This window comes from Paenibacillus sp. NPDC057886 (assembly GCF_042796655.1).
In the GTDB taxonomy this organism is placed as follows: Bacteria; Bacillota; Bacilli; order Paenibacillales; family Paenibacillaceae; genus Paenibacillus.
Genome location: NZ_JBHVMZ010000004.1, coordinates 517,569 through 575,239, shown reverse-complemented (window position 1 = coordinate 575,239; position 57,671 = coordinate 517,569). Strand labels below are relative to the sequence as shown.

The window sequence follows — 57,671 nt, the reverse complement described above, 5'->3', positions numbered from 1 at the left end:
GGTGAATACGAAACCATTTCTCTTGAAAAGGTGTTGGAACTTCAACCAGACCTGATTGTCACAGGTGATCCTGATTTGTTTGATTCTTTTAGCAAAATTGCGCCTACACTTGTTGTTCCTTATGGAGAGTTAAAAAATACCCATGAAGAGATCGCTTATTTCGGTAAAGCGTTGAACAAAGAAAAAGAGGCTGAGTCATGGTTAGCCGATTACGACGGACGAATTGCGGACGCCAAGAAGCGTGTAAGTGAAGCAATCGATGCAGATGCAGAAGTATCAGTTATGCAATTTTACGATAAAGCACCTTTAGCCTTTGGTGATAATTTTGGGCGTGGAGGTCAGGCTGTGTACAGTGCTCTCGGATTGAATCCTCCGGCAGACAAAACAGAGATATTAATGAAAGATCAGCTTGTTGAAGTCTCGTCCGAATCCATACCCGAATTTGCCGGTGATTATATTATTCTTACGGCAGACAACCTGACTGTAGAGGAATTGAAATCCAAGCCAGTATGGAGTTCGCTTGATGCCGTCAAGAATGATCGTGTGTTTATCTGGAGTCCGGATCGTTCATGGTACTTTGACCCGATTGCAACCTTGGATCAGACCGAGGAATTGGCAGCTTGGTTCACGAAGACAGCGGATCAAAAGTAAATCTTTCGGAGCATTGGTTGGTGAAATTGAATCCCGGTCAAAATACAGTTGATAATGAAAATTATTATCATCTATAATGAAGAAATACTAGTGAACCACTATAACGCTTCGGTTAGAGGGTGGTTTGCAGAATAAAGACCTGTACAAGGTCTTTGTTCCTTGTGAGACTGGGATTGGAGAGTAATCGATGCAATTAAATGAACAGATGAAATGCTGGAATCACGCGGCTGTTAAAATTCTGGATATACGCCGGATCGTCGTGGAGACAGGGCAGATACAGGGGGCCTATTTGCTTCCGGCAAACGCTTTTATATACAGTATTCGGGGTGCAGCTCAACTTAAACTGGATGGGAAAACATACGAAGCACAGCGATTCTGTATCCTGCATGGTGGTAAAGGATCATCACTGGATATTCGGGTGAGCGAAAAGTTTGAATATTATTTGCTGTTCTACAGGGCGTTTCTTGCGTTCCCAACTCATCGTAAAACATGGCGGTTGTCACAAGCTTCTCAGGTTGCTCCGTTTTCTTTGCAATATGGATTTACGCCGAGTAATCCTCTTGCTTTATTACGCTATCTTGGTGAGCTGGAGAAAGCGTGGGATCAGGCAAGCAGCCTGGACTTGCTTCAAGTGAAAAGTTTGTTCTACCAATTTATTCATGAGCTGTTGTTTCAATTGGCAGAGCAGGAGGTCAGAACCGTGCTTCCAGACCCTATTGAACAAACACTTCGCTACATACAGGAACATTATAGGGAACAGGTGACTCTGGATTTTCTGGCTGAACAATTCAACTACAGCTCCCGTCATTTATCTATGCAATTTAAACGAAAGACTGGACACAGTCCGATTGATTATCTCATTCAAACGAGACTGATCAAGGCCCGGAATCTGCTTATGCGATCCGATGCCACCCTACGCGAAATCGCGGCAGAAGTGGGGTACGCGGATGTGTATTATTTCAGCCGTATTTTCAAAAAACATGTAGGCCTTTCTCCCACGCTCTACCAACGGAAAATAAGAGACCAGAGCCTGGCAGAGGATCGTCCATTACAATGCTCCGAATCGTCCATTGGCTGGAGATGGAAGCGAGGATATATTGATTATGAGAATCATTATCAATATATAGACGGAGGGTCTACATCAATGAAAAGAAGAAAAACAAGCTCCAGCATGATTTTGGTTGCACTTTTAAGCATCACAATGCTTTTATCGGCATGCTCTGCTGGCTCTGCAACAACCACAGCTACGGGGGAAGGCACGAATACGAACTCATCTACGAGCACGGCCGTATCTTCATCATCAGATTCAGGTAGCCAAACGAACAATGAAAATGGAACACGCACGGTTTCCACGGTTAAAGGTGATGTTGTTGTCCCGGCAAATCCTAAACGGGTTGTAGTGCTTTATCTTCAAGGAGATGTTGTAGCGCTTGGGATTAAGCCTATTGCGACGTCTGACGTATACGATGGAGCTGCATATAAGAATGAGCTTGAAGGTGTAAATTCACTGGGCACCTGGTTTGAACCAAATCCTGAGGCTGTCATTGATCTGGACCCAGATTTGATCATTGTTCCTTCAGAAGAGACTTACACGCTATTAAAAGATATTGCACCAACTGTGTATGTCCCATATGAAAAAATGACAACAGAAGAAAGACTTCATAGTATAGCTAGCATTTTCGGCAAAGAGCAGGAAGCCGACGTTTTAATCGACAATCTCAACAGCAAAGTCGAAGAGAGCAAGAAAACACTTGCTGATGCAGGCATACTGGACAAAACGGTTTCCATCGTCGAGGGTGGGCTGAAAGAGATGGTCATTGTAGAAAGTAAGCAATTCGGCCGAGGATCTCAGGCTTTATACGAGTATTTGGAAATGAGAGCACCTGAAGCGGTCCAGAAAAAAATTGACGTAGTATCCGATGCGGCAGGTTCGACCTTGTCCATGGAAGTTCTTCCTGAATATATGGGAGACTACGTGTTTCGTTCGGTATATGAAGGGGCAGATAACCTTAACGATAATCCAATCTGGAATAGCATACCCGCTATCAAAGAAGGCCGTTTAATCGAGATTGACTTTGATTTCTTCTATTACTCGGATATCTATTCCATCAACAAGCAAATCGATTTCGTTGTCGAGCATTTACTGGCAGCTCCCAAAGTAAAGTAATCAACAAATAAAAAAAAGATGGTAGTTTTGTATAAGAAATGTTTGAATTTTAGCCATTGTAATTTGATAAGTTTCCCATTAGACTAGGAAAAGAGTGATAATGAGAATCGATATCAAATAGTCGAGCGCTTTGGATCGAACTGATGGAGGTAACGAAATGGATCAGCATTTGGAATTATATGATGTAACAATTATCGGCGGGGGACCTGCCGGCATGTATTCTGCATTTTACAGCGGGATGCGTGATATGAAGACCAAGTTGATTGAGGCGCGGGATAAATTGGGTGGTCGCATGCTCTTTTATCCAGAGAAAATGATCTGGGACGTTGGCGGCGTCACCCCGATTCTGTGTGAAAATCTGATTAAGCAGCTGGAAGAACAGGCGAGAACGTTTGAGCCAACGATTGTGTTTGAACAGCAAATTGAAGGATTCGAGCGTCAGCCTGATGGCACGATTCTGCTGACATCGAATACAGGAGAACAACACTGGACACGTACCGTCATATTGGCGATCGGGTATGGTATATATAAAATGGCCAAGCTGGAGCTTGAAGGCGCTGACCGTTATGAGGTTACCAATCTTCACTATACAGTACAGGAGCTGGAACCTTTCCGCGGCAAGCGGGTATTGATCTCCGGTGGAGGCGACTCCGCTGTGGATTGGGCTAATGAGCTTGAAGCACTGGCAGAGCAAGTGACGGTTGTGCATCGTCGTGACCGCTTTGGCGGATTGGAGCGCAATGTACTGCGGATGAGAGAATCCTCAGTGGATATTCGTACACCATACGCCGTTGATACGCTGCATAGTCAAAGTGGTGAAATCATCGAACAGGTCACGATATCCCATGTTGAGACAGGTGAAAGCGAAGTTCTTGATGTGGATGCGATTATCGTCAACCACGGCATGAAGAGTGATTTTGGCCCGATCCGGGATTGGGGACTTGATCTTGGTGAATGGCATGTCAGCACAACAGAGAAGCTGCAAACGAATATTCCAGGCGTCTTCGCCGCAGGAGACTTTGTAGATTATGGAAGTAAACTCTATCTGATTGCTGGTACATTTACGGATGCAGCGCTCGCGGTAAACAGTGCAAAACTGTATATGGACCCTGAGGCGGAGAAAGTTGCCTATGTGTCTTCCCATAACAGCCGTTTTAAGGAGAAAAATAAAGCACTTGGTGTTGTGGAAGAATAGAATCTCTTCATAATAAGTTCAACTCCAATAGTTCAAATTCAACGAAGTAGTTCTGGCTGATGCCGGAACTGCTTTTTTTCAGTTTCCATTTCGGTATGAACCTCCTCGAATTACACAACATAGAACAGGCACCGGAATTGAACATGCATCATCAACTGTCTATAATGAGCCTTAGAAGTGAGTAAAAACATCAAAAAACGTCAAACAGATAGAGTGGAGTGCAGAATATGAAAAAAGAATTTCAACGTATGTCCACATTCATTCATCGCTGGTTCAAAGGCTCTGAGAAAAAACGGTTCAAATGGTCTGAAGTCTATCTTGCTGTTGCTGGAAAAATGCACCGACTACTGGTGGAAGGCAGGCGCGTACGTTCAGCGGCCAGAAGACTGCATCAGGATTTGCCTATTATCGCTCTAGGCCAGATGAAGCTGGAGCCGGGAGATATTTTATATACACCAAGTTCGGAATCGACTTATTACGCCGGGCACATGGGGATTATTGGACTCGACGGTAAAGTGTATCACGTACACCCTTATGGGCCTGTGTTTGCCGATTCCCTGGATTGGTACATCACCCGCTTTTATGAGGGAGATCGTTTCATAGTATTTCGTTCCCGTTTGAATCAGGCTGGCGTGAAGGCAGCGCAGTGGGTACAGGATCATTATAAGCAAGTGAAATTCTATCGATTGCAGACGAATCTGCGCAGTATTGAACGGAACTATTGTTCCAAATTTATATACCAGGCGTACCAATTTACGTCTGGACTTGACCTGTGGAGTCGCAAGTTTGTGAAGCTGAATCAGGGATATATCTATCCGTTTCGAATTGAGCGCTCACCCGCGCTGGAGGTGCTTGGAACGTTTTATAAATAAACACGTTATAACCGACATAAGTTCCTTTATTTCACAAGAGGTAGGGGCAGGTTCTGTCGGTTTTTTTGTATGTGTAGAGATTAAAAACAGGAAAAAGACTCAAAACGTCGAATAGATTATGAGATAGGCATGCACAACTTGGAATCGTATACATAACCAATGCAGGATCAATTTTTGCCCAAGCATAAGCAATTCACTCCTTAGAAGGCAAACAAGGAAGAGAGAGAAAGAGATGAAATGGCTGAACTTTGTGCGCAGGTTCAAATCAAACTCAAATGTAGTAAACCTATCCGATTACACTCCCAGGAAGGAAAGGAGGCACCATTGTTCCATTTGTAGCAAAAAAGTGAAGTCCATTGTGCATTATGCGACTTCCCAGGGAAATGTTTCAGGTGTATGCAGTTCTTGTAAATCAGTGGCGGAACATCGAGGAATGTTACCCATTTAATAAGGAAGAGATACGCTCAGGAAATAACATTGCTTTGATTTATGAGCGTTTTTGTAGTACATTAGCAAATGTATTCGAAGGAGGATTCTAATGTACTCAGGTAGACAAGACGATACTTTATACATCATGACCTACACCTTAAACAGCGGTATCAAGGGTACGGTTCCACTGTCAAATAAGCAGATTATTGAGTGGCTGGATTGCTACAGAAATGAGAAGCGCTTCGTGACCGAAATCGGCAAGGAGTTTTTTGGATTGAATGCAGGATTGGTAGCAGATTTCAAAGTTCAGAATCATTTATCGGATTATCAGCAGACGATTATGCCTACACAGCAGCAGGATAACATGGAACGCTTGTCCAGCGCATATAAATCAACCGAGTTATTAATGAAGATTGATTGCAAATGTGGCACGGCATATGTTACGGAATCTCCATATAAGCGCACCAAATGGTACTGCACCAAGTGCAAAGAGATCGTATTTTTGGATGCCAAAAAAGGAATGGTAGAAACGTCGCGTGGCGACGCTTACTACATGACCAACAAATATTTTGTTTCCCGGGACTAGCGGGAGATGACGAATGGGAAGCATCGCTGTCAAGCGGTGCTTTTTTGTGTGCACAGAAAGAGCTAACGACCGATATAAGAAGAGGTATATTAAGGGTATGCTGGTAAAAGGGAGCTATAATAAAAAAAGCCCTCAGGGGCTTTTTTTGAAATCTCAGGAAACCTGTAGCAGCAGATACCGCCGATCAGAACCTATAGATTAATCATTGAAAGCTGAATCAGCTCAGCATTCAACTTTGTGAGGAGGAATGAAGCAGCAGCGACAGCGCGGCTCGTAAGCTTCTGAATCGCCAATCATGACGACAGGTCCGAGCGTGACAGGCTCTCCATTAACGATACGCTGGGTAAAAGCCGCATCCGGGCTTCCGCATACGGCACAGAATGCTGACAGTTTCTCAATGTCATCCGCCATAGCGAGCAAACCGCCTACATATCCAAATTCCTTGCCACGGTAATCCATATTTAGTCCATCCACAATGACGTGTTTGCCACAGTAGGCTAGCTCGGAGACCAGTTCCATGATGGCACTGCTGAAAAATTGTACTTCATCAAATGCAACAACATCAGCATCTTTGGTCTGAGTAAGGATCATCTCTACGGATTCCGGGGTCAATTGCCGGGGAATGGAATGGGCAGGCAGACGATAGCCGATACGGCTAACAATCTCGTCTTGAGCAAACCGATCATCTTCGGCAGGTTTGTAGGCAACGACCTTTTTACGGCCAAATTGAATTAATTTCTGACAACGGCGAATAAGTTCACCGGATTTTTCACTAAACATAGGTCCTGTAATTATGGTAATTCGTCCTGTTTGCACAGTTCTGCTACTCCTCTCACATACGGGATTCAACAAAAAAAAGCGACCATTACAGAGTACCACAAAATCTTTAGTAAGAGCCAGAACTAATCTGAGCAGCTTTGTGTTACTATATGGATTGTTAAGCTGTTGGTTACGGCAGTGCAGTGCATGAACCAGGAGCGATTGAAAAGAGGTGTTAACGATGAGTGAAGCATTATCCGAAATACAAGAGCGATATGAACGTTTGATAGGGCAGTCAGTCCTTGACGAAGCTGCGCAGGCGTTGTTTGCAGATTTGTTCGCTGAAGCGGAGCGGCTGCAAGCCAGTAATCTGACGCTCCGCAGAACGATTCTGAAGTCCTCTTCCAAAGAGTCGCGCATGTCTACCAAGCTGCGGGATGCATTATACGAATAACCCGGAGACTACTCCGGGTTCTCTTCTGTCTGCAATTTGCGTGGAAATAGAATACCTGCTGTAATTCTGGCAATCATGGCGAAGGTGAGGCCGATACCTGCGAACATATAGATGACCGTAAATGCCTTGCCGAATCCGGTCGATGGTACAAAATCCGGGTGTCCCACCGTGGTTAGAGTTACTGCGCAGAAGTAGAGGGCATCAATCCAGTGCAGCCCTTCAACACGGGTATAAAATAACGTGCCCGAGAGAAGTGTCGCCGCAGTCAGTACAAACAAAACCAGGAACTTCTGATCCTTGAAGGCATGAAAAATGCCTTTAAGCAATCTTTTTAGCGTAAGGATAAACGAGACCATGTTGATCCATCCTGTCTATGGAAGAGTGGGCACTGTGCATATTCAAGATGCTAACTATGAATTTATGCAAAATACGTGTTTGAATAAATAAGCATTATACCTGATCGAGTACCGTATATAAAGGCAGATGTAAGGTTCGGATGTTGAAATGATGCGGAGCCAGAAAAAATGACAAAAAGCCCGGACTCAGGAAGTCGTACCGGGCGTCTCTGCTTTGTCGGCTGAGGGTGCGCTTTTTGAACGAAAACGGGGTCCTACATAATTACGCTTCCGGTCACGGAACAGAATCCAGCCTCCCAGAAAACTCATGCCTGCGGCGAACAGGACAAGTCCTCCACTAAAGGAGAGCCATTGAAAACCTGGTGAGATCTGCTCGTTCCCATGCTCGGCATAATACAGGAAAAGGGCGTCTTTCATCATTAGAAACCCCTTCATTGCCATTAATCCGGGAATGACCAGAACAATAATCGCCACAAATCGTGCAAAGATCAGTCTAGTATTCATTACCATTAAACTCCTTCTGCCTGAGGTTGACGTAAAATAAAGGTTGCGCTTACAGGTCATACCTGATTCCATCATAGCTTGGTTTCCAGAAGCTGTCCATGCGTTTCAGGGTCAAATTTTGAGTTGACTGCTCAAGGGGAGTACAATGGAATATAGATAACGTCTATGAAAAAGAGAATCATTCGAATCATCATCTTACAAATATATTGAAATTGTATTGAAATTATATGGATAGAGGAGAACATTAAAGATGCCAATTACATGTGATGTTGCCATTCTTGGAGGAGGAACTGGAGGGTACGTTGCTGCCATCCGTGCCGCACAGTTAGGAAAACAGGTTGTTATTATTGAGAAGGATAAGCTGGGAGGCACCTGTCTGCATCGTGGCTGTATTCCGAGCAAGGCGTTGCTGCGAAGTGCAGAAGTTTACGCAGAGATACAAGAGAGCGAAATGTATGGAATTGAAACAACTGGAGCAACACTAGTATTTCCGAAGGTGCAGGCGCGCAAGGATGCAATTGTGGAGCAGCTTCATCAAGGTGTGCAGTATTTAATGAAAAAAAATAAAATTCAGGTCGTCCACGCCAAAGGGCGTGTGATCGGACCTTCCATTTTCTCCCCTCAGAGCGGTGCAGTGGCTGTCGAGTTCGAAGATGGCGAGATGGATACGGTTGTGCCAACCAACCTCATTATTGCTACCGGGTCTCGTCCACGGGTGCTGCCAGGTCTTGAGCCAGACGGCCGGTACATCATGAGCAGTGATGAGGCTTTGCGAATGGACGAATTACCGGCATCTCTGATTATTGTTGGTGGCGGTGTGATTGGCCTCGAATGGGCCTCCATGCTGAATGATTTTGGCGTCGAAATTACAGTTGTTGAAGCCGCTGCACATGTATTGCCAGCAGAGGATGAAGATGTAGCGAAAGAAATGCAGAGATTGCTTGGTAAACGCGGTGTTCGCTTCCTGACAGGCTCCAGTGTTCTGACAGAAACGTATAGTGTGGCGAAAGACGGTATTCAGATTGATGTCAAGCTGGGGGACGAGAAGCAAGAGACCCTGAAAGCGGACAAGATGCTGGTGTCGGTTGGCCGTCAGGCCAATGTCGAAAATATCGGACTCGAAAATACAGATATCAAACTCGAACGCGGATTTATCGCTGTGAATCAACATTTGCAAACCGGTGAGGGACATATTTATGCAATCGGTGATGTCATCGGCGGATTACAGCTGGCACATGCAGCCAGTCATGAAGGCATCCTGGCAGTGAATCATCTGGCGGGTGAAACGGTACATGCCGTCGAATCACATCGAATCCCGCGCTGTGTCTATACACGTCCGGAAGCAGCGAGTATCGGATTCACGGAGCGTGAGGCCAAAGAGCGTGGTTATGAAGTGAAGACAGGCAAGTTCCCGTTCCAGGCAATTGGAAAATCTTTAGTCCATGGAAGTCGGGATGGATTCGTGAAGGTAATCGCGGATGCCAAGACGAATGATATATTGGGAGTACATATGATCGGTACCCATGTGACGGAACTGATCGCAGAGGCCTCACTGGCTCAGATGCTGGATGCCACACCTTGGGAAGTGGGACAGACGATCCATCCTCACCCTTCTTTATCTGAAATCATGGGTGAAGCCATGTTGGCAGTAGACGGAAAATCGATTGGAATGTAAGCCGGACAGGCTTATGAGAAAGGTCCTTTCCTTTTTTGGGCAAATGGGATTATAATAAGGTTAAGCCAAGTCTTAGTACCAGGTTATAAGATCGGGTAGTAAGACGGGCACAAGGCTCTGATTAAAAGGAGGTACCTCATATGAGTTCAAAAGGTACTGCAGACGCGGTCCATCGGCATGAACAGCTGGGACTTAGCGATGGTGAAGTATTGGATATGTACAAATACATGCTGCTCGCACGCAAGTTTGACGAGCGTTGCTTGCTCTTACAGCGGGCCGGCAAAATTAACTTTCACGTATCCGGTGTAGGACAGGAAGCTGCGCAAGTAGGCGCTGCATTTGGTCTGGACCGGGATCACGATTATTATTTACCGTATTACCGAGATTATGGCTTTGTACTGGCGGTCGGCATGACTCCACGTGAGCTGATGCTGTCTGCTTTTGCGAAGGCGGAAGATCCGAATAGTGGCGGACGGCAAATGCCGGGTCACTTCGGTCACAAAAAGCTGCGGATTGTAACGGGCTCCAGCCCGGTTACCACACAGGTTCCGCACGCTGTAGGGTTTGCATTGGCTGCCAAAATGAAGAAGAAAGATTTCGTTTCTTTTGTAACTTTTGGCGAAGGGTCAAGCAATCAGGGGGATTTCCACGAAGGTGCCAATTTCGCAGGTGTTCATAAACTTCCTGTGATCATTATGTGTGAGAACAATCAGTATGCGATTTCGGTGCCAGTCCACAAGCAGCTGAGTGGTAAAATATCGGATCGTGCACTTGGGTACGGGTTCCCCGGACTTCGTGTAGACGGAAACGATGCGCTGGAAGTATACGGTGCAGTCAAAGAAGCTCGTCGCCGCGCAATCGCTGGTGAAGGACCTACGCTTATTGAAGCGATGATGTATCGTTTGTCTCCACACTCCACTTCCGACAATGATCTGGCATACCGGACCAAGGAAGAGGTTGAAGAGAATTGGAAGAAGGACGGCGTGCTTCGCATGAAAAACTATTTGATCGATTGCGGCATCTGGGATGAAGCTCGGGATGCGGATTTGGCTTCCCAGCTTGCACTGGAAATGAAAGAAGCAACTGAATACGCAGACAACGCGCCATATCCGAAACCTGAGGACACTCTGACGCACGTTTATGCGGACAGCGAAGAAGGGGGACGGTAATCATGGCGGTTATGGAATATATTGATGCAATCCGTCTCGCGATGAAAGAAGAGATGGAGCGAGATGAAAATGTCTTTATCCTTGGTGAAGATGTCGGGGTCAAAGGCGGCGTGTTCACTACAACCAAAGGGTTGCAGGATCAGTTCGGCGAAATGCGTGTTATGGACACACCTTTGTCCGAATCAGCCATTGCAGGTGTAGCCATTGGCGCTGCGATGTACGGTATGAAACCTATTGCCGAGATGCAATATTCGGATTTCATGCTGCCTGCAACGAATCAGATTATTAGTGAAGCGGCCAAAATTCGCTACCGCTCCAACAATGACTGGAGTTGCCCGATTGTTATTCGTGCGCCGATTGGCGGCGGTATTTTTGGTGGGCTGTATCACTCCCAATGTCCAGAATCGATCTTTTTTGGCACACCAGGTCTGAAAATTATAGCTCCATACTCGGCATACGATGCGAAGGGACTGCTCAAAGCAGCTATTCGCGACCCGGACCCGGTTCTCTTTTTTGAGAACAAAAAATGCTACAAGCTGATCAAGGAAGATGTGCCGGAGGATGATTACATCGTTCCAATCGGTAAAGCCAACGTGCTTCGCGAAGGAGCAGATATTACGGTTATCGGTTATAGCCAGCCACTTCATTTTGTCATGCAGGCTGCCGAGGAGCTGGAGCGTGAGGAAGGCATTACTGCCCATGTACTGGATCTGCGCACATTGCAGCCACTTGATCGCGAAGCCATCATTGCATCCGCTCGTCTGACAGGCAAAGTGCTAATCGTGCATGAAGACAATAAAACTGGTGGTGTAGGAGCTGAAGTGGCAGCTATCATCAGTGAAGAATGTCTGTTCGAACTGGATGCGCCGATTCAGCGTCTCTGTGGACCGGATGTACCGGCAATGCCAATTAGCCCAACATTGGAGAAATTTTATATGCTGAGCAAGGACAAAGCCAAGGAAGCGATGCGTACGCTCGCCGAGTATTAATTCGTGTAGTGAGATAGTTTAAAAGCAAAGTTTGGAGTGATATAACCAATGAGTATGAAATGGATCGAGGTCATTATGCCGCAGCTGGCGGAATCGCTGGTCTCGGCTACCATTGCCAAATGGTTGAAAAAACCGGGTGACCGGGTTGAACAATACGAACCGATCTGTGAAGTGATTACGGATAAAGTCAACGCAGAGATCCCATCAACCGTTGATGGAATTATGGGTGACCTGTTGGTCGAAGAAGGTACGACCATTGCGGTTGGCGAAGCCATCTGCCGGATGCAGGTAGCTGCTTCTGATGAGGAAGCAGAAGAGCAAGTAACACATGCTTCGCAGCAACAGAATGGTGATCATGTTCATGTGCAACAAAGTGCGAATTACGCATCTGCTGCTGGTGCAGCGAGTACAGCAGGCCATGATCCTAATCAGCCGATGCGTAACCGCTATTCTCCTGCGGTTCAATCCCTTGCAGCCGAACATGGTCTGAACTTGCAGAGCATTCAGGGCACTGGAGCAGGTGGCCGGATTACACGTAAGGATGTACTGGCAGTGATTGCGCAGGGTGGAAACGCGGGTGCAGCGTCTGTACAGTCTTCTGCCGTAGCAGGACAGCATGCTTCTTCGGTACCTTCAGGCTCGCCTTTCAGCGGTTTGAATCGGGGGAATGCAGACTTGGGCGCATCTGCTGGAGAAACAGTTCCAGCAGTCGACGCAGGCGTTCCTGTGAGACATTCCGGCATACATCTGACCGAAAGTCCGAAAATCCCGCAAATCGAAGTAGAGGGCGGCGGACAGGGAAGATCCGAATATTTCATCGACGTAACTCCTGTTCGCAATGCCATTGCTCGTAATATGCGTCAAAGCGTATCGGAAATCCCTCACGCGTGGACGATGATTGAAGTGGACGTAACCAATCTGGTGATGCTGCGCAACAAACTCAAGGATGAGTTCAAGCGCAAAGAAGGCATCAACCTGACGTACCTGTCCTTCATGATGAAGGGTGTCGTCAATGCCATTAAAGACTATCCAATCATGAACTCCGTCTGGGCTGTCGACAAAATTATTGTCAAACGGGATATCAACCTGTCCATGGCAGTAGGTACAGAAGACTCTGTACTGACACCCGTGATCAAACATGCCGATCAGCGTAACATTGCGGGTCTGGCCCGGGAAGTGGATGAGCTGGCACGTAAAACACGTGAAGGCACGTTGAAGCTGGACCATATGCAGGGCGGAACATTCACGGTTAACAATACCGGATCATTTGGTTCGATTCTGTCGCAACCTATTATTAACTACCCGCAGGCGGCGATTCTTACATTTGAGTCGATCGTCAAGAAACCTGTGGTCATCAATGACATGATTGCTGTCCGTTCCATGGCGAATCTCTGTCTTTCCCTGGATCATCGTATTTTGGATGGAGTCATCAGCGGACGTTTCCTGCAACGGGTAAAAGAGAACCTTGAAGGATACACCATGGAAACGAAAGTGTATTAAGTGAGAGCATGTGCATCATTTCAATGAATTACGAATGATGCCAAGCGCTGAATAGATGGATAATGGGAAAGTGTATGTGCCAAAGGCCGTGCACTTTTCCCGTTTTCTTTAATGAATGCTCATCATCATACAATGAACATTGAAACAGAAGGGTGTGGGGGAATCATGAGCAAGCCGCTGGATGTTGTATACATACCGATGCTTGATTATGAAGAGGCTTGGAACCGCCAGAAAGCGATTGTGCAGCAACTGGATGAGGGAGAAGGCGCGGAACAGATGCTGTTGCTCCAGCATCCGCCGACGTATACGATCGGTTCACAGAATCACCCGGAGCACCTGCTTCTCAGTGAAGATGAACTGCGGGAGCAAGGTATCTCCTTGTTTCAAATTGACCGCGGCGGTGATATTACTTATCATGGCCCTGGCCAGTTGGTAGGTTACCCGTTACTTGTTCTTGGGCGAGATGAAGCCTTGGATTTACATGGCTATTTACGTTGTCTGGAGCAGATGATTATTGATTACCTGGCTGATCAGGGTGTTGAAGCGGGACGCAAAGAGGCTTACACGGGTGTATGGATCGGAGATTTGAAAATTGCCGCCATCGGCGTAAAGTTCAATCGGTGTAAACACCGGCGCGGCTTCGTGACGAGTCACGGATTTGCTTTTAATATCACCTCCGGCATTCAGCACGCAGGTTTTCAGGGGATTGTTCCTTGCGGGATTGAGCAGTATGGCGTGACCTCGTTGGAGGATATTACAGGCAAGACCTACACTGTGGAACAGGTTGCACAGGAGATCGTTCCATACTTTAACCGGATTTTCCCGTATGAGATTACCTGGATTACAGAAAAAGAAGCCCTTCCCCGTCTGTAAATCAGACAGTCAAAAGGCTTCAGGTTTCTATCCGAACAATAAAGGTTCGAGTGCAATGAAAAGGGTGGACCCAATCATGGCGAGCAGCATGAGATAGATAATGATGCGGAACCATTTCTTTTTTTGCATGATGAGAGAACTCCTTTCAACAAATGAATAAACAGACCATAGTAATTGTATTGTACCGTATCGACGAAAGGTAGGAAAGTCCTATGATAAAACAGCAGCGTGTTATTGATCAGTTTATGGAACTGGTGCAGATTGACAGTGAAACAACCCATGAACAGAATATATCAAAAGTGTTAAAAGAACAGTTTACTCAGCTGGGCCTTAGCGTATATGAGGACGACACAATGGAGAAAACCGGACATGGCGCGGGTAATCTCGTGATTACCTGGGAAGCCGAGGGTGCAGAAGAAGCGGCGCCAATCTTTTTCACATGTCATATGGATACCGTAACGCCGGGACAGGCAATTAAACCTGAGCTGGGTGAAGACGGCTGGATTCGCAGTGATGGCACGACGATTCTGGGTGCAGATGACAAGGCGGGGATTGCTGCGTTGTTTGAAGCGATTCGAGTTATTCAAGAGAACAACATTCCTCATGGGAAAATTCAATTTGTGATTACCGTAGGTGAAGAGTCGGGTCTGGTTGGTGCACGTGCAATGAATCCGAAGGATATTGATGCCGAGTTCGGTTATGCCCTGGATTCCAACGGAGCCGTGGGTACAATCTGTGTGGCTGCTCCGGCCAGAGCGGAAATTCAGATGAAGATCTATGGAAAATCCGCGCACGCGGGCGTGAATCCGGAAGACGGCATCAGTGCCATTCAAGTGGCAGCCAAAGGGATTGCGGCGATGAAGCTGGGACGGATTGATGATGAGACTACGGCGAATATCGGGAAATTCCAAGGTGGATCAGCACTGAACGTCGTCTGCGATTTTGTGCAGATTGAGGCTGAGGCCCGCAGTATTGTGCAAGAGAAGGTAGAGCTGCAAGTGGCCCAGATGCGTGAAGCACTGGAAACGACATGCCTCAAATATGGTGCAACCGCTGAATTCCGCAGTGAGATCCTGTATCCTGCATTTGGCTTCCATGATGAACACGAGGTTGTTCAGCTTGCTCAGCGTGCCATTCGGAGCCTGGGGCTGGAGACTAGCACGTTTGCATCCGGTGGTGGCAGTGATGCCAACATCTTCAATGGGTTCAACATTCCTACGGTCAACCTGGCTGTAGGCTATGAAGATATTCATACAACGAAAGAACGCATTCGTGCCGAAGATATTGTGAAGTTATCCGAAGTCGTTGTGGCCATTATTCAGGAAACGGCTGCAAACAAGAAGTGAAAAGTTGATTCCAGGAAAATGGGAATAAATGCTCCATACCTCAACAGAAAAGTCCGAATCCGGTACACACCGTGTTCGGACTTTTTGGCAAAAACATGTTATATTTCATGGGTACTACACACCAAGAACATTATCATTTGCGTCCAGCAAGCATATCGCTTAATTTGGCATCCGGACCCCACTCACGTACCCATTGTTTGAGTATGAGCTGGACTTGTCTGGCTTGTCCGACCACGTGTACAGATTGCGGTGTTAAATAACTGTTCATTGCTTGTCCCCCTGATTCGCTATATTTGTTTGAAATCGATATAAGCTCACCATATGCCAAAAAACAGAGGTTTATACGTATAAAGAGAACCAAAATTCGAAGAAGCGGAGTTGAAGAACAGATGAACCCAACCAATCATAAGCATCCTGCCAATCCTAAACTGGATGAAGAGACGATATCCACAAAGCCCATCTTTGAGGGCAAAGTCATTTCCCTTCAGGTCGACACGGTCAAGCTGCCTAACGGTCAGACCGCTACCCGTGAGATCATCCGTCATCCTGGTGCGGTAGCCGTCCTCGCGCTGAATGGCGATCGTATGCTGGTCGTTGATCAGTACCGTCAGGCCATGGGACGTACAGAAGTCGAGATTCCAGCAGGCAAACTGGACCCGGGAGAAGAACCTGAAGTGGCAGCGGCGCGTGAATTGCGTGAAGAGACTGGTTATGTAGCCAAAACATTGCGGCATCTGCGTTCGTTTTACACTTCGCCAGGTTTCGCGGATGAGATCATCCATTTGTACATTGCCGAGGAGCTCGAAGCAGGAGACATGGCTTTGGACGAAGATGAATTTCTTGAAGTGTCCGAGATTACGATTGAAGAGGCCTATCAGTTGATGGATCAGAATCGGATCAGTGATGCCAAAACGATGATGGCTGTGTATGCATGGGATCTTTACAGAACGACAGGACGGTTTTAATGATGAATGAGCAGCAGGCAGCGTCTGCAGGATGGGAGCCTTGTTATGCAGACCTCCATATTCACATTGGACGAACTTCGCGCGGTGAAGCGGTTAAAATCAGTGGCAGCCGTGATCTGACATTCGAGAACATTGCTAGGGAAGCCTCCGATCGTAAAGGAATTCATCTACTCGGCGTTATTGATTGCCACTCTCCGGTTGTGCAGATGGACATCGAACACCTGCTCGAGAACGGCACGATGTCCGAGCTTGAGGGAGGGGGCATTGCGTATCAGGACACAACCATCCTGTTGGGTACGGAATTGGAGCTGCGCGAGCCAGGGATGCGGGAGTTCCATATGCTGGCCTACTTCCGTGATCTGAAAGCTATGAAGTCCTTCACGGACTGGATGAGACGTTATATGAAAAATGTGAACCTGAGTTCACAGCGGGTATATGTACCCGCGCTTGAGATGCAGGCCGAGATAAAGGCGCGTGGCGGGCTTATTGTGCCAGCGCATGCGTTTACCCCGCATAAAGGCATATATGGCAGCACGGCCCCTCGTATGGCTGATGTGCTGGATACTAGCCTGATCGATGCGGTTGAGCTTGGGCTAAGCTCCGATTCATCCATGGCAAGTTACATTCAGGAACTGGATCAAGTTCCTTTTCTGACCAACTCGGATGCTCATTCTCTGGGCAAGATTGGACGGGAGTACAACGAGTTGCAGCTCGCGAAGCCTTCCTTTGACGAATTCAACATGGCACTTAAAGGACAGGCAGGCAGAAGCATTACGGCCAATTACGGTTTGAATCCAAGGCTTGGCAAATACCACCGTACCTATTGTGCATCCTGTGGGAGCATTATGGACAAGCACGCGATGTCGGCAGAACGTTGTCCATACTGTGGCAGTGTGAAACTTGTGCAGGGTGTACTCGATCGTATACTGGCAATCGCTGATCGGGAGAGTCCGCATGTTCCAGCAAACCGACCTGTTTATCACTATCAGGTACCGTTGGAATTCATCCCGGGTTTGGGGAAAGCCAAACTGCGCCAGCTACTGGACCGTTTTGGTACGGAGATGAACGTATTACATCGTACAAGCGAGGATGAACTTGCAGAGGTCGTTGGATCGGTTCTTGCAGGTCTTATCGTTGCGGCGCGGAATGGTCAACTGGAATGGTCATCTGGTGGTGGGGGCACTTACGGAAAAGTGTCCAACAAGGAAAGACTAGAGTAGAGTAGAGTAGTTTGCGGCAGGCCCGTAAAGTGAGTTAGCATCATTTGGTGCGGGAATGGCATTTTGTCATGGAGAAGAAATCTGAATCTGGACAAGAAGTCATACGTGTGCATTCCGGTTCATAAGAATGACTATGAGGATTTCACTCGATATCCTTGCAGCATGATAACCGGAAAGGGGACCCGTACCTGTATGCGTTCTGCCTACTTCACATTCAAAGGCCAAACCTCTTTATATGTATTCGTGGCTGTCTTGTTCCTGGTCGGTGTCATTTTTGGCGCCCTCATGGTTAATGCCCTATCCCTTGAACAGCGCCAGGATCTGGAGGGCTACCTCGGTAACTTCTTCATGACGGTACAGCACAGCGGACAAGTAATTGAGACCGGCACCTATTGGGACATCGCCATGCTTCATCTAAAGTGGGTTGGTCTGATCTTCATTCTGGGCTTATCAGTCATCGGCCTGCCGGGTATATTGGTTCTGGATTTTCTGAAAGGTGTACTCATCGGTTTTACAGTGGGGTATCTTGTCGGTCAGTATTCATGGAAAGGGCTGTTGTTTGCCCTGGTTTCCGTTGCGCCTCATAATTTATTTGTGATTCCGGTACTGCTAATTTGCAGTGTGTCAGCCATGACCTTTTCGTTATACATTATTCGGAACCGTGTTCTGATGCAGCGGACGCCAGGCCGTCAGAAGCCTTTTGCTTCATATATGGTGTTAACTCTCGTTATGGCAGCGCTGCTGTTAGGGGTTGCTTCATTTGAAACATGGGTTACACCTGCGATGATGCGCTGGGTCACACCGATGCTACTACCGGCTTAGCTTTCCGCGTGATAGTGTAAAATGTTGACTTTAATTATGTACTCCCCCTATAATGAAAGAAGTGGGTTAAGTTGCAGTGTGCAGTGATTTCCTAGGGGGAGGGAGAAAATGGAAGCACGGATCGATAAAATTAAGCAGCAACTACAGTCCCAAGGATATAAATTAACGCCCCAGCGGGAAGCCACCGTAAGAGTACTTCTTGAGAATGAAGAAGATCATCTGAGCGCAGAAGACGTATTCATGCTCGTGAAAGAAAAGGCTCCCGAAATCGGTCTGGCAACCGTGTACCGTACCCTCGAACTGCTGAGTGAGCTGCATGTTGTAGAGAAAATCAACTTCGGCGACGGTGTAGCGCGTTATGATCTACGCGGAGATACATCCAAGCATCACCATCATCACTTAATCTGTGTTCAATGCGGAAGTATGGATGAAATACGTGAAGACTGGCTTGGACCGCTTGAAGAGCGACTGGAGCGGGAATTTAACTTTTCGGTAGTAGATCACCGACTGGATTTCCATGGGATTTGTTACCGTTGCAAAGCTAAAAATGACCAGAAGCCCAAAGATGAAGAATAACATAGCATATCTTCAAGCTCTCACCGGCGGTTTTGACGGGAGAGCTTTTTTGGTCCAGCGAGTGATGTGAGGTTTACCCTGAATGTCATATTCCTGTGTTCGTTAACATACCCTGATTCTAGACGAGTCGGATTCGAACCAGAAAGGGGTACAACCCATGATTATATCGCTGCGGAGAGGACTCCGTTTTATTCGATTTATCGTATTTTTTGCTGCATTAGTTTATCTGTTCTATCATGTCCTGGATTTGTTCAACGGATGGATCTCACCTGTGGACCAATATCAGATGCCAACAGGAAATGCGGTTAAAGTATTTCAGGAAACGGTTTGGCCAAGTAACGGGGAAGGACGTCCTACAATGGCAGAGCGTCTCCGTTTATTCTATTGGTACGGAGAGTAGCTGGACAGCCAGGGATGCAAATACGGAAGCAGGTTGCCCGTGTGGCAGTCCTGTCAGATGAGGAGCGTTGTGCATGAAGCAGACGATACACGCCTATGCCTTATACTTGGAAGAGGATAAAGGGATGTCGAGCAGCACGCTGGAATCGTATCTTCGGGACGTGGACAAGTTCATCGAATTTGCGGATAAAGAATACGGTATCCGGGAAGCGGAGCAGGTGCGCCGGACGCATGTTATCCTGTTTATAGGTCAGCTGAAACAGGCAGGACGTGCGAATGCAACCATTGCCCGCAGCGTCGTATCCCTGCGCTCCTATTTTCACTTTTTGATGCGGCGTGGTGAGATTTTACAGGACCCTACGTTTGACGTGGAGGCTCCAAAAGCAGACAAGACACCACCGCAGGTGTTAACCATCCAAGAGATCGAATTGCTGCTCGCGTCCCCCGATACCCGTTCACCGCAAGGGGTGCGTGATCGGGCCATGCTGGAGCTATTGTATGCGACAGGCATTCGTGTATCCGAACTGATTGCACTGGATGTGCGGGATGTACAGCCAGGCATGCGCTTTATCCGCTGTGGAGGTGCCGGTAAAGAACGAATTTTGCCAATAGGTGCTCCTGCCGCACAGTGGGCGAGTGTTTATGTGAACGAGTATCGCAACCTGCTAATCAAAAATGAGACGGACGAGCAGGCTCTCTTTGTCAACGTATCCGGCAGACGATTAACCCGACAGGGCTTTTGGAAGCTGCTCAAAAAAGCAGCGATGGATGCGGGAATCTCGGGCGAAATTACGCCACATACGCTGCGTCATTCCTTTGCCGCTCACCTGATTGCGAGTGGGGCAGATACACGTGCGGTGCAGGACATGCTCGGTCATGTGGAACAGCCTGGGCAACAATATGGACATCATGGTCGCAAAACGATGAAAGAGATTTATGAATCTCATCATCCGCGGGCAAAATAGTTTGTATATGCATACAATCTGCAAAAAAAGGCGGAACATTAGTCCGATTTAGGATAAAATAAATTGAACACATTTAAACGCCGTTATACATAAGCAAATGCATCATTTCAGCGTGTAGTTCTGATTGATGCCATTTGCGGATACAGACGGATCGTTTCAACTCAAGGGGGAACATCTTATGGCAGCATTGAACCAACAGATGATTTTGGAAGCGGCATCTTACATCCAAAGCAAAAGTTCCATTAAACCGGAAGTCGGTTTGATTTTAGGTTCAGGACTTGGCATTTTGGCAGAATTGATTGAAGATGGCGTAAGCATCGCTTATCAAGACATTCCGCATTTTCCAGTGTCCACAGTAGAGGGACATGAAGGCGAATTGCTGGTGGGAACCATCAAAGGCCGTCCGGTTGTCATGATGAAAGGTCGTTTCCACATGTACGAAGGATATGGTCCTGAATTGACTGCCTTCCCGGTACGTGTCATGAAAGAACTGGGCGTGACATCCCTGCTCGTAACCAACGCAGCAGGTGGTGTAAATACCTCGTATGAGGCGGGTGACCTGATGCTGATCTCGGATCATCTGAATCTCACAGGCAAGAATCCGTTAATCGGACCGAATGACTCCGCGCTGGGTGTGCGCTTCCCGGATCTGTCCGAAGCGTACAGCCGCCGTCTGCGTGCGCTGGCGAAGGATACGGCGGCATCACAAGGCTTTAGCGTACGGGAAGGGGTATACGCAGGTATGCTCGGTCCGAACTACGAGACACCGGCTGAGATCGTGATGCTGCGTACACTGGGTGCCGATGCTGTTGGCATGTCTACCGTTTCCGAAGTCATCGTGGCACGCCACGCAGGACTGGAAGTACTCGGTATCTCCTGTATCAGCAACATGGCTGCCGGAATTCTGGACCAGCCGTTGTCTCATGATGAGGTTATGGAAACGACAGAACGTGTTCGTGAATCGTTCCTGGCGCTTGTCTTGGCTGTTATTCCACAAATGTAACTGATCATTAAGAAAAGGCGATCTACCCTAATGTGATTCATTGGGGCAGATTGTCTTTTTTTATTTTCCTTAACGGGCCGCTCACTGATCCAGTGAGTGCAGGCTCGTTTTTTTGTGTTTCACACGGATTACATAAAAAGTTTGGGGAAATAATTCTTTACATGGAATAATTTACTTCAATCGGGCCGACAATGATTAGCAGTACATGCATGGAACATGCAGTAAGAAAGTCATTTGAGGAGGTAACCCTAGTGAAGAAGCGAATAATGGCATCGTTCATGACCCTTTGTATCCTGCTGCCCCTGATGGCATCAACCGCGCTGGCAAAAACTCCCAAAGCAGCGGGGGGAACAGATTTGGCCCCGTCGGCACGCTCTGCCATTTTGATGGATGCTGATACGGGCACCGTCATTTTTGAAAAAAACAGTCATGATCAGCTGCCTCCGGCGAGCATTACGAAGATTATGACCATGCTGCTCACCATTGAAGCAGTCGACTCTGACAAGCTGAAGCTGACGGATAAAGTGAGAACGAGTGAATATGCCGCATCCATGGGTGGATCACAGATTTTTCTGGAACCTGGGGAAGAGATGACAGTCGACGATATGTTAAAAGGGATAGCTATGGCTTCCGGTAATGATGCGTCTGTAGCAATAGCTGAGAAAATTGCCGGTTCGGAGGAAGCCTTTGTGCAACTGATGAATGAGCGGGCGAAGGAGCTTGGCATGAAGGATACTCATTTTGCCAACTGTAACGGCCTTCCGGTAGATAACCATTATTCTTCCGCCCATGACATTGCGGTCATGAGCCGTGAACTTCTAAAGCATCCCGGGATTACGAAATATACCGGTGCATACCAGGACTACCTTCGTAAGGATAGCGAGAAGCCATTCTGGCTGGTGAATACGAACAAGTTAGTTCGTTTCTACTCCGGTGCGGATGGATTGAAAACAGGATACACTTCCGAAGCCAAGTTTTGTCTCTCGGCTACAGCGATGAAGGATGGTCTGCGTACGATTGCGGTAGTACTCGGAGAACCCAATACCAAAACACGCAACAGCGAAGTGTCCTCGATGTTTGACTATGCTTTTGGGCAATACACGATGAAAGCTCTTTACAAGTCAGGGGATCTGCTGGGCAGTCTGAAAATTGAAAAAGGTGAAGTTGCCGAATTGCCGCTGAATGCAACGCAAAATTATAGTGTGCTGATGCGCAAAGGTGCCAAATCGGATGAGATCCGTCATGAACTGCTGATGGCAAAAGAAGTGAAAGCCCCGGTCAAGGCAGGTGAGAGTGTAGGTAAGCTAGTCGTCTACCAGGGCAATGAAGTAATCAAGGAATTCGACATTCAGGCTCCGCAGGATGTGGACAAGGCCGGCTGGTGGAAGCTGTTCAAACGCACGACCTCCAAACTGTTCGATTAAACGGCGATTTATGCAGGTTACGTACATCCGTTGAACATATTTTGTAGTTAAATAGGGGTTTTCTTCTAGTTTTGTCGGGGGGCAGGAAAAGCCTTCGGGAACGTAGAAATCCTTGTTCAAGACAGGGAGGAGAGTGAGCAAACGTGAACTTGCATGTGGAAATGGAACATCACCGCGGGATTCTGATAGTGCGATTATCCGGGGAGCTGGATCACCATACAGCTGACATGGTACGGATGCAGATGGATGAAGCGATCCAGCGCAGACAATGCGAACATCTGATACTCAGCCTGAAAGATCTGCAATTCATGGACAGTTCGGGTCTGGGTGTCATTTTGGGAAGATACAAGCTCATTAAGAATAAAGGCGGCAAGATGGTTGTCTGTGATGTCAATCCGCCAGTGTATCGTTTGCTGGAAATGTCGGGTTTGTTCAAGATTATGCCGATTTACGAAAATGAGGGAACTGCTCTCTCGGGTCTGGAGGTCGTCTCATGAATGAAGGAACGGGGACAAATTTCATGAATCTGCAATTCGCGGCCAAGTCGGAGAACGAATCGTTCGCACGGGTGACGGTTGCTGCCTTCATCTCCCAGCTTGATCCTACGATGGACGAGCTTAGCGATCTGAAAACAGTCATTTCGGAAGCCGTAACGAACAGCATCATTCACGGTTACAACAACAATCCGGAAGGTGTCGTGTCCATTCAAGCCGAGATTCGGGATGACATGATTACCATCATTGTGGAAGACCGTGGTGAAGGCATCGAAGATCTTGAACTGGCCAAACAACCGTTGTATACGTCCAAACCCGAACTTGAGCGCTCGGGCATGGGCTTCACCATTATGGAAAACTTCATGGATGAATTCGAAGTCAGCAGTGAGCCCGGCAGAGGCACCTCCATCAAGATGAAGAAAAGGATTGAATCCAAGAAAGCATTGTATAATTAGGGGTTGGTGGTCTTATGGATGCTGAAGTGAAACAGTCTTCACAGACCTATTTGGACGATGCCGAGGTCAAACGGCTGATTGCGCTCAGTCAGTCGGGTGACCATGTCGCACGGGATACGCTGGTGAACTGCAACATCAGACTCGTCTGGTCCGTCGTGCAACGTTTTATGAACAGGGGATATGAGCCGGAAGATCTGTTCCAGATTGGTTGTATCGGGCTGCTCAAATCTGTGGATAAATTCGATCTCAGTTATGATGTGAAATTCTCCACCTATGCTGTCCCAATGATCATCGGAGAAATTCAGCGCTTCCTGCGTGATGACGGTACACTCAAGGTCAGTCGTTCACTTAAGGAAATGGCCAATAAAGTCCGCAAAAAAAGGGACGAGTTGTCCAAAAACCTGGACCGCCTGCCCACGATCAAGGAAGTGGCTGAAGAGCTGGGGGTTACCCCGGAGGAAGTTGTCTTTGCCCAGGAAGCGAACAAACCGCCGACCTCCATCCATGAGACGGTGTTTGAGAATGACGGCGATCCGATTACATTAATGGACCAAATTGCCGACGAGTCTCAGGAACGGTGGTTTGATAAACTGGCGCTAAATGAAGCAATTGGCGGTCTCAGTGAACGGGAAAGGCTGATTGTATACCTCCGGTATTACCGGGATCAGACCCAGTCCGAGGTGGCTAGCAGGCTGGGTATATCCCAGGTGCAGGTATCACGGCTGGAGAAAAAAATACTTCAATCCATCCGCGACCAGATCGCACAGTGATTTTGGATTGCATACAACAATATTGGTGTTGAATCACCAATATACGACAACTAACAACCTTCTACCGCGCACCAATATGCGGAGAAGGTTATTTGTCGCTGATCTGGACAGGTTTGGAGCGATTCGACTGCAACAATAATATCAATCCAATGATACAAGCGGTTCCCAGCCATTGAAATAAACCAAAAGGTTCATGCAGCCAGATTACAGTGGTGCCAACGGCAGCAAGAGGCTCCGCGCTTCCCATTAGACTTGTTTCTTTGGCTGTCAGGCTTTTTAAACTTTCAATATAGAACCAGAATGCAACCATCGTTCCTAAAATAATGGTGAATGCCAAATATCCGTAGGTTTCCAAACGCAAGCTGGCAAAGTCCATTTTCCACGGTGGGTGGATGAGGCTCAGCGCAGCCCCTCCAATAATCATTGCCCAGCCTACCACAACGAGTGAATCAAACTTTTCAATCAGTTTCACGGCGTAAAGGGTATAGAAGGCAGCGGCAACTCCGGATAACAGCCCCCACAATACTGCAGGTAACGCCACAGACAATTGGGAGAGGGAACCGTTTGTAAGCAGTAGAAAACACCCGCTCAGAGCCAGAATCGCAGAGGTAACATCCTTTCTGCTCAAAGCAGCCTGTTTTCTCCAGATCATATAGACCATGATCATGACCGGTGACAAATATTGAAGTAGAGTCGCCACCGCGGAGTTGCCATGTTGAATGGACGCCATGTACGTATATTGAACAGCGAGCATCCCGAATAATCCGAAAATGATTAGCTGCAAGGCTGTTTTTTTCTGCTTCCACATATCGAAAATTTGCGAGCGCCTTGTTGTAAAGGATTGAACCGTCAGAAGCAGTATGCCGGCAATCAGCAGTCGTACCGTTACAAACCAGTTGACTTCGATTCCGTATTGTTGAAACAGCTTTTGTGAAACCGTTCCGCCAATGCCCCAGCATATCGCTCCTGTAAGAACGAAGAATAGGCCTGATTTTCTAGATCTTTGAATAGATATTTTCATGGATAGCGCCCTCACCTTAAATATAAGAATAGTGCTATTCTAAAATGAAATAGGCTATAATAATATCAATATCGCACAGATAAATATAATTATATTGAGATGAGAGAATATGCTTAAGACAGAATTTAGGATTGATCAAAACGGGAGGGAATTGACGGAGCATCGTACGGTTACATTGCCTGTTGCGTGTTATGAAACCACAATTGTACGCAATGTTCACGGGCATATTCCTTTGCATTGGCATGATGAATTGCAGTTTGTTTTGGTAGTCCAGGGAGAAGCTCTATTTCATGTGAATGATCAAAAGGTCGTTGTGCCACAAGGTGACGGGCTGTTTATCAACAGTGGTTGTATGCACATGGCGGAGGAACAAGGTAAGAACGATAAATGTATTTATCTCTGTCTGAATATCTCTCCTCATTTTGTTGTGCCTTCCGAGTTATATTTGAAGTATGTTCATCCGTATATCTCGGCGACCAATTTGCCTTATCTTCATATCAAAGGGGAAGTTTCCTGGGGAGCTCAAGTCCTGGATGCCATCCGCCGTGTTAAAAAGGATCTGGATGAGCAGCCTCCATTTTACGAAATGAATGTGGCTTCAAGCCTTTTGGCAATATGGAAACATCTGATTACAAGTGGATACGCGCTGGAATATGATCCATCCGAAATCATCAGAAACAGGCGAATGAAGGACATGGTCGAATGGATTCACCTGTACTTCGCCGAACCAATCAAATTGGAGGACATTGCAAGGGCTGGTCAGTTAAGCCGCTCGGAAACATGCCGTTATTTCAAGCAAATGTTGAAGATAACACCCATGCAGTATGTTATCGATTATCGCGTCCAAAAGAGTGTGGAGCTGCTGCAACTCCAAGAACGCAGTATTACCGAGATTGCTTATGAAGTGGGTTTTAATAGCACAAGCTATTTTATTAATCAGTTTCGCAAAACCATGCAAATCACCCCGTTAAAGTTTAGAAGGGAAATGGAGTTGAGGAATAAGGAGGGTATTGGACAGTGAACAAAAAAATGAAGGTATTGTTATCCGCCTTGCTGATGATCACAGCTCTTGTTTTTGTGTACATGCATTATTTCCATCCGTTCCCCAAAGGTATTGAAGTAATCCAAATCACTCCTTCTTCAGATATAACAACTTCACAAGAAGTCCTGACAACGATACGTAAGGCTTTCCCAAAGATACCTGATCCCCAAATTTCTTACCAGTCAGTCCATAACATTTTCTCCTCCCAGTAAGTCGCTATATTAGCGGCTTTTTTTGTTTGAGTAACAAAAAGATTATGACAAAATAAAGTCCAAATTCCCCAGCTAATAAAGTCTCCTACTACAGCCACCCAGCATATTTATTGCAGGCCTTTGGAAAAATGGAGACCCGTGCAGCGGAGGGATGGAATCGGACAAAAGGAGCGAAGCCTCGAAGGTATATTTAAATACACTAGCAACGTAGGCGGCAGAATAAACCTGAAGAAGCGAAGCGTTCGCCTAAAAGCTTTCTGAAAGAAAGCTACTTCGAAAGCATACACATCTCCGAATTTCTACACTAGTAGAAATCAATCAAGATAATTTGGAGACAACAGCGATCGGAAGGTTGGTCTGCTGCTGGAGTGCCTGCGTGTATTGCCCCCTACTAACCTGAGAGCAACAGCGACCGATGGCCGATCCATCCCGAAGCGCCCGCAGGGTCCACACAACCTTTTTCCAACCAGAATGTAATAAATTTGCACATTCTTCAAATACTAACCTAAATTACGCAGTAAAGGAGTGTTTCGGATGTCCCTGACCCCCACTCCAACGGTCTATGTTCGTTTGCGCAGCCGTATTCGTATCCAAAGGGGCCGAAGTGTCAAGCTTGGAGATGTAGCTCACTTGCTCACCTCTCCCGAAGAACAGGAAGGAAGGCTGCTTGAGCTTGAATTGCTGCGCCCCGGACCGGAGGACGGCAATCTGATCCTCATTGATATATTGCAGATCATTCCCCAGATCCGTCGAGCCTTGCCAGATGTCACCGTTGAATTAATCGGATCGGGTCATACGCTTGTTGAGGTAGTTGTGGGAAGTGGCAAACCTTCCAAATCTCTGTTCATCCTGGTGTGGCTGCTGCTTTTCTTTGGATCAGCATTGACCATTATGAATTTTCATGCGGACGTAAACATGCAGGAAGTTCAGATTCGAATTGTAGAGATGATTACAGGTCGTCGGGATGAGCATCCGTATCTGTTTCAGGTGGCGTATTCCATCGGGATCGGGTTTGGCATGGCCGTATTCTTCAATCATTTATTCAAGAAAAAGTGGAATGAAGAACCTACCCCTTTGGAAGTGGAAATGTTCCTATATCAGCAAAATGTAGACAAGTATGTGGTGATTGAAGAAACCGAACGTATGCATGAAGAGGAACGCAGGGAGATGAATGCGGATGAGCGTTCTTAACGGAGCAATCAGCATTGTGCTGGGTATTGCAGGGGGAATCGCCGTAGGAAGCGGTGTGATTGCGCTTATTCTCGTACTTGATATGATCCCAAGACTAGCTCAGCTTACGCGAACCTATGACAAAACCCATTGGTATGAAGGGGCATTGATCGGAGGTTCGCTGCTCGGTACCGTTGCGGATTTTTGGCACTGGAAGGTACATGGAGCGCTGTTGCTCAGCCCGATCATCGGACTGTTTTGCGGTGTGTTCATCGGTCTGCTTGCAGCGGCACTCACAGAAGTGCTGAATGTACTGCCAGTGCTGGCGAAACGACTGGGTATGAAATCGTATTTATTTGGATTGCTGCTTGCCATGATTTTGGGGAAGATGACAGGCTCCCTGTTTGACTTTTTTGTATACCAGCGTTAAAACGTTAGGCCTAAGGAGGATGGGAAATGGACGTAAGATCGGACAACGATGGGCAAGACTCTGGCGAAGCAACATCCGAAGAGATGATGCATAAATCTCCTTATGAGATTCAGAAGGAAGAGGAGAAGAAGGCTTACGAAAAAAAGAAGCAAGATGAAATGTCTGACAGCATCGAGGAATCAGTGGAATATTGGCAGGAAAACGACGATATTTCCCCTCTCATGAGTGATAACAAATATACGCTTCAGCAAGTTCTGGGACTTGGGGAGTCCTTTGATGTGGATATGAGGGAAATGGTCTTGGGCGGCAAACACGTTGGATTGTTGTTGCTGACTGGATTTGCGAAGGATGAAATTCTGCTTGAAGTGTTAAAAAGGTTAACCTATCTTACACCGGAGCAAGTGTCTGGACATGCGCTGAAATCGTATTTCGAATGTTACATTCCTCATATTCAAGTTGAACGCGTGGAGAAAATGAGCGCCGTCATCAAGAAGGTCCTCATGGGAATGAGTGCCATGTTTGTCGAAGGGGATCGTTCCGTTATTATTATGGATACGCGCAGCTATCCAGTACGCTCACCGGAGGAACCTTCGTTGGAGAGAGTGGTGCGTGGTTCAAGAGACGGATTTACAGAAACACTCCTGACTAATGTGACGCTAGTGCGTCGCAGAATACGCGACCCTGGATTAAAGTTTGAACTCATGCAGGTCGGCCGGAGATCCCAAACGGATGTCTGTGTTGTATATATTGACGATATCGTGGACAAGGTTCAGGTGGATTCTGTTCGTGAAAAAATCAAACGGGTGAATATCGACGGTATCCCTGCTGCCGACAAGCAGCTTGAAGAAGCGATTATTAACAAGGGCTGGCACCCGTATCCGTTGGTTCGTTATTCGGAAAGACCGGATGTGACAGCTTCCCATCTGATGGACGGACGGGTTGTTGTTTTTGTAGATACTTCACCCAGTGTGATGATTCTGCCTACGACCTTTTTTGACCTGTGTGAGCATGCGGAAGAGAACAGGCAGACCGCTTTTATGGGAACTTATCTGCGCTGGGTACGATTTGGGGGTATTCTGATTTCACTTTTCCTGTTGCCGTTGTGGTTGTTGATGGTTATTGACCCTGCCATTAAGCCAGCAGGAATGGAGTTCATCGGTCCTCACGAGAATGCCCAATTGCCGTTAATCCTGCAGTTTCTGCTTATTGAATTCGGGGTGGATCTATTGCGGATGGCAGCTGTCCATACCCCGACGCCACTCGCTTCGGCCATGGGTTTGATTGCGGCCATTTTGGTAGGGGATATCGCCGTGAAAACAGGCTATTTTGTGAATGAAGTTGTACTTTACATGGCGATTGCCGCGATTGGTATGTTTGCAACACCCAGTTATGAGCTTGGTTTGGCAAACCGGTTGGTCAGATTGTTTTTGCTGGTTGCCGTAGCGATATTCAAAGTTCCCGGATTTGTGGTCGGGACGACGTTCATTATTGTGGCACTCACCTTGCATCGCTCCTACAACTCTTCTTATCTCTGGCCATTCATACCGTTTAATGCAAAGGCTTTGGGTAACTTTTTGTTCCGTTTGCCGCTGTTGGAAAATAAAAAACGTCCTTCGATCAACAAAACGCGTGACAATACCAAAATGGATAAAGACCCGGACGGGGAGTTGCAAAAAAGTAAAAAACACAAATGATCTGCCGAAAAATCCATTCTTCTCATTTTCTAATTTGATATACTGGTGTAAAATCATTGGAATAACAGCTGTTCCAGTATATAAAAAAGTGAGGAATGCAGAATATGTATTTACATGGTACAAGTAAAATAAATGCACAGGGACATCTGGAAATTGGCGGAGTCGATACAACCGTGCTAAAAGAACAATTTGGAACTCCCCTATATGTTGTGGACGAGCAATTGGTTCGTGAGCGCTGCAGAGAATACATGGAAGCGTTCCGTGCTTCAGGTCTAGGTTTCCAGGTTGCTTATGCAAGTAAAGCATTCTGTGTAATGGCCATGTGTGCCCTTGCTGCGGAAGAAGGACTTTCCCTGGATGTTGTATCCGATGGTGAATTGTTCACGGCACTACAAGCCGGTTTCCCGGCAGAGCGGATTCACTTCCACGGCAACAACAAAACACTGGAAGAAATCGAAATGGCACTTGATGCAGAGATCGGCTGCTTCGTTGTGGATAACTTCAATGAGCTGCACTTGCTGCAAGCTGTAGCCGCAGACAAAAATCGCATAGTTAACATTTTGCTGCGTGTGACGCCTGGTGTTGAAGCGCATACGCATGAATATATCTCGACAGGACAAACGGATTCCAAATTTGGATTCGATATCGGAAACGGAACGGCATTTGAAGCAATTGAATTGGCTTCCAAGCAGTCCAACTTAGTTTTACTCGGTGTGCATTCACACATCGGATCACAAATTTTCGAAGTTGAAGGTTTCCAGATGGCAGTTCAACGCGTTGCTGAGTTTGCAGCAGCTGTGTATGAGCGTCTTAACGTGGCATTCAAAGTGGTTAATCTGGGCGGTGGCTTCGGTATCCGCTATATTGATGGAGATACACCGCTTGAAGTTTCACAATACGTGAAAGCCATCACGGATGCGGTGAAAACTCATTTTGCTCAAATCGGCTATGCCGTGCCTGAGATCTGGGTTGAACCAGGCCGCAGTATTGTGGGTGAAGCGGGAACAACACTCTACACCGTTGGAACAAGCAAAGATATTCCAGGGGTTCGTAAATACGTAGCTGTTGATGGTGGAATGACCGATAATCCGCGCCCAGCACTATATGAGTCCAAATATGAAGCAGTATTGGCAAACCGTGCAAATGAGGCTGCTCAGGAAACGGTATCTGTTGCCGGTAAATGCTGTGAGAGTGGCGATATGCTGATCTGGGATCTGGATCTGCCTAAAGTGCAAAGCGGCGATCTGCTGGCAGTAGCTTGCACAGGCGCGTACAACTATTCTATGGCAAGCAACTACAATCGAATTCGTCGTCCGGCAGTAGTGTTTGTCAAAGACGGTCAAGGGGATGTTGTTGTACGCCGTGAGACGTATCAGGACATCATCCAGAATGATTTGGTACCTGAGCGCATTGCAAAACAGCCAGTTACCCGTTAAATTTAAGAACAAATAGCGGAATCTTATATGAAGAAGACAAAAAAGGGTCATCCTTTTTTGTCTTCTTTTGCATCTTTAGGGCTGGATTTCGAAAAAATCTTGCTGATTATTTTGCGATCAATCCATTTTCGGTGTACACTAAGAAAAGTGCTATAAAGCTTGGCCCAGGGTCATGCGTTCTGGCACCATTAACGATGGTCAATACGAAAGGAGTCATTTACATATGGCGAAACAAGCGAAAATCAAAATGGCAAACGGCGGAGAAGTTGTAATCGATTTGTTCGATCAAGAAGCTCCAAACACAGTAGCAAACTTTGAGAAATTGGCTAACTCCGGTTTCTACAACGGTCTTGTATTCCACCGTGTTATTCCGGGCTTCGTAGCTCAAGGCGGATGCCCTAACGGTTCTGGTGCAGGCGGCCCAGGTTACACAATCAACTGTGAGATCAACCCGAACAAACATGAGCGCGGAACATTGGCTATGGCGCATGCAGGCCGTAACACAGGCGGAAGCCAATTCTACATCTGCTACCAACCGCAACCACATTTGGATGGACAACATACTGTATTTGGTAAAGTAACCAAAGGTATGGAGTTCGTGGACGCTTTCGAAGGTCGCGACAAAATGGAAACTGTTGAAGTAGTAGAAGCTTAATCAATAACCGTATGTAAACCGTTTCGCAATGAGCGAAGCGGTTTTTTATTACACTAAAGCTTATTAAAAGTTAGTATGTGACAAAAAGGAACAAAAAACAATTGATTTTTTGGCGTTAAAGTGCTAACATCCAATTAATAACGCAACGAATCCTTCAGGGCAGGGTGTAATTCCCTACCGGCGGTGATGCATTATGTGAGGATATCTATCCAGCATTGATGCAAAGTCCGTGACCCATCTGCCTGTGGCAGATGGCTGATCTGGTGTAATTCCAGAACCGACAGTATAGTCTGGATGGGAGAAGGAGAGGGTGCAGTCCTTACGGACCGCATTCCGTAGTAGTGTTGCTGTACAGTTTTTGACGAATTCATTTCCTGTGCAGGGAGAAATCCGGTTACTTTTCCGGCAATCTTCATACATATGCCACATCATAGAAGCTCTTTACCTGTAATTGAAGTTCATTAAGGTATGTGTTTGCTTTCACTTGCCTGAAATGAAGTTTTGGGCGATGTGTTGTTGGCACTGTATCAATAGTACTGCTGGTGACACATGTCTCTCATCATCCCCATCGAACGGTTTGTTCGACGGGGATTTTTTATTGGATATGGAACATGCCTCTCTGTTGGAAGGGAGGTCTATAACTAAGATTTTAACCGTGGGGTGAACGGACTTGGAAATGATTAATGATGAATTTTATATGGCGCTGGCACTGGATATGGCAGAGCGGGCACAAGGACAGACGGGAATCAATCCGGTAGTAGGTTGTGTCGTTGTAAAAGAAGGACGTATCGTGGGCCTTGGAAGTCATCTCAAACGAGGAACGGGTCATGCAGAGGTTCATGCGCTGAACATGGCGGGCGATGATGCCGAAGGCAGTACAGTGTACGTTACGCTCGAACCCTGTAGTCATTATGGCAAGACTCCACCATGCAGCGAACGTCTCATTCATGAGAAAGTGAAACGTGTCGTCGTATGCTGCGAAGATCCGAATCCGCAAGTCTCCGGCAGAGGTATCAGTATGCTGCGTCAACAAGGGATCGAAGTTGAGGTTGGAGTGCTGCGTGAGCGCGGAAGACGGATGAACGAGAAATTCATCAAATACATCACAACAGGTCTCCCCTTTGTAACTTTAAAGACGGCCTCTACACTGGATGGCAAAATTGCTACGCGTAGCGGTGACAGCAAATGGATCTCTAACGAGTCAGCTCGCGAGATCGTACATGCTCTTCGCCATCGCCATCAAGGAATTATGGTTGGCGTGGAAACGGTCATTGCAGACAATCCAGAGCTCACGACTCGCTTGCAAGTAGAAGGGATCAGCCCGGTACGAATCGTGGTCGATTCCAAGCTGCGTCTGCCTGTAGGCTCCAAAATGGTCAAGGATGGCCTTGCACCAACCTGGGTGCTTACAACGGATGAGGCGAGCCCTGAAGCTGCTGAGCGGCTGGAAGCCTATGGGGTGGAGATTATACGCTGTGGTCCTGGACCACGTGTCGATCTGCTAAGTGCACTCAGCAAGCTCGGTGAGCGTGAGATCGGTTCGATTCTGCTTGAAGGCGGAGGCACTCTGAACGGGGCCATGCTGGAATCACGGTTGGTAGATCGACTGCTTATGTTCATTGCTCCGAAAATTGTCGGAGGATACGATACACCAGGCAGTTTCCGCTTCGAGGGTGTAGAACGTATGAGTCAGGCGATTCAATTACATCAGCTGGAAATTGAGCAAGTTGGAGATAATATTAGCATTGGCGGAATTCCGGTTTGGCCTGAATAAATGAATTAACAATAACGAAATAAATAAAGGAGGCGGTAGCATGTTTACCGGTTTGGTGGAAGAAGTCGGTCAGATCCGGCGCATAGGTCGGAAAGGCGAAGCGATGGTCCTGAATATCGGAGCTTCCGCCATCATGAACGACTTGAAGATTGGCGATAGTGTAGCAGTAAACGGGGTATGCTTAACTGCGACAACCCTGGAGGGTGGCGGTTTTACTGCCGATGTGATGCCCGAGACATATCGACATACCAATCTTAGTCAATTGCAATCCGGCAGCAAAGTCAATCTGGAGCGAGCCATGTTGTCAGGTGGTCGTTTTGGCGGGCATATCGTTCAGGGCCATGTCGACGGCACTGGGGTCATTGGCAGCATTACACGTGACCAGAATGCGATTGTATTCGAGATCAAACCTGATGATACGCAGCTGTTTAAATATCTGATACCCAAAGGGTCTGTAACCCTGGACGGAATTAGTCTGACCGTTGTGCATACTTCACAGACCGCATTCACTGTATCCATTATTCCACATACCATTGGTGAGACCGTGTTAAATGTGAAAAAGACGGGGGATACCATCAATATTGAGTGTGATATTTTGGGCAAATATGTGGATCATCTGCTGCACTATGGTAAGGGACATCAGGAGACCGGTGCGGGCAAGCCGAGAAGTATCAGTGAGGATTTCCTCGCTAATCACGGTTTTGCTTAACTAATCGTAATTGATTTAATACAAATATAAATTGAAGTGGAAACTGGAGGGTGACCTATGTCAGAGCAATCCATTCTGAATCCTATTGAGGAAGCCATCTACGATCTTATGCAGGGTAAACCTGTCATTGTGGTGGATGATGAGGATCGGGAGAATGAAGGCGACTTTATCGCTTTGGCCGAAAAGGCTACACCTGAAGTGATCAATTTCATGATTACCGAAGGCAGAGGTCTGGTATGTGTTCCCATTACACAGCAACGTGCCGATGAACTCAACCTGAAACCTATGGTTCAACAAAATACGGACTTTCATGGGACGGCTTTCACTGTCTCTGTAGATCATAAAGATACCACAACGGGCATCTCGGCTCATGAACGCTCCATTACAGTCAAGGGTCTAATTGATCCCGAAGCGAAAAGCGGAGATTTCCGCAAGCCGGGCCACATGTTCCCACTTATCGCCAAAGATGGCGGTGTGCTGCGGCGTGCGGGACATACGGAAGCGGCTGTAGATCTCGCCATCATGTGCGGTTCCTATCCGGCAGGTGTAATCTGTGAAGTGATCAAGGAAGATGGCACGATGGCCAGACTTCCGGATCTGCAGGAGATCGCCCGCAAGCATGATCTGAAGCTAATCAGCATTCAGGACATGATTCGATACCGGAATGAGAAGGAACAGCTGGTTCAACGCGAAGTGGCTGTACGCATGCCGACGGACTTTGGTGAATTCCAGGCAGTAGCGTACACAAATGCGGTGGACAACAAGGAGCATGTCGCTTTGGTTAAAGGCGAAATTGACGGATCGAAGCCTGTACTGGTCCGCGTACACTCCGAATGTCTCACAGGGGATGTATTTCATTCTCATCGATGCGACTGTGGTCCACAATTCGATGCGGCACTGAAACAAATCCATGACGAAGGCAATGGCGTCTTGCTCTATATGAGACAGGAAGGACGAGGCATTGGACTGATTAACAAGCTCAAAGCCTACAAACTGCAAGAGGAAGGTCTGGACACCGTGGATGCCAATCTGAAGCTTGGGTTTGCTGCCGATCTGCGAGATTACGGCATTGGTGCCCAAATTCTCAAAGATCTTGGCGTTCGTCAAATCCGGCTGTTAACCAATAATCCACGAAAAATTAAAGGGCTTGAAGGGTACGGACTTGAAGTGGTGGAACGAGTTCCGATTCAGATGGAAGAGAACGAGGATAATACGGTCTACTTGCACACGAAGCAGGCGAAGCTTGGCCATATGCTGAAGTTCGACGATATCGAGCAGAATGAAGAAAAAAATTGAGTAGCTTTTCTGAAGTAAAACAGGGTGAAATAATATTTTGCCGAAGATCTGCTGCGTACATCATATAATACAATTAGGGAGATGACTTGAATGCCACACTTTTTTGAAGGACATTTAGTATCGGAAGGATTAAAATATGGAGTGGTTGTAGGACGTTTTAACGAGTTCATTACAAGCAAATTGCTTAGCGGGGCACTGGATGCGTTCAAACGTCACGGTGTACAAGATGATGAAGTGGATGTAGCCTGGGTCCCAGGAGCCTTTGAAATCCCGTTGATTGCACAAAAAATGGCTGAAAGTGGCAAATACGATGCTGTCATTACGTTGGGGACGGTTATCCGGGGGTCAACAACACATTATGATTATGTGTGCAATGAGATGGCTAAGGGTGTAGCCGCAATTAACCTGAAAACAGGCGTACCTACAATCTTCGGCCTGGTTACAACAGAGAATATTGAACAGGCCATTGAGCGTGCTGGAACAAAGGCAGGAAACAAAGGCTGGGATGCAGCTACTGCCGCTATTGAAATGGCGAACTTGACGAAACAGCTAAAATAGTGCTTATTTAATATAGTGCCCTGCTCTGCGCAGACGAAAACGGGAGACCGGATTCGGCGGCTTAGCGGGGGTTTTTATTTTTCTGGCGGGAGGATTCGTCTAGTGACGGTAGTTACATACAAACTGGAGACTTTTGAAGGGCCTTTGGATCTGCTGCTTCATTTGATCGATAAGGCAGAGATTCATATCCAGGATATTCCCATCAGCGATATTACCGATCAATATATGGCGTATCTGCATTCGATGCAGGAGCTTGAGCTGGATATTACGAGTGAATTTCTGGTAATGGCGGCAACACTGCTGTCGATCAAGAGCAAACTATTACTGCCCAAACCACCGGTAATCGAGGACTTTGAGGATTATGCATATATGGAAGATGAAGATTATGATCCACGTGCAGAACTAATTGCACGTCTGATTGAATATCGCAAATACAAGGGAATAGCGCGTCATTTGCACGAACGAGAGTGGGAACGCAGTCTTATTTTCTCCAAGGAGCCCGAGGATTTGCGACCGTATATGCCTGTAGAAGCACAATCGAATCCGGTCGAGGGTTTGCATACCTCGGATCTGATTGCGGCCTTCCAGAAGGCGCTGCGCAAAGCGGAGAAGCGGACAACCGTGACTCGGATCCAGCGGGATGAAATCTCGGTTAAGGATCGTATTCGCGATGTCATCGGCGCGTTGGAAAGTATGGGACCAGGAGGCAGGCTGTTATTCTCCAAGCTGCTGGATAACCAAATTTATCGGCATGAGATTGTCGTAACTTTTCTGGCGGTGCTGGAGCTGATGAAGATGAAGCAGATTGTCTGTTATCAGGAGCGGATGTTTGAGGATATCGTTATGGAGTGGAGAGGGGAAACAAAGAATCATGGATTTTCCGAAATTGAAATCGATTATTGAAGGCCTGCTGTTTTTGTCCGGAGAAGAAGGTCTGAGCATCAAACAAATCGCCGAAATCGTGGATCAGCGAACCGAACTGGTGTCGGATGCGATTGAGGAAATGATTGCTGATTTTGCCAACCAGGGACGAGGCGTACAAATTCTTAAAATTGCAGGGGTAGTCCAACTGGGTACCTTGCCGGAACATGCGGCTTATTTTGAGAAATTGGCTTATTCACCTGCACGTACCTCTTTATCACAGGCAGCTTTGGAGACGCTCGCTATTGTGGCGTATCGTCAGCCCATCACGCGGGTGGAGATTGAGGAGATCCGTGGCGTAAAGTCCGAACGTGCCCTCCATACACTTGTGAATAAGGATCTCATTCAGGAAGTGGGACGAGCTGAGGCCATTGGACGTCCAATTCTATATGGCACTACCAAGTCTTTTTTGGACTACTTTGGTTTGGCTTCGCTCAAAGATCTGCCTGAGCCAGGGTTGTTTGAGGATTCCGAAAATCTGGAGGAAGAAACACAGTTGCTCTTTGAAAAATTGGATGTGCAGCATGTGGATCTGGACCTGGATAGTACAAATCTCGAAGACGATGCCAATGCAAACGAAATAAATAACGAAGATGATCCTTTGGATTCATAACTTTACAGTCTCAATCGATCTAAAACCGATGCCCTTTGGGGTGCCGGTTTTTTTGACGTGGTATACGGAATGGATTGCAAGGTGGTGTGTCCAAAGATTAAATGGAATTTTCAGGTCAGACGTGAATTTTTTCCTATATAGAGTGTCATACTAGACGAGAAAAGAATTGAGGGCTTGGAGGTAAGGCCTTTGTGGATTTGGCTTGGAGGAATCGGCTTGTTGATCGCACTGCTTCTTGTCGCAGTCCTAATCTCGTATGTTCATGTGCATTTTACATTCAGGAAACACAATCATGATGATTATGCAAAGATTACGGTTCGTCTGCTATATGGCATTGTGCGTATTAACTATGAAATTCCTAGTATTGTCTTTCGTAATATGAAGGAAGGTTTTCTGGTGAAGACGGAGCAGCGAATGAATCATTCGAGGGGAGAAGCACAAGGCAGCGAGCGTGTTAACAAACGTAAAGTCAAAAAATGGGCTAAAGATGTAAAGATCATGATCAGGGCAACGGAAGCATTGAAGCTCTGGATCAAGCAAACGCTCACTCGGGTACATATGACTCATTGGTCCTGGTCTACCCGCATTGGCGTCGGTGATGCAGCATATACGGCTGTTCTCATAGGTTGGGTGTGGAGCATCAAATCGATTATTATTGGATACCTCTCTTATCAAATCCGTTTTGAACAAACGCCAAAATTACAAGTTGTACCGGTGTGGGAAGACGAGCTGGAGTTCCAAACCGAGCTGGATTGGAAACTAAAGATCCGGATTACAGCTGTCATGACCGCAGCAATTACGTTATTAACCCGGGTGCTCCAAGTAGAGGGAGGATGGCGTATGTGGTTCAAACTTTTACAAGAACAACGGCGCAGACGCAAGCTTAAGCTTAAGAAACAACACAGTAAATCGCACATATAAGTGTATGTGTTGTCCCCGTGTTATATAAATTTCTTGAAGATGGCTGGGGGTAGCGGGTGGAACTATGCCCCTTGGCTGGATTTATTCGGTAGATAAGAAAAACCGAGTATGTGAAAATTTTCTACAGTTTACTCGCAAATGCCGGGTTTTATTTTTCCGAGTCAGCGGTCTGAAATATTGAGGTTTAGTTAAATGGCTGGCTTACATAAGTCCCTTCAAGTTTGGGGATGATATGGTTAGATCAAACCTAGCTTAAATTGAAACTGGAGGGAATTTAAATGTCAGATCATCCAATTCAAGGCTTAATGGAAACCGCAATGGAAAATATCAAGGCCATGGTGGATGTCAATACAATCGTGGGCGATGCGGTTGAAACACCTGATGGTACCGTAATTTTGCCGATCAGTAAAGTGGGATTCGGATTCGCTGCAGGTGGCAGTGATTTTCATGTGAGTGATGGAAACAGCAAAGGTGGAAGCGGCGGAAGCAGTACTACTGAACATGCCAGCTCCGCATCGGTTGCCTCACCATTTGGAGGCGGAAGCGGGGGCGGCGTATCCATTCGTCCTATCGCGTTCCTGGTGGTTGGCAAACAGGGCGTTCACATCGTGCCGCTTGACAACTCAACTCATCTGTTCGAGAAATTGATTGATTCCACACCGTATGTGATGGATAGAATCCAGGACATGTTCCGCAATCGTAATACAGCACAACCTGCGGAGTCCGGCATTCCTGTCACACCTGATCCTTCTACGTATAGCTAAATCATGATTCAGTTAAGATCCCTTCCGCAGCATGTGCGAGAGGGATTTTTGCTGTTTGCTTAGTGGAATGCTGGGAGTATATCCAAAGGGATCAATATCTCATGAGACTTATCTCCTTGTTCCGCCTAACCTAAACATGAAAAAGATGTTGAATGTTGAAGGGGGAAGGCAAATTGCAAAAAGATACGATTTTTACCGTTTTATTGGGATGGCTATTGTCTGCCATGGTGTACTTGGTTGGAGGGATCGATCACCTGTTTATTGCAGTAACGATTTTTGTGGGGCTCGATTACATCACAGGTGTGTTATCTGCATGGTACAAAAAAGAACTTTCCAGCAGGGTCGGATGGTGGGGACTTGCCCGTAAGTCATTGACATTTGTATTTGTTATTATTGCTCATCAACTGGATATTGTTGCTGGCAATTCGAACGACTTTATGAGAGATGCCATGCTGATGTTCATCATCGGGACTGAAGGAATAAGCATTCTTGAGAATATGGGGAAATTGGGACTTCCCGTCCCGAAATTTATCACTTCTGCACTTTTCAAGCTTCGGGGTGAGGAAGATAATCAAGCGGAAGGCAAGGAGAAGATATAATGCTTCCAATCACAAAGGACTACATACCTGTTAATAAATATAGTCGAGCGGGAATGAAACTGAAGGCTAAACGAGGAATAGTTATGCATTATACCGCTTCCCCAGGAGCATCGGCCAAAAACATCAGTAAATATTTCGCAAGCTTAGCACAGCAAGTTGGAAAAGGTCGTTATGCAAGTGCACATTACTCTGTAGATCGAGCCTCCATTTATAACAGCCTGCCAGATGATGAACTTGCTTACCATTGTGGTAGCGACACCTACACGAAGGAAGCTTTAACCCATCTTGGAACGTATCCCAACAATAGTACGGTGGGTATTGAAATGTGCATTGAGAAGGATGGCAGCATTCATGAGGATACATTTAATAATGCTGTAGACCTGGCAGTATATTTGATTACAGAACGTGGCTTTCCCCATGTTTTCTTTACACATAAGGAAGTTGTTGGGTGGAAGGAATGCCCATTACCTTGGATCAAAACCCCTGAGGAATATGAAAGATTTAAGCAAGCAGTTCATTCTAAATTGAATCCACTTAAGGAAGAAGTGGTCACGGAGGAGGATGATGATATGAATAAAGTGTTGGATTATGCTCAATGGACATGGAATGAACTTGATAAATACATAGGAGATGCCTATAACGACAAAATCATTGACGAATGGGCATGGGTGGAGAAAGTACGCAAGAAGAAGCTGACCTACGGGGAATTGCTTATGTTGAAAGTTCTGATTGATGAACGCAGACGCAAAAAAGGATGAGATGAAAAGGGGTTATTCGCAACGTCTTTTTAACCAATAATCAAAATGAGCCTGGTCTTTCAAAAAATAATAATTTTGTATGATCACAATTTTGTTAGGGTGTTCGTGCTCATATTGTGAGTGAAACAAGGATGAATCCACGGTTCCAACTACAGGGTGATGTAAATCGTCTATAAGAGGTTCTGAAATTTCTTGGTTCATAAAACCATCCTTTCGTTAAATGGGTCATGTTGAAGAAGGAGATATCCGCGATGTCTCCTACATGTTCTATACGATTTCAGAGAAAGGGTGTTAAGGCGTCATATGTTAAAATTGAAAAAAGTAGAGCCCCAAGTCCAATGGACTTGAGGCTCTACTTTTTTTGCGCTTCCTTTTCCAAAGAAACATGTATCCGTCAATCTAATTAGTAATTATTAAAACGGTGTAGCTACTCTTGTAAAAAAGCGGAAAGGGCCTCATCTGCAAGATCGAGTTCTGCGAAGGCTCTGCACACTTTCTGGAAGGATCTAATGGTATTGGTCTCGTATAAAATGTTAATGGGATCGAAACCTAGCATAACTAGTGAATCCACAAGTTCTGTCTGGTCCACTTCGATATGGTGCAGTGCTTCAAGCATGGTTTCAATGACTGCTAAAAATAGAATTGCTTTATTTACTTGATCCATACGTGTTGCTCCCTTCGTTATTTCCTTTTCTCCTGTCACTCTGCCAAGGTACATTCTTAGAATAAGCAGGGTATGATGGAAAATAACGCGAAGCACATACGTGAGCCAATATAAACTAAATAAATCTGAAATGAGGGGAGAACAACGACGCGAAAAAACAGTAGATGATTTTCAATGAAACTCCCCTTGTATGTAGGGTTATGCGTTCTCGTTTACTTCATTGATGATTGAATCAATCAACTCATCATCAACCAATGTACTGGCTTTTTCAAGAGCGGATAATATGCCTTCCGGATTATCAAAAAAAACGTTAAATAGGACGGGAGCAACGTCGTCTATATTAATTTTCTGGGCTTTAACCATACTAATCAGAGCAACAACGATCTCGTGCCCTTCTACATTGCCTTCCATGAATCTATTTCTTAAGTGAGTTGCCACTGCTTCGGTCTTTGACTGCGAGTACGCCATTACATTCCCTCCAACAATTGAATAATCTAAGTAGTGCTCCTCTTTTATGCAAGTCTAAACCAGGTTAGATTAGGAGTTATCTTAACAATAATAAGTCAGTTAGTTCAATTTATCAATAACTACTACAGCAATGAAATTTAACTTGAATCCCGTCTTTACTCAACAAAAAAGACCCTGGACGGGTCATTTTTTGGGTCTTCCTTCCCAATAATCCGGAAATCCCTCGTAATCCCAAGCGTATAGGTTTTCGCTGTCTGCCTGAATGGCAACATCTGCTCCTGAACCAAAATCAACGCCTACGGAGCCAAGGTCTTTCGCTTTAATGGCTAATACCTTGCCAGGTGCTCCTGCACATACGAGAGCAAGTTTCCAAGGTGTTTTTTTGTAGATGTTTTCCATTTCCTTAGAGGCTGCGCTCACATGAGACCAAGAGGGACAGTCCACCGTTGCCACGATGCCTGTCCAACCGTAACGGCGTTCCAGAACTTCTTTATATTGTTCGGCCTTGGCTCCACAGATCAGTATGGGCATGGTCTTGAACGTTTCATAGAAAAGTTTAAACCGGGCGATGTAATTATTTTCAAACGCATAGAATGTCTCCTTGGGCTTAATCTTGTAATACGCGAGACACATATCAAACAAGGGTCTGAAATACCAGTGATCCGTCTGGGTCAAGTGACCAACATAATCGGCTTTTCGCAAGCAGTGTACAATGATTTCTCTCGCACCTGAATTGGGTAACGTAATGCCGCAGTACGTGGGATCATTCACCCACCCGTAATGGGATTTGATGAAATCCATGGTTAGGACGGTTCCATGGGCCAGAATTGTATTGGAAGCGTCCCCGAATCGAACGGAAGCATGAGCTTCTCCATCCGAAGCTTTTTGGAACCAGTTATGAATTAATTCAACACTCCCAAGCACGCTCTTCACCCTCTTTCGGAATAAAATGATTCAATTCCTTGTTGTACATCTCCATCATCTCCTTCTTTTATAGAATAGAAGAAACGATTCATTCTCTCTCCTCTTTTCAATGAAAAGGTCTTTTTTGTTGGACACGCGGAGGATTGGCGAAGATCGGTCTACACTAAGTGAAAGAGGAGGGATGAACGGTGGCTAACGTATTCATAGGTGCTCCTGTGAGAAACCGGGCATGGATTATGGAGCGGCACTTGCAGTCGCTCAAACAACAGACAGTAAACAAGCAATTTTTTTACATTTTGAATGATAGTGAAGATCAGACAGAACAAATTTTGAATGATCATCAGATTCCGTACTTGACTCATAACTTGGGCAAGACATCTGGTCATTTGCGTGGTCAATACTCCTATCACAATCTGGCGCTACTAAGAAATATACTTGTAGATGAGTTTCTAAAATCCGATTGTGATTATCTGTTCTCCATTGATACAGATATCATTATTCCTGAACAAAGCCTGGAGCAGCTTATTGAAAATGATAAGGATATCTGTGCCATGCTGATTCGAAATCACCTAAGAATTAAGGCTCATAATGCAATGATTGGTGGAAAGCACGTTCCAGAATTCAGCGAGGGTGTAATCCCCGTGGATTTGACAGGTGCAGTGTATCTGATTAAACGTGAAGTTATTGAAGCGGGAGTTCGATATGGTTCACATCCAATTGGTGAAGATGCTCCCTTCTGTGAGCAGGCTCAGCAACTTGGTTATGAACTGTATGTGGATACACGGCTTCGTCCGCTTCATGCCTATGAGGAAGGAGTGGAGTTGGTTGCTGAATTGGCTTGTACATAGAAATAGGCAGAAAAACGCATGTTTTGAAAGCATTGAAATGACGATCATATATCCGCCTGCACTCGATTGGAATCTGTTGTTTCAACGTCCACAGCAATTAATGACCGCATTCTCCAAAATTCCAGGGGTGCGTGCTATTTTTATTAACGAAGAAACGTATAAGAAACAGAGCCGTCCGATCGAGAAATTGAATGACGACCTATTCCTTGTGCAAAAGGGGATTAACTATGACCATCTGGTCAAAGGAAAAAAGGTACTCTGGTTCTCCAGTCCAGGTCAGTATAACTATGGGGATGGTCGTAATTTTGATTTTACAGTATTTGACTACTTGGACAATTCTGCCGACGAATTTGCTGTTTGGAAGGATTACATTCCGAAATGTTTTGAACGAGCAGATCTCATTGCCACAACGGCTAAGGTGATGTACGAAGCTCATAAAAATGACGGCAAACCGATTTTTATGTGCCCGAATGGGGCGGATTATGAGCACTTTAAAAAAGCGCGTGTATCACTCCCAATACCGGCAGACTTCCCCGATGTTAAGGAGGGACAAAAGGTTGTGGGATTCCATGGAGCTATGGCTTCCTGGGTGGATTATTCACTTATTACCGATATTGCAGACAAGGGATATCGTATAGTTCTGATAGGAAACAATGTCCTGTATCAAAAAAACATTGTACATCCCAATATAAATTGTCTCCCACATAAGGATTACAGAGTTCTTCCCGCCTATATTGCCCAATTCGATGTTTGTATCGTGCCATTCAAGCTGACAGAAATGATTCGTGGATGTGACCCGATTAAATTTTACGAATATTTATCTGCGGGTAAGCCTGTTATAACGACTCGTATGGAGGAAATCGTCAATAAATACAGTAACGTGACCTACTTTATGGATCGCCATAATTGTGGGCAGATGCTTCAGAAAGCAATCCGTGAGAACAGCGAGCCCAAAATCACAGCCCGTGCAATGGTTGCAAGAGCTAATAGCTGGGACAGCAGAGCCATGGATGCTGTCAAAATGATAAATCAGGTGATGGGAGGCAAGGTTGATGAAACAGATGTTCAAACGAATTTTCGGTAGCCAGACGGCCAAGCCGCCATTGGTAGTTGAAAAAATAGAGGTCCAAATGAGTGAGTTCAATTTCGAAAAATATGTGCCCAAAACCAATACAACCATTGTATATCTGCCTGCTATAGATTTTCATAGTGAACGATTTGGGCGTCGACCACAACGATTGTTAAGAGAACTTGCGGAGATTGGTTATCATGTGATTTATATAAATTCCAGTGATGAGTTTTATCAGGTGGATGCGTTGGAGTATCCCCATCCTGAGCTTCCCAACTTTGTCGTGGCTCGTGTTGGTCAGAACGTTCGTCCGTTGTTTCAGGGTGAAAGAGTCATCTATTGGGTGAATGACAGCCGGTTGGCAAATTCGGTCGAGACAGCATATCCTAACCTGGTTGTATTCGATTCGCTTACGGATCCCGACCTATTTGAAAAAGACAAGCACAGGATGGAAGCTGTTGCTGACGTTGTGTTTATTACACCAGAGCGAATTTATGAGCATGGCAAATACTGCTCTCATATTCATCTGATTACTGCCGATGAATATGAAATAAAGGAACGAGCAGAACAGGTCGCCCAAATTATAGATGAATTGCCCAATAGACCGGCCCCTCTTATGTAGGGGTCTTTTCTTTTTATTTGATTGTATTAGAAGCTGTTCAGTTGGCAGAGAAATCCCGTTTAAACTTTTGTTCAACGTATTCAGTGATATGTGTTAGGGAATGAGATTAGCGTTCTACACTATGAAAAGCAGAGACAGCCACCAGCCAAACTGCTTGGAGGAATGAAATTCTGATCTTTTCAATCCTTCGACCAGCCGAAGGCTCATGTAAGTCTCGGTAGCTAAATAATGATATTACAAATCTAAGGAGTGGACTGTTCAATGGCTAAAAAAATGATTATCAAAGGTGTAGGTACATTCATGGCGAAGCGTTACCCTACAGACCCGCTGGGTGCAATTGAAGTAATTACACTGGGTACCCTGCAAGATTTGAAAATTGACCTCAATGTAGAGCTAGAGGACATCTTTGGTGGTGATGGCCTGTTTGCTATCGATGTACTGGTGAAGTCGAAGTCCATTGAGGTATCTGCTACAGATGCCAAATTCGATCTGGATGCGATTCAACTGATGATGGGTTCAACCGTACAGGAACAAGTGAAGTCCTACGTATGGGTTTTGAATGAGCAGGATACTGCAGCTACTGGCGCAGCCAATTCCGGATTTGCTGAAGTCAAACCAAAATTCGCAAGTACAATCTATGGAAATAACGGAGATATTACGGTTCGTCTCAAAGATTCCAACAAGTTGCTGAAACAACTCAGTTCGAAGGCTGCCGCTGTGGCACCAGATGAATTCTTCTACGATGAAGCAAATGATGTTGTTGTACTGAACGCTGCACATATCAGCAAGGAAATTGTGCTCAACTACAAACGCGAAGAATTGGTAGACATGGTTGATTTGCTAGTTGACGAAGTGCCTTTCCCAATCTCTGTGATTCATCATGGTACATTCCAGCAAAAAGATGGCTCTTTCGCAGGAGTTGAAACTGAGCTGTACATGTGCCGTGCCAAGGGCACATTCAGTATCAATGCTCAGCGTGCTGCAGCATCGGCGTCTGCGATTTCCTTGCAGATTCTTGATCCTGAACGTGCAGACGGCAAATTGGGAAGCATCAAACGCTTTAGCGCAACAAGCAAAATCTAAGATCTCATACGATGTTCCATTGCTCCTGGCAAGGTATTTTACGGCGTCTGTGTCCTCCCCTGCACAGACCCTTGCCTTGCCAGGTTCTTTATTTTACAGGGGAGAGAATGTCCAGGGGGGCTCTACTGATGGTGGAAACAGAACAGGAAAAGGCTGAGCGTGAGCTGGCGGAAAAATTGAACGAGGAAGCTGCCGAACGAATCAAAAATGATCCGGCGAATAAACGGGTAACCCCGGAGGAAGCCGAAGCTGCTGAACGGGCATTCTTCGAAGATGATGAGATTATAACACTTCGCGATCGGCGGAAATACCGCATCCCACCATGTAACCTGAAGGATGCACGTCGATTAATGAAACTGCTAAAAACGGTGAACATCGACGCCATTATTCTTAACTTTATTCCAACAGAGAATGATGAACTGGATGCAAAACGACAACAGGATTTATTTGATGTGTTGGCTATGGCGTTTAAAAACTATCCACACATTGTGACCAAAGATGAACAGGGTGAGTATATCATCAATCGAGAATATCTGGATGAGTACCTTGATTTAAATACGGCTCGTAAAGTCATTGATATGCTCATTGGTCTAAATGGTCTAAAAAAGTAGAACGCGCCGAGGGTGAGCCTCTGGAGGGAACCGAAATCCGTGATGAGGAGACGCAAGAGCCAATTCACTGGGGAGAAATCTTCTTTACCCTTCACAAGCACTGTGGGCTGAACAAGTGGGAGATCTGGGAGTACACGCTCCCTCAGGTCGCGGAGCTGTGCAAGTCAGCCGAGAAATATATTCAGTTTGAGGTTGAATTAATGACAGCACCTCTCCGCATGTTCGGTGGCGGCAGAGGGGAAGAAGAAATCGGGGAAGATGGAAGTATTAGACGTAAACGGACCTTTGATGACGCGGACTACACAGAAATATCCGAGGAAGACATCGGTTTGCTTGCACAAGCGCTTGGAGGATAAGTGAGAGACGTCCCGTTTTGCCTACACTAAGGTAGAACGGGATTTATGTATAAAGGTGGTGATGAATTTGGCTGACACAGAAGAACAAAAACACTCTTTAATCAAAGAGATATTAACGGAGGTAGAGCAGTCTGGTGTCCAAACCCCCGACTTGAAAGGTGGTAACCGATCAGGCTTTCAATCGCTCGTTAACCGTCTTGAAGAGATGAGGGACGAAATGCAGTCCCAAATGATTGCAACGTTAACCAAGGATTTGGAGACATTTTATCGTGGAGCCTTCAATGCAATGGAAGATCTGCCGGAAGCCGATTCACAGGATTTAGTGGACTCTATGAGTAACATGATGAAATATATCTTCTCAGGCGAAGCCAGAGGGTACTCACCCACTATGCTGAAGGAATCACTTGATTCATCACGTCAAATGGATGACCAGATGACCAAGGCAAATCAAAATTTCGAGATCAGATCATCAGGTCAAACAGGTCAAACAGACGGGACCGTCAAGGAACTACAACGGATTGCACTGCAACATGGTATGGATCAGGAGGATGTGGGTCTCGCATATCGCATTGGTTCCCGCTCCTATGATAATCCTCAGGAAGCTACAGCCTTTGCTAAAGAAGTCGCCAAGTTGCGTTCGTATGACAATGTGGATGTAGATCAGACTGCTACGGGCTTGGAAGCCGTTTCCTCTGCTTGGGGAATGAACGGTTATGATCTATCTAAAGTGACGGACATGATGCTTAAGGCTGCAACTATCTCACAGGTAAGCATTCAGGACCTGATCAAGGCCATGCAACAAACGGTGCCTGCATCAGGTGAACGTGAGAGTGAAGTAACAAAAGAAGATGCTCTTGCCCGTTTCATGGCTACGTCTTCATTGTCTCTTCAGGAGAAAGGTCATTCAGGTCTGAGTGGTGGTTTAACTCAGGATCAGGCGTCAGTTGGCGCTCTTGTGGATCAACTTAAGACAGCTGGCGAGAATACAGCTTCCATGGTTCCGCGGAAAGAGACAAGAGACAACTTGCAATTTCGTCAAAACCAGTTCCGTACTGCATTCCAAATCTCTACATATGAAGCCATGAAGGGGTTAAAAGAAGAGTTTTCTGGGCTCCCGACCTATCTTGTTTCATTCTTGCGATTAATTGGAGACCAATCCAGCGGAATTGCAGATCATATGGAACTGATTAATCGGATTATGGAAGAAGCAGGAGTTCAAGTGGCCTGGGACAAGTTCGCCGATGTCATGAACGATGGAGAACAGATGCGATATGGTAAGGGTGATACAGGTACAAGGAAGGGCGAAAGCTCAAGAGGCAACACCTCCAACCCAATCGGAGTTGCTGATGTGCACCGTGCGGGTGTAACCCAGGAAAGGGCAGGACTGCAAAACCGTCTTCGTGCTCAAGGTACCCGTAAAGCAGAGATACAGACAAGGGCAACTGCCAAGCAAGAAGAAGTGCTCAAGCTACATACTAGACGAGATGAACAACAATCCCTCTATGAGCAGGCAATCCAGGATGGTAATTCAGCAGCTTTCTCCTTTCACGCAGGAGAACGTGACCAAGCGGAGAAGGAAGCCAAGGCCAAAAGCAGGGAACTTCGTCTGTTGCGTGAGGAAATGGACTCACTCGATGAGCAGATGGCGAAGACAAAACGGAGTCTTGAATTTCTAAGCCGTGAGTTGGATGAAAACGGAAAAGCGATTATGCAGCTTGAGCATCAAGCGAGAATATTGATGTTGGCGATGGATGATATGGATCTGGATGCAGTGGAGCTTCGAAATAAGTTGTATTTCCTGAATGCGGAGTTCCTTTATGGCTCAACCGATGTTCAGCGTTACGAATCCGAGATCCAGAAACTGCGCAAACAATCGATTCTGTTAAATGATGTGCTATCCAAATTAAGGAGTGAAGTGAATGCACTGAATGCCTCATTCAGACAAGGTTCAATGGATGCCGCAGCATACATCTCCAAATTGAAGGAGCTTGAACACGCTCAATTGGCTACTATGATGAACTCTCCTGGAGGAGTCCTTGTTGTTCCGGGTACAGGGAGTGCAGGTGCCGGATCAGCTGCAAAAGATGATAAAGAAAAGGATGACTTGGCAAACAAAACCTTCGTGGCTCGTCATGAAGACCTGATTAAGGATGTCATGAAAGATGCGATCATGGATGAATTCAATCCGGGGGGCGATTCCAAAAAGGAAAAGCAAAAGTCCAAAAAAAGGGGTCTTCTTTCCAGATTTAAGGACATGAAAGAGACAGGCAATCGCAAAGCATTTTTTGACAGCAATGCTCCGACTCGTGATGAAGGTGGAAATATTCTTCGAGATAGACAAGGTAATTTGATTACTCAGCGTGATATCAATGCGGAACGTGCTGCACGTGGGATTAAAACACCGGGAAAACTTTCGAAATTAGTGAAATCCGGCTCAAGGTTGTTAAGACCTTTAAAAGCTGTACCAGGGCTTGGTGTTGCGATGGGGGCCATGGATGTAATTTCAGGCCTTGTTGATCCGCTTAGTAATATGGGCAAGTCTGAAGCGGAGAAGCAGAATATTCGGGCTACGAACAAGGAAGAGTTGGCAAAACAGTTCAAAGATGTGGAGCAGTCATCTTTTATAGGGAAAGTGTGGAAAGGGCTTAACCTGGGGATGGATGCCGCTATATCCGGGACAATGAGTTCGATATTTGGGGACAATGCTACCAACAACAAGTTTGGTGATTACAAAGAAGGATTCAAAGCTTTATGGTCTGAAGATGGCGGAGATGCGGTTGAGAAGAAACTCGCCAAAGTATACAACTACGAGCAAGAGAAAAAAGAGTCACAGCTTCAAATGGACAAGGAGTCTGGAAAGGCGCCTGAGCAGAACACTCAACCACAAGTACAATATGTGCAGCCTCAGATTCAGTACATTCCTGGTGCTGGCGGAAGTGGTACCATTGCTAACGGATATACAGCTCAGCCGCAAAGCAATGGTATCGATGAAATGATCGCCAAGATTAATCGTCAACTCAACAAGTCAACAAGTGACAACGAAACGAATTATCAAGTCGCTCGATCCCGTCTGTTGATTAGCGGTGTCCGCGAGGATTCTGGCCAGATGCGCGCTTTGATGGAGAAATATTTGCAAGAAAATATCAAGTTCTTTGATAAGGCGATTGCTAGTTTGCAGAAAACGTACGACAAGATGGCGGAGGGCAAGGAAAAAGATGAACTCGGTCTGGAGATTAATGAGAAGAAGCAGCAAAAGGCACAATCAGAGCTTGAACTGAACGGTGTTAAAAACAGTAAAATTGACGAACTCAGACGCAAGATGAACGATCAGCTTGAGCTGACACAGTTGGATTACGACAAACGAATGTACGATCTTTTGGCGGCCAATGGGGGTAAGGAAGATGCACCAGAATTGATTGCATTGAACAAATCCCGTGCATCTGAGCTGAACTCACAAATGAGTTCGATCAAGCAAGATTGGCAGAATTTGCTGAATAGTGGGTTGTTTAAACCGGGCTCGGATGAATATATGGAGATTTTTAAACAAATCCAATCATTGGGTGTAGAACAGTCCAAAAATTTGGCCGAAATCAGCAAAAAAATGGATAAACCCATATCTACATTCAACACTCCAGCAGGACTTAAAGTCATGGATTACTTTGATTATATGACGACAAACAATACACATAAAAGTGTGATGGTTGGGGCGGGCGATGTCACGGTGCATGTGAATATCGACAATATGACAGGCAGCACAAAAGATGTGGAGAAACTGACGTCGTCACTGGATAAGACACTACGGCAGAACAATCCGGGTCTTGTAAACAGGATGGCTAGCAATGTCGGTGCAAGAATGGGGAGTAATTACCCCGTATCTTTTATTAGGTAAGGAGGGCATCTGATATGTCTCAGCAAGACCCGTTTGGCTCAGTTAATGACCGGTATAAAAGAAAGCTGTTTGTGGATACAGGCATGAAGTTCGAGCCTGTGATAGGTCGGATTATTGATCCGTACTCTTCACCTTCGCCCAATCCGCAAGTGAGGGAGATTAAAATGATTAATGCTCCCTCGCATTTTCATCAGATGGGCGTGTCTTCGTACAAGTCCATCATTAACATCCTGTTTAAAGACAAGCAATCCTATCATGACTACGCCATGTACGTAGGCTGGACGCACAAATTTTATGATGAGAAGGGCAATATTTATGTTGGTGTTGTAGAGTCCATCAAAGTCGACCCTATCTTCTATCATCAGGATACGATGGATCAAGATCAGAAGGGCTACAAAGTCGAATTGACCATGACCCTAATCAAGAAAGATGGATATGACCGCAAGAGTGCAGTGCAGTTCCAGGATTTACAGACGACTGAAGGTAAGAATCACTGGGCAAGAGATTCCATTGAACGCATGGCTGATTTGGGACTGACGGTTGTAACAGAATTGGATGGTACACCAATTCTATACTTCAGGCCTGAAGATTTTATAACCAGAGCAGAGTTTGTTACTTGCCTGATGCGCACCAAGCGTCTGCTGGAACGAACAATTCGAGAGTAGGGTGACCTACTCTCTTTTCTGTCTATTCTAAAGATAGGGGGTGTTTATCATACGAAAATGGGTTGATGTAAACGAAGGGGACTGGTTCTATAACGATGTTATGGAAGCCACGAATATGGTTCTGGAAGATGGTGAAGTCTTTGTTGCGGGGATCAACTATAACAAGTTTGAGGAAGGCAAGCCTTTTGTATATGAGGAAATCAAAGGGCAAGCGGGGCAAACCTCATTCAGTCTGCCTGTTCTGATTAAGCCGACAGATAACAATCCACTGTATGTGTTTATTGACGGTGTTCAAACGATCTACGAAACGGCTGAAACCAATAGTAAGGGGTTAACCGATGTAGAGTTGTATACCGGTGTGAAAGCAGGTCAGGTGGTGTCCTTCTGTAGTTATGGAGAACCATTGCTGGACAGTGATTGGAAAAGGCCACCCGTCTCCTGGACTGGAGATCTGCCCAGAGCTGCACTTAGTGCAGCAACGACCTATTTCTACGATCCATTCAGTCGTAATCATCAGGAATATTTGTATGCGGCAGGCCAACCGCTTCGCAGACTAAGTATTCCTTCCGAGGTATGGGCAGACACCATGGGGGATGCGGCAGCGGTAACCAAAATTGCAACAAAGGCAATTGGTTATCGAACAGATGTATATTGTGTCAGTCCAGGGGGTTCAGTCTTCCTCCCATTTAATCTGAACGGTGTCACTTGCAAGTTCAACTATTGGACCAAAAATAGCGGTGGGGCATTCAAATTCAAGAGTGAAGACATCAAAGCGACAACTCTCAAACCGGCATACAATAATTGTTTCTTTCCTAATGCGATTATACAGCGGGGAGAAGCCTTTCATCTGATTAACAAGCTACGCAAGGTGTTCTATGCCAGATTTACGGACAAGGAAGCGCCAACGACGGGGATTAATGAGCCTATTACGGCATTTCAAGGACAACGGGTGTTTAGACTCAACGGCAATTATCCAGCAGGTAAAAATAAACTTAAAGTTACAGTGAAATTCAAAGAAGAAAAAAAAGATAAAGTCCAAGAAACTCCGCCTTATTCAGAAATTGACAATCATACGGTTGTCTTCAATCAACCTTTCTCAGAAGGCGACGAAGTGACTTTCTATTATCTCAAAGATGTGAGCGAGAGGTTCGCAGACGTAGGAAAAGATTCGGCCATTTATTATCAAACCAAGGGTGAGCGAGTCGTACAGAATAAGGATGCATTCTGGAAAATAGCCGTCTCCGAGATGGAAGATGAAACATTTTCCAATAATGATCCTCTGATTGCAGGCATCAATATCAAGAAAAAGCTGGATGGTGCTGCAGTGGTAACTAATATGGGCAGACCTGTAGGTGGTACGGAACCGGATGAGACATGGTTTTTGGGTAACTCTGCTATGACACGGGCTGAAGCCGTAGCTTTCTTGGACCGATTCATGAAGTGGACCATCGAGCGATTTAAGTAGGGGGAGATACAATATGATTCCAATTTCGGATGAGGTTATGAATGTGCTGTCCCAACGTCTGAAGCTGGGGGAAGGAGCACTTCCCAATATTCGGGTCGAAGTAGACAGGCTGGCATTTATCCCGGGACGGACAGAAGAGTTCAGGCATATGGTTTCTGAGCTAGTGCCCGTCATCAGTACACAATCCGTTTGGGTGGATGAGTCTAGTAACGGCATATATAACGGTTCGACCGAAGCGACCGCTCAGGATATTTGTTTTCCGGTCAAGGGTAAAACGATTGATAGCATTACAGTTACAGATAAATTTGGTGCAGCTAGAGATGGCGGTTCTCGAAGTCATCGAGGCATCGATTTGTGGGATGAGATTGGAACACCAATTTTGGCGGCTTGGGCTGGGAAGGTCGTACATACAGCTCGGAATAAAACAAAGGGCGCGGGTAATGCCGTAACGATCAGGCATGCCAATGGTTTGCTTACAAAGTACTTTCATCTGAAAGAAATTCTCTGTTCGGTGGATGATCAAGTAGCACAGGGGGCAGTGATTGGTACGCTTGGTAACACAGGGGGGGTCTACACCAATGGGCACAAGGTTTCAGCTGCTGAACGTGCCGCGGGCAGAGGAAGGCATCTGCATTTCGAGATTTGGGAAGGGGTTAGTCCAACGTCCAAGACTGGAGAGGGCGGTAAGGCGGTCGATCCCCGATTATATCTGAGTGGAAAGCGTAAAATGCACGGAGATGCGGAAACAACATTTACTGATGTAGTGCCGGTTCAGGTTGAAGGATATCCAGGAGAGATTAAACTGTATGAGAAATTCGATAAACGGAACTGGTATGAGAAAAGCGTTTATACAACCGGATTGAAATTTTCGGAGTATGCCAAGATCGAATCGGGCTGGACTCTGTTTGATTCGGGAGGCAAGTTGCTATATACGTTTGAAGGCAAAGCCGCCGTTGCCGAATTTGAGATTAACGTGACAAAACTGAGCATGCCTACTCAAGGGCTTCTTAGTATTGGAATGGGGACTAATTTTAGTGAAGCTGAAGGGGATTCTTTCGCTGTGGTGATTGATGGTAAAACGTATGCCTATGTCAATAAGTTCAACGGGGCATATGACCTGACCAAACTAACGGAATTGAATAATATTGTAATCCCCGCAAAAGCCAAAAGCATCAAAATTAAGGTGACTTATGGTGGCAAACAAAACAACACTGTCCCACCTGGATCGGTTCCTGCTTCGAAGGTGAAATATAAAAAATTCGCCATTGATTATATTCGTATACAAGAGTTGTTGCCTGCTCCGTTGAAGAATCAAAAGAGTGAAGAAGGACTTGATCCGTCCAAAGGCTATTACCAAACGAACAGCTATGAAGGTTTTGTCATGAACAATAGGCCAGAGTCGGATGTTATTCAGGTTGGATCTTTTGTCTATATGGACACGCAGGTTCTTCCCAATATCATTAGTGCCGAAATCGATGATCAGTTTGACTCTGAAGCCAGGGAAGCACGGCTGACTATCTCCAATCCCAGGGGATTCTTCTCCCCGGATTATAATCCTGCCCATTTTCCCGAGCTTGGGGGGGTGCCATCTCCGTGGTCCTATTTTGCCAATGGATTCCATGTTGGAGTTCTGAGTGAAAACACACCGATACGTATTTACATGGGTTATGGTCAGCATATGATGCGGGTATTTACCGGACTGATTGACAAAGTGGACATTAATGGTGAGGGCTCCACGCTGGAGATCACGGCTCGAGATATGTACAAGCGCATTATCGAGAAAGTCATTTCGGAGAAAAAAGCTTATCCGGAGGTAGATGAGATTGATAATGTGCCAGATCCGGTGCCCCCTGCAGCAGTAGGGACGGACCGGACATCATCCATTATTCAGGCTGCCCAAGCTCAAGCTGCGGCGTATGGTGTGCCGGATCACAAATTTTTACTTGCGATATGCAAGCATGAGACCGTACTTGGCACACAAGGTATGGGCAGGGAGGAGAATGGCAGCTTTATTCTTGGATACGGAATCCCTGGCAAGGAATACGAAGGCATTCCGGAGCAGATGAAGCGCGGAGCAGAACGGATGTCCAAAGCACTGGCTTCCAGGGGAAAGAAAGTGACTTCAAAGGCTGATGTACTTTATTTCCATAATGGAGGAGACATTGCTCCGATGACCTGGAGTGAAGATCGGGATAATTGGGTGAACAAGGTATGGACCTTTTATCAGGAGATGCTCGCAGACCCGGCAAGCTGGACCATAACAGCAACCTCCACTCCTGCAGTTACACCGACACCAGCTCAGCCTGTGGAGCTCGAAAAGCCGGCTTGGGTTAAATCCACGGTTGTATTAGATCTGGTTAAACATGCAGGTATGGTGGGTTGGAGGGCAACCAGTGAGGATCGCTCTTATCCTGACTATGTGATCGACGAAACCTATCTGATTGAGGTGAATCAGAAGACGGGCAGAGTCATTGTTCCGGTACCGGGACAGGAGGGTGAGTTTGAAGTCAAGGATGCAAGTACGGTACTTACGCCCAATGGATGGCTTAATCCATTCATCGAGGAGTATGGCAAAACGTTTGAGCAATGGTCCGCCAAAGTTACGGAAGCCGTTCAGCATATTATTTCGGAGATTCCTTATCGAAGCTACTGTGACCGTTATGGTACATACCGATTGGAGCGCTTGAATTATGACAAACCGGTCGTTGCGGAGTTTTCCGAGAATGACAATCTGATCTCCATTACCAAATCGACGGATTGGTCCAGAGGAAGAAGTCACATCGTTGTTATCGACTCGAATCAAAAACAGAGCAGTTTTGTGGACAAGGAGATCTTGCTGGAACTCAAAGGAGAGATCCGAACCATGGTGCTTGCGGTTCCTTGGGCCAAGACGGTTGAAGCCAAGAGACAGGTGGCAGAGCGAGCTTTTTTTGATATGAAACGCATGTGCCGTACGCTACAGGTATCTATTCCTGCGAACCCTGCTCTTGATCTGCTTGACAACGTTATCGTGACGGATAAAACGACTACCACCCGCTCCGTATACACGATTAAAAGTATCAAAACAAGCTATTCTGTGGATCGGGGCATGCTTCAGGTCATTGATATGATGTGGGCAAGAAAGGGAGTGATGGTGTAATGGCCGGTATTGTGAATGAAAATATTGTTTTTCCTGTGCTGGATCTGATCCACCGGGAATTACGCAAGTATAGCAGTACTTCAAATTCGAACAGTTCTCCTCTTGAAGGTGAACCTTCCGTTACATTATATCGGGAACACATGCAGGACCCGGATAGAGTGACTGGAGCAGACCTCTTCTATGAATCGGAATGGAAGGTTTCGATCTGGATGAAGTTCGGTTCAGAGGAAGAGGAAGACTTTCCTTCCGGGGTGGGCTATTCCCACCCAGATTATGAATACTACAAGTATTTCAGGTTAACACAGGTGACCGCCCGCACATTTGATCCAGGTGGAGAGTCGATGTTCACCTACAATATTGGTCTAAATTATGATGACGAAGGACGCTTAACTGGAACGAGCGTAAATCGTATATAGCATTTAGGAGGTGGTTCCATGGCATTTAATGTTTCTTACATCGCGGGTGGCGTCATCGACAAAGTGCGCGAGCTGCCGTACCCACACTTCAGTAAAAAAACGATCCCATTCATACGGGGACAGATGTTGGACATTCCGGCGGCCAAGACCACCAAGTCCGATACGTTCACCTTGGCGTATGACACGGAGTTTCTGAGCATTGCGTTTGCTGCGAGTCACTACTGTGTCGGCGATTACTGGGAACTGACGATCGGGACCGAA

General features: G+C 46.1%; 61 protein-coding genes and 1 riboswitch (2 of these 62 cut by a window edge). Of the genes, 52 read left to right on the top strand and 9 right to left on the bottom strand.

Annotated elements, in window-relative coordinates; all coding sequences use genetic code 11:
• The 5 genes from ACFVQB_RS16905 to ACFVQB_RS16885 form a co-directional block, all read left to right on the top strand.
• A protein-coding gene (locus ACFVQB_RS16905) for an ABC transporter substrate-binding protein (protein WP_379441158.1) crosses the window boundary here: on the top strand, positions 1-651 show its end. It extends 1,305 nt beyond the left edge of the window; 651 of the gene's 1,956 nt are visible here — the last part of the coding sequence; its start codon lies beyond the left edge, outside the window; it ends in the stop codon at positions 649-651.
• A gap of 187 nt (positions 652-838) precedes the next feature.
• Positions 839-2,818, top strand: coding sequence for a helix-turn-helix domain-containing protein (locus tag ACFVQB_RS16900; protein WP_379441155.1), 1,980 nt, complete (start codon positions 839-841; stop codon positions 2,816-2,818).
• Between the two features lie 157 nt (positions 2,819-2,975).
• Positions 2,976-4,013 (top strand): NAD(P)/FAD-dependent oxidoreductase, encoded by a 1,038-nt coding sequence (locus ACFVQB_RS16895; RefSeq protein ID WP_379441153.1) that lies wholly within the window; start codon positions 2,976-2,978, stop codon positions 4,011-4,013.
• A 227-nt stretch (positions 4,014-4,240) separates the two neighbouring features.
• The gene (locus ACFVQB_RS16890) at positions 4,241-4,885 is read left to right on the top strand and encodes a hypothetical protein (protein ID WP_379441150.1); all 645 of its coding nucleotides are present in this window, start codon (positions 4,241-4,243) and stop codon (positions 4,883-4,885) included.
• Positions 4,886-5,423: 538 nt separating this feature from the next.
• On the top strand, positions 5,424-5,900 hold the full coding sequence (locus tag ACFVQB_RS16885) for a hypothetical protein (RefSeq protein WP_024630975.1): 477 nt from the start codon (positions 5,424-5,426) through the stop codon (positions 5,898-5,900).
• A 222-nt stretch (positions 5,901-6,122) separates the two neighbouring features.
• On the opposite strand, the gene ACFVQB_RS16880 is transcribed toward ACFVQB_RS16885, so the two are convergent.
• Positions 6,123-6,716, bottom strand: a complete 594-nt coding sequence (locus ACFVQB_RS16880) for a thymidine kinase (protein WP_379441146.1) — start codon at positions 6,714-6,716, stop codon at positions 6,123-6,125.
• Positions 6,717-6,900: 184 nt separating this feature from the next.
• Between ACFVQB_RS16880 and ACFVQB_RS16875 the strand changes: the two genes are divergently transcribed.
• Positions 6,901-7,113: a hypothetical protein gene (locus tag ACFVQB_RS16875; RefSeq protein ID WP_379441143.1), complete on the top strand. Its 213-nt coding sequence runs from the start codon at positions 6,901-6,903 to the stop codon at positions 7,111-7,113.
• Positions 7,114-7,121: 8 nt separating this feature from the next.
• Here the strand turns inward: ACFVQB_RS16875 and ACFVQB_RS16870 are convergent, their stop codons facing one another.
• Positions 7,122-7,469 (bottom strand): potassium channel family protein, encoded by a 348-nt coding sequence (locus tag ACFVQB_RS16870; RefSeq protein WP_379441140.1) that lies wholly within the window; start codon positions 7,467-7,469, stop codon positions 7,122-7,124.
• A 186-nt stretch (positions 7,470-7,655) separates the two neighbouring features.
• Complete coding sequence (locus ACFVQB_RS16865) at positions 7,656-7,979, bottom strand: DUF2627 domain-containing protein (protein WP_379441137.1); 324 nt, start codon at positions 7,977-7,979, stop codon at positions 7,656-7,658.
• Between the two features lie 244 nt (positions 7,980-8,223).
• On the opposite strand from ACFVQB_RS16865, the gene lpdA reads away from it, so the two are divergent.
• The 5 genes from lpdA to lipB all read left to right on the top strand — a co-directional run bounded on the left by lpdA (position 8,224) and on the right by lipB (position 14,179).
• Positions 8,224-9,648, top strand: coding sequence for a dihydrolipoyl dehydrogenase (gene lpdA / locus ACFVQB_RS16860; RefSeq protein WP_379441135.1), 1,425 nt, complete (start codon positions 8,224-8,226; stop codon positions 9,646-9,648).
• Positions 9,649-9,788: 140 nt separating this feature from the next.
• Positions 9,789-10,817, top strand: coding sequence for a thiamine pyrophosphate-dependent dehydrogenase E1 component subunit alpha (locus ACFVQB_RS16855; RefSeq protein WP_379441132.1), 1,029 nt, complete (start codon positions 9,789-9,791; stop codon positions 10,815-10,817).
• Positions 10,818-10,819: 2 nt separating this feature from the next.
• Positions 10,820-11,806 carry an alpha-ketoacid dehydrogenase subunit beta gene (locus tag ACFVQB_RS16850; RefSeq protein WP_024630968.1) on the top strand — a complete coding sequence of 329 codons (987 nt, stop codon included), beginning with the start codon at positions 10,820-10,822 and terminating at the stop codon, positions 11,804-11,806.
• A 48-nt stretch (positions 11,807-11,854) separates the two neighbouring features.
• Positions 11,855-13,306 carry a dihydrolipoamide acetyltransferase family protein gene (locus tag ACFVQB_RS16845; RefSeq protein ID WP_379441128.1) on the top strand — a complete coding sequence of 484 codons (1,452 nt, stop codon included), beginning with the start codon at positions 11,855-11,857 and terminating at the stop codon, positions 13,304-13,306.
• A gap of 165 nt (positions 13,307-13,471) precedes the next feature.
• Positions 13,472-14,179 carry a lipoyl(octanoyl) transferase LipB gene (gene lipB / locus ACFVQB_RS16840; protein ID WP_379441125.1) on the top strand — a complete coding sequence of 236 codons (708 nt, stop codon included), beginning with the start codon at positions 13,472-13,474 and terminating at the stop codon, positions 14,177-14,179.
• Between the two features lie 27 nt (positions 14,180-14,206).
• Here lipB and prli42 read toward each other — a convergent pair whose 3' ends face one another.
• Positions 14,207-14,308 (bottom strand): stressosome-associated protein Prli42, encoded by a 102-nt coding sequence (gene prli42, locus ACFVQB_RS16835; RefSeq protein WP_090810668.1) that lies wholly within the window; start codon positions 14,306-14,308, stop codon positions 14,207-14,209.
• 83 nt (positions 14,309-14,391) lie between these two features.
• On the opposite strand from prli42, the gene ACFVQB_RS16830 reads away from it, so the two are divergent.
• Positions 14,392-15,525, top strand: a complete 1,134-nt coding sequence (locus ACFVQB_RS16830) for a M20/M25/M40 family metallo-hydrolase (protein ID WP_379441122.1) — start codon at positions 14,392-14,394, stop codon at positions 15,523-15,525.
• A gap of 133 nt (positions 15,526-15,658) precedes the next feature.
• Here ACFVQB_RS16830 and mciZ read toward each other — a convergent pair whose 3' ends face one another.
• The gene (gene mciZ / locus ACFVQB_RS16825) at positions 15,659-15,793 is read right to left on the bottom strand and encodes a Z-ring formation inhibitor MciZ (RefSeq protein ID WP_379441119.1); all 135 of its coding nucleotides are present in this window, start codon (positions 15,791-15,793) and stop codon (positions 15,659-15,661) included.
• A 121-nt stretch (positions 15,794-15,914) separates the two neighbouring features.
• On the opposite strand from mciZ, the gene ACFVQB_RS16820 reads away from it, so the two are divergent.
• The 11 genes from ACFVQB_RS16820 to sigF all read left to right on the top strand — a co-directional run bounded on the left by ACFVQB_RS16820 (position 15,915) and on the right by sigF (position 24,618).
• Positions 15,915-16,490 carry an NUDIX domain-containing protein gene (locus tag ACFVQB_RS16820; RefSeq protein ID WP_379441116.1) on the top strand — a complete coding sequence of 192 codons (576 nt, stop codon included), beginning with the start codon at positions 15,915-15,917 and terminating at the stop codon, positions 16,488-16,490.
• Positions 16,490-17,710: an endonuclease Q family protein gene (locus tag ACFVQB_RS16815; RefSeq protein ID WP_379441113.1), complete on the top strand. Its 1,221-nt coding sequence runs from the start codon at positions 16,490-16,492 to the stop codon at positions 17,708-17,710. The genes ACFVQB_RS16820 and ACFVQB_RS16815 overlap by 1 nt, the downstream gene beginning before the upstream one ends.
• A gap of 192 nt (positions 17,711-17,902) precedes the next feature.
• Positions 17,903-18,532 (top strand): stage II sporulation protein M, encoded by a 630-nt coding sequence (gene spoIIM / locus ACFVQB_RS16810; RefSeq protein WP_076291903.1) that lies wholly within the window; start codon positions 17,903-17,905, stop codon positions 18,530-18,532.
• A 108-nt stretch (positions 18,533-18,640) separates the two neighbouring features.
• On the top strand, positions 18,641-19,108 hold the full coding sequence (gene fur / locus ACFVQB_RS16805; RefSeq protein WP_024630961.1) for a ferric iron uptake transcriptional regulator: 468 nt from the start codon (positions 18,641-18,643) through the stop codon (positions 19,106-19,108).
• Positions 19,109-19,265: 157 nt separating this feature from the next.
• On the top strand, positions 19,266-19,508 hold the full coding sequence (locus ACFVQB_RS16800) for a DUF4227 family protein (protein ID WP_024630960.1): 243 nt from the start codon (positions 19,266-19,268) through the stop codon (positions 19,506-19,508).
• A 73-nt stretch (positions 19,509-19,581) separates the two neighbouring features.
• Entirely contained in the window at positions 19,582-20,472 is an 891-nt protein-coding gene (locus ACFVQB_RS16795; RefSeq protein ID WP_379441108.1) for a tyrosine recombinase, read from the top strand.
• A 178-nt stretch (positions 20,473-20,650) separates the two neighbouring features.
• Positions 20,651-21,475 (top strand): purine-nucleoside phosphorylase, encoded by an 825-nt coding sequence (locus tag ACFVQB_RS16790; RefSeq protein WP_379441105.1) that lies wholly within the window; start codon positions 20,651-20,653, stop codon positions 21,473-21,475.
• Between the two features lie 305 nt (positions 21,476-21,780).
• A complete protein-coding gene (locus ACFVQB_RS16785) occupies positions 21,781-22,899 on the top strand; it encodes a D-alanyl-D-alanine carboxypeptidase family protein (protein ID WP_379441407.1) in 1,119 nt (372 codons plus the stop codon).
• A gap of 143 nt (positions 22,900-23,042) precedes the next feature.
• Positions 23,043-23,396, top strand: a complete 354-nt coding sequence (spoIIAA, locus tag ACFVQB_RS16780; protein ID WP_379441103.1) for an anti-sigma F factor antagonist — start codon at positions 23,043-23,045, stop codon at positions 23,394-23,396.
• Complete coding sequence (gene spoIIAB / locus ACFVQB_RS16775; RefSeq protein WP_062324397.1) at positions 23,393-23,848, top strand: anti-sigma F factor; 456 nt, start codon at positions 23,393-23,395, stop codon at positions 23,846-23,848. Before spoIIAA ends, spoIIAB begins: the two co-directional genes overlap by 4 nt.
• A gap of 14 nt (positions 23,849-23,862) precedes the next feature.
• Entirely contained in the window at positions 23,863-24,618 is a 756-nt protein-coding gene (sigF, locus tag ACFVQB_RS16770) for an RNA polymerase sporulation sigma factor SigF (RefSeq protein WP_076291907.1), read from the top strand.
• Positions 24,619-24,706: 88 nt separating this feature from the next.
• Here sigF and ACFVQB_RS16765 read toward each other — a convergent pair whose 3' ends face one another.
• Positions 24,707-25,639 (bottom strand): EamA family transporter, encoded by a 933-nt coding sequence (locus tag ACFVQB_RS16765; RefSeq protein ID WP_379441097.1) that lies wholly within the window; start codon positions 25,637-25,639, stop codon positions 24,707-24,709.
• Between the two features lie 109 nt (positions 25,640-25,748).
• On the opposite strand from ACFVQB_RS16765, the gene ACFVQB_RS16760 reads away from it, so the two are divergent.
• The 17 genes from ACFVQB_RS16760 (at position 25,749) to ACFVQB_RS16680 (ending at position 41,191) form a co-directional block, all read left to right on the top strand.
• Positions 25,749-26,660: an AraC family transcriptional regulator gene (locus ACFVQB_RS16760; RefSeq protein ID WP_379441094.1), complete on the top strand. Its 912-nt coding sequence runs from the start codon at positions 25,749-25,751 to the stop codon at positions 26,658-26,660.
• Positions 26,657-26,893 (top strand): hypothetical protein, encoded by a 237-nt coding sequence (locus tag ACFVQB_RS16755; RefSeq protein ID WP_379441091.1) that lies wholly within the window; start codon positions 26,657-26,659, stop codon positions 26,891-26,893. Before ACFVQB_RS16760 ends, ACFVQB_RS16755 begins: the two co-directional genes overlap by 4 nt.
• Positions 26,894-27,427: 534 nt before the next feature.
• A complete protein-coding gene (locus ACFVQB_RS16750; protein ID WP_379441088.1) occupies positions 27,428-28,084 on the top strand; it encodes a stage V sporulation protein AA in 657 nt (218 codons plus the stop codon).
• A complete protein-coding gene (locus tag ACFVQB_RS16745) occupies positions 28,071-28,493 on the top strand; it encodes a stage V sporulation protein AB (protein ID WP_063565738.1) in 423 nt (140 codons plus the stop codon). The genes ACFVQB_RS16750 and ACFVQB_RS16745 overlap by 14 nt, the downstream gene beginning before the upstream one ends.
• 83 nt (positions 28,494-28,576) lie before the next feature.
• Positions 28,577-30,187, top strand: a complete 1,611-nt coding sequence (locus ACFVQB_RS16740) for a spore germination protein (RefSeq protein ID WP_379441403.1) — start codon at positions 28,577-28,579, stop codon at positions 30,185-30,187.
• 104 nt (positions 30,188-30,291) lie between these two features.
• The gene (gene lysA / locus ACFVQB_RS16735) at positions 30,292-31,623 is read left to right on the top strand and encodes a diaminopimelate decarboxylase (RefSeq protein ID WP_379441084.1); all 1,332 of its coding nucleotides are present in this window, start codon (positions 30,292-30,294) and stop codon (positions 31,621-31,623) included.
• A 223-nt stretch (positions 31,624-31,846) separates the two neighbouring features.
• Positions 31,847-32,278: a peptidylprolyl isomerase gene (locus tag ACFVQB_RS16730; protein ID WP_024630947.1), complete on the top strand. Its 432-nt coding sequence runs from the start codon at positions 31,847-31,849 to the stop codon at positions 32,276-32,278.
• 146 nt (positions 32,279-32,424) lie between these two features.
• Positions 32,425-32,588: riboswitch (FMN riboswitch) on the top strand.
• A 360-nt stretch (positions 32,589-32,948) separates the two neighbouring features.
• A complete protein-coding gene (gene ribD, locus ACFVQB_RS16725) occupies positions 32,949-34,052 on the top strand; it encodes a bifunctional diaminohydroxyphosphoribosylaminopyrimidine deaminase/5-amino-6-(5-phosphoribosylamino)uracil reductase RibD (protein WP_379441081.1) in 1,104 nt (367 codons plus the stop codon).
• 40 nt (positions 34,053-34,092) lie between these two features.
• A complete protein-coding gene (gene ribE, locus ACFVQB_RS16720) occupies positions 34,093-34,761 on the top strand; it encodes a riboflavin synthase (RefSeq protein WP_064636805.1) in 669 nt (222 codons plus the stop codon).
• A 57-nt stretch (positions 34,762-34,818) separates the two neighbouring features.
• Complete coding sequence (locus tag ACFVQB_RS16715) at positions 34,819-36,057, top strand: bifunctional 3,4-dihydroxy-2-butanone-4-phosphate synthase/GTP cyclohydrolase II (RefSeq protein ID WP_379441077.1); 1,239 nt, start codon at positions 34,819-34,821, stop codon at positions 36,055-36,057.
• 90 nt (positions 36,058-36,147) lie between these two features.
• Positions 36,148-36,615 carry a 6,7-dimethyl-8-ribityllumazine synthase gene (ribH, locus tag ACFVQB_RS16710; protein ID WP_024630943.1) on the top strand — a complete coding sequence of 156 codons (468 nt, stop codon included), beginning with the start codon at positions 36,148-36,150 and terminating at the stop codon, positions 36,613-36,615.
• Between the two features lie 102 nt (positions 36,616-36,717).
• The gene (locus ACFVQB_RS16705) at positions 36,718-37,518 is read left to right on the top strand and encodes a segregation and condensation protein A (RefSeq protein WP_024630942.1); all 801 of its coding nucleotides are present in this window, start codon (positions 36,718-36,720) and stop codon (positions 37,516-37,518) included.
• Positions 37,487-38,149 carry an SMC-Scp complex subunit ScpB gene (scpB, locus tag ACFVQB_RS16700; RefSeq protein ID WP_379441054.1) on the top strand — a complete coding sequence of 221 codons (663 nt, stop codon included), beginning with the start codon at positions 37,487-37,489 and terminating at the stop codon, positions 38,147-38,149. The genes ACFVQB_RS16705 and scpB overlap by 32 nt, the downstream gene beginning before the upstream one ends.
• A 189-nt stretch (positions 38,150-38,338) precedes the next feature.
• On the top strand, positions 38,339-39,070 hold the full coding sequence (locus ACFVQB_RS16695; protein WP_379441051.1) for a DUF2953 domain-containing protein: 732 nt from the start codon (positions 38,339-38,341) through the stop codon (positions 39,068-39,070).
• A 278-nt stretch (positions 39,071-39,348) separates the two neighbouring features.
• Positions 39,349-39,834, top strand: a complete 486-nt coding sequence (ytfJ, locus tag ACFVQB_RS16690) for a GerW family sporulation protein (protein ID WP_379441048.1) — start codon at positions 39,349-39,351, stop codon at positions 39,832-39,834.
• Positions 39,835-40,007: 173 nt separating this feature from the next.
• Positions 40,008-40,433 carry a phage holin family protein gene (locus ACFVQB_RS16685; RefSeq protein WP_379441045.1) on the top strand — a complete coding sequence of 142 codons (426 nt, stop codon included), beginning with the start codon at positions 40,008-40,010 and terminating at the stop codon, positions 40,431-40,433.
• The gene (locus ACFVQB_RS16680; RefSeq protein ID WP_379441043.1) at positions 40,433-41,191 is read left to right on the top strand and encodes a peptidoglycan recognition protein family protein; all 759 of its coding nucleotides are present in this window, start codon (positions 40,433-40,435) and stop codon (positions 41,189-41,191) included. The genes ACFVQB_RS16685 and ACFVQB_RS16680 overlap by 1 nt, the downstream gene beginning before the upstream one ends.
• 427 nt (positions 41,192-41,618) lie before the next feature.
• On the opposite strand, the gene ACFVQB_RS16675 is transcribed toward ACFVQB_RS16680, so the two are convergent.
• The 3 genes from ACFVQB_RS16675 to ACFVQB_RS16665 form a co-directional block, all read right to left on the bottom strand.
• A complete protein-coding gene (locus tag ACFVQB_RS16675; protein ID WP_111620742.1) occupies positions 41,619-41,855 on the bottom strand; it encodes a hypothetical protein in 237 nt (78 codons plus the stop codon).
• A gap of 198 nt (positions 41,856-42,053) precedes the next feature.
• Positions 42,054-42,323: a hypothetical protein gene (locus ACFVQB_RS16670; protein ID WP_072735277.1), complete on the bottom strand. Its 270-nt coding sequence runs from the start codon at positions 42,321-42,323 to the stop codon at positions 42,054-42,056.
• A gap of 183 nt (positions 42,324-42,506) precedes the next feature.
• Positions 42,507-43,247, bottom strand: a complete 741-nt coding sequence (locus ACFVQB_RS16665; RefSeq protein ID WP_379441038.1) for a GT-D fold domain-containing protein — start codon at positions 43,245-43,247, stop codon at positions 42,507-42,509.
• 188 nt (positions 43,248-43,435) lie between these two features.
• Between ACFVQB_RS16665 and ACFVQB_RS16660 the strand changes: the two genes are divergently transcribed.
• The 12 genes from ACFVQB_RS16660 to ACFVQB_RS16605 form a co-directional block, all read left to right on the top strand.
• On the top strand, positions 43,436-44,095 hold the full coding sequence (locus ACFVQB_RS16660) for a glycosyltransferase family 2 protein (RefSeq protein ID WP_379441035.1): 660 nt from the start codon (positions 43,436-43,438) through the stop codon (positions 44,093-44,095).
• Positions 44,073-45,179: a glycosyltransferase gene (locus ACFVQB_RS16655; RefSeq protein ID WP_379441032.1), complete on the top strand. Its 1,107-nt coding sequence runs from the start codon at positions 44,073-44,075 to the stop codon at positions 45,177-45,179. Before ACFVQB_RS16660 ends, ACFVQB_RS16655 begins: the two co-directional genes overlap by 23 nt.
• The gene (locus tag ACFVQB_RS16650; RefSeq protein ID WP_379441029.1) at positions 45,148-45,786 is read left to right on the top strand and encodes a hypothetical protein; all 639 of its coding nucleotides are present in this window, start codon (positions 45,148-45,150) and stop codon (positions 45,784-45,786) included. Before ACFVQB_RS16655 ends, ACFVQB_RS16650 begins: the two co-directional genes overlap by 32 nt.
• Positions 45,787-46,047: 261 nt before the next feature.
• Complete coding sequence (locus ACFVQB_RS16645; protein WP_099858183.1) at positions 46,048-46,869, top strand: hypothetical protein; 822 nt, start codon at positions 46,048-46,050, stop codon at positions 46,867-46,869.
• Between the two features lie 128 nt (positions 46,870-46,997).
• Positions 46,998-47,480 (top strand): hypothetical protein, encoded by a 483-nt coding sequence (locus tag ACFVQB_RS16640; protein WP_072735271.1) that lies wholly within the window; start codon positions 46,998-47,000, stop codon positions 47,478-47,480.
• A 200-nt stretch (positions 47,481-47,680) separates the two neighbouring features.
• Positions 47,681-47,836, top strand: a complete 156-nt coding sequence (locus tag ACFVQB_RS16635; RefSeq protein ID WP_379441025.1) for a hypothetical protein — start codon at positions 47,681-47,683, stop codon at positions 47,834-47,836.
• 67 nt (positions 47,837-47,903) lie between these two features.
• A complete protein-coding gene (locus ACFVQB_RS16630) occupies positions 47,904-51,725 on the top strand; it encodes a hypothetical protein (RefSeq protein ID WP_379441022.1) in 3,822 nt (1,273 codons plus the stop codon).
• 14 nt (positions 51,726-51,739) lie between these two features.
• Entirely contained in the window at positions 51,740-52,390 is a 651-nt protein-coding gene (locus ACFVQB_RS16625) for an S-layer homology domain-containing protein (RefSeq protein ID WP_379441019.1), read from the top strand.
• 40 nt (positions 52,391-52,430) lie between these two features.
• Positions 52,431-53,855 carry a hypothetical protein gene (locus tag ACFVQB_RS16620; protein WP_379441016.1) on the top strand — a complete coding sequence of 475 codons (1,425 nt, stop codon included), beginning with the start codon at positions 52,431-52,433 and terminating at the stop codon, positions 53,853-53,855.
• A 13-nt stretch (positions 53,856-53,868) separates the two neighbouring features.
• Positions 53,869-56,994 (top strand): M23 family metallopeptidase, encoded by a 3,126-nt coding sequence (locus tag ACFVQB_RS16615; protein WP_379441013.1) that lies wholly within the window; start codon positions 53,869-53,871, stop codon positions 56,992-56,994.
• Positions 56,994-57,410, top strand: a complete 417-nt coding sequence (locus ACFVQB_RS16610) for a hypothetical protein (protein ID WP_379441011.1) — start codon at positions 56,994-56,996, stop codon at positions 57,408-57,410. Before ACFVQB_RS16615 ends, ACFVQB_RS16610 begins: the two co-directional genes overlap by 1 nt.
• Positions 57,411-57,428: 18 nt before the next feature.
• Positions 57,429-57,671: the 5' portion of a hypothetical protein gene (locus tag ACFVQB_RS16605; RefSeq protein WP_379441008.1), read on the top strand. 168 nt of this gene lie beyond the right edge of the window; 243 of the gene's 411 nt are visible here — the first part of the coding sequence; its start codon is at positions 57,429-57,431; its stop codon lies beyond the right edge, outside the window.

Bases quoted from the DNA above. Each gene is read 5' to 3' on its own strand.
- ACFVQB_RS16900 (WP_379441155.1), top strand. From the start codon at position 839: ATGCAATTAAATGAACAGATGAAATGCTGGAATCACGCGGCTGTTAAA.
- ACFVQB_RS16895 (WP_379441153.1), top strand. From the start codon at position 2,976: ATGGATCAGCATTTGGAATTATATGATGTAACAATTATCGGCGGGGGA.
- ACFVQB_RS16890 (WP_379441150.1), top strand. From the start codon at position 4,241: ATGAAAAAAGAATTTCAACGTATGTCCACATTCATTCATCGCTGGTTC.
- ACFVQB_RS16885 (WP_024630975.1), top strand. From the start codon at position 5,424: ATGTACTCAGGTAGACAAGACGATACTTTATACATCATGACCTACACC.
- ACFVQB_RS16875 (WP_379441143.1), top strand. From the start codon at position 6,901: ATGAGTGAAGCATTATCCGAAATACAAGAGCGATATGAACGTTTGATA.
- ACFVQB_RS16870 (WP_379441140.1), bottom strand. From the start codon at position 7,469: ATGGTCTCGTTTATCCTTACGCTAAAAAGATTGCTTAAAGGCATTTTT.
- ACFVQB_RS16865 (WP_379441137.1), bottom strand. From the start codon at position 7,979: ATGGTAATGAATACTAGACTGATCTTTGCACGATTTGTGGCGATTATT.
- lpdA (WP_379441135.1), top strand. From the start codon at position 8,224: ATGCCAATTACATGTGATGTTGCCATTCTTGGAGGAGGAACTGGAGGG.
- ACFVQB_RS16855 (WP_379441132.1), top strand. From the start codon at position 9,789: ATGAGTTCAAAAGGTACTGCAGACGCGGTCCATCGGCATGAACAGCTG.
- ACFVQB_RS16850 (WP_024630968.1), top strand. From the start codon at position 10,820: ATGGCGGTTATGGAATATATTGATGCAATCCGTCTCGCGATGAAAGAA.
- ACFVQB_RS16845 (WP_379441128.1), top strand. From the start codon at position 11,855: ATGAGTATGAAATGGATCGAGGTCATTATGCCGCAGCTGGCGGAATCG.
- lipB (WP_379441125.1), top strand. From the start codon at position 13,472: ATGAGCAAGCCGCTGGATGTTGTATACATACCGATGCTTGATTATGAA.
- prli42 (WP_090810668.1), bottom strand. From the start codon at position 14,308: ATGCAAAAAAAGAAATGGTTCCGCATCATTATCTATCTCATGCTGCTC.
- ACFVQB_RS16830 (WP_379441122.1), top strand. From the start codon at position 14,392: ATGATAAAACAGCAGCGTGTTATTGATCAGTTTATGGAACTGGTGCAG.
- mciZ (WP_379441119.1), bottom strand. From the start codon at position 15,793: ATGAACAGTTATTTAACACCGCAATCTGTACACGTGGTCGGACAAGCC.
- ACFVQB_RS16820 (WP_379441116.1), top strand. From the start codon at position 15,915: ATGAACCCAACCAATCATAAGCATCCTGCCAATCCTAAACTGGATGAA.
- ACFVQB_RS16815 (WP_379441113.1), top strand. From the start codon at position 16,490: ATGATGAATGAGCAGCAGGCAGCGTCTGCAGGATGGGAGCCTTGTTAT.
- spoIIM (WP_076291903.1), top strand. From the start codon at position 17,903: ATGCGTTCTGCCTACTTCACATTCAAAGGCCAAACCTCTTTATATGTA.
- fur (WP_024630961.1), top strand. From the start codon at position 18,641: ATGGAAGCACGGATCGATAAAATTAAGCAGCAACTACAGTCCCAAGGA.
- ACFVQB_RS16800 (WP_024630960.1), top strand. From the start codon at position 19,266: ATGATTATATCGCTGCGGAGAGGACTCCGTTTTATTCGATTTATCGTA.
- ACFVQB_RS16795 (WP_379441108.1), top strand. From the start codon at position 19,582: ATGAAGCAGACGATACACGCCTATGCCTTATACTTGGAAGAGGATAAA.
- ACFVQB_RS16790 (WP_379441105.1), top strand. From the start codon at position 20,651: ATGGCAGCATTGAACCAACAGATGATTTTGGAAGCGGCATCTTACATC.
- ACFVQB_RS16785 (WP_379441407.1), top strand. From the start codon at position 21,781: ATGGCATCAACCGCGCTGGCAAAAACTCCCAAAGCAGCGGGGGGAACA.
- spoIIAB (WP_062324397.1), top strand. From the start codon at position 23,393: ATGAATGAAGGAACGGGGACAAATTTCATGAATCTGCAATTCGCGGCC.
- sigF (WP_076291907.1), top strand. From the start codon at position 23,863: ATGGATGCTGAAGTGAAACAGTCTTCACAGACCTATTTGGACGATGCC.
- ACFVQB_RS16765 (WP_379441097.1), bottom strand. From the start codon at position 25,639: ATGAAAATATCTATTCAAAGATCTAGAAAATCAGGCCTATTCTTCGTT.
- ACFVQB_RS16760 (WP_379441094.1), top strand. From the start codon at position 25,749: ATGCTTAAGACAGAATTTAGGATTGATCAAAACGGGAGGGAATTGACG.
- ACFVQB_RS16750 (WP_379441088.1), top strand. From the start codon at position 27,428: ATGTCCCTGACCCCCACTCCAACGGTCTATGTTCGTTTGCGCAGCCGT.
- ACFVQB_RS16745 (WP_063565738.1), top strand. From the start codon at position 28,071: ATGAGCGTTCTTAACGGAGCAATCAGCATTGTGCTGGGTATTGCAGGG.
- ACFVQB_RS16740 (WP_379441403.1), top strand. From the start codon at position 28,577: ATGATGCATAAATCTCCTTATGAGATTCAGAAGGAAGAGGAGAAGAAG.
- lysA (WP_379441084.1), top strand. From the start codon at position 30,292: ATGTATTTACATGGTACAAGTAAAATAAATGCACAGGGACATCTGGAA.
- ACFVQB_RS16730 (WP_024630947.1), top strand. From the start codon at position 31,847: ATGGCGAAACAAGCGAAAATCAAAATGGCAAACGGCGGAGAAGTTGTA.
- ribE (WP_064636805.1), top strand. From the start codon at position 34,093: ATGTTTACCGGTTTGGTGGAAGAAGTCGGTCAGATCCGGCGCATAGGT.
- ACFVQB_RS16715 (WP_379441077.1), top strand. From the start codon at position 34,819: ATGTCAGAGCAATCCATTCTGAATCCTATTGAGGAAGCCATCTACGAT.
- ribH (WP_024630943.1), top strand. From the start codon at position 36,148: ATGCCACACTTTTTTGAAGGACATTTAGTATCGGAAGGATTAAAATAT.
- scpB (WP_379441054.1), top strand. From the start codon at position 37,487: ATGGATTTTCCGAAATTGAAATCGATTATTGAAGGCCTGCTGTTTTTG.
- ytfJ (WP_379441048.1), top strand. From the start codon at position 39,349: ATGTCAGATCATCCAATTCAAGGCTTAATGGAAACCGCAATGGAAAAT.
- ACFVQB_RS16680 (WP_379441043.1), top strand. From the start codon at position 40,433: ATGCTTCCAATCACAAAGGACTACATACCTGTTAATAAATATAGTCGA.
- ACFVQB_RS16675 (WP_111620742.1), bottom strand. From the start codon at position 41,855: ATGGATCAAGTAAATAAAGCAATTCTATTTTTAGCAGTCATTGAAACC.
- ACFVQB_RS16670 (WP_072735277.1), bottom strand. From the start codon at position 42,323: ATGGCGTACTCGCAGTCAAAGACCGAAGCAGTGGCAACTCACTTAAGA.
- ACFVQB_RS16650 (WP_379441029.1), top strand. From the start codon at position 45,148: ATGAAACAGATGTTCAAACGAATTTTCGGTAGCCAGACGGCCAAGCCG.
- ACFVQB_RS16645 (WP_099858183.1), top strand. From the start codon at position 46,048: ATGGCTAAAAAAATGATTATCAAAGGTGTAGGTACATTCATGGCGAAG.
- ACFVQB_RS16640 (WP_072735271.1), top strand. From the start codon at position 46,998: ATGGTGGAAACAGAACAGGAAAAGGCTGAGCGTGAGCTGGCGGAAAAA.
- ACFVQB_RS16635 (WP_379441025.1), top strand. From the start codon at position 47,681: ATGACAGCACCTCTCCGCATGTTCGGTGGCGGCAGAGGGGAAGAAGAA.
- ACFVQB_RS16625 (WP_379441019.1), top strand. From the start codon at position 51,740: ATGTCTCAGCAAGACCCGTTTGGCTCAGTTAATGACCGGTATAAAAGA.
- ACFVQB_RS16615 (WP_379441013.1), top strand. From the start codon at position 53,869: ATGATTCCAATTTCGGATGAGGTTATGAATGTGCTGTCCCAACGTCTG.
- ACFVQB_RS16610 (WP_379441011.1), top strand. From the start codon at position 56,994: ATGGCCGGTATTGTGAATGAAAATATTGTTTTTCCTGTGCTGGATCTG.